The following is a 54914-nucleotide window of genomic DNA, read 5'->3' as shown; positions in this document are numbered from 1 at the left end:
CCCTGGCCGAGCGCGGAGCCGCCTGGTGAGCGCCGAGACCGGGCACCTGACCCTCCTGCACCTCAGCGACGTGCACGCGACCGACGGCGAGCTGCTCTACGGCGCGGTCGACGGTCTCGAGCGCCTCGAGCGCGTCGGCGCCTACGTGGTCGACGCCGGCATCACTCCCGAGGCGATCGTCATCACCGGCGACCTGATCCAGCGCGGCCACTCCTCCGCGTACCCCGCGCTCGGACGAGCGCTCGACCGGCTGCAGGAGCGGGTCGGCGCACCGGTGCTGACCGCCCTCGGCAACCACGACGACCAGGAGGCGGCGCGCCTGCTCCCGGGGCACGCCGACGGACACGACAGGGTCGTCGAGATCGGCGGACTCGGGATCGTGCTCCTCGACTCGCACGACGGGGCGCTCGGCTCCGAGCGGCTGGCCTGGCTCGCCGAGCAGCTCGCCGCTCCGCGCCCCCTCGGCACCGTCGTCGCCCTGCACCACCCGCCGCTGGCCTCGCCGCTGCCGACCCTCGCCCGGCAGGGGCTGCGCGATGCGGAGGCTCTCCTCGACACCCTCGCCGGGACCGACGTCCGCGTCCTCCTCGCCGGGCACTTCCACCACCCGCTCGCCGCGGTGGTGCGCTCGATCCCCGTCTCGGTCGGTCCCTCCCTCGCCTACCACCAGGTGATGAACGCGGGGCCGGACCGCGTGAGCGGCCACGACTCCGCGATGTTCTCGCTCCTGCAGCTCGGCGCCGACTCCGTGACCGGGTCGACGGTGAGCCTGCGCACGCCGGAACCCCTGTTCACCTCGCTCGCGCACCGCGACGCCGTCTCGGCCTGACCGTCGGTCGCGACTTCCCGGACCCCACCCGCCAGAACCGAAGGACCCCCATGCCCCGCCTCCTCCGCACGGCCGCCGTCTCGGCGTTCGCCCTCTCCACCGTCCTGCTCGCCGGCTGCAGCGGCACCGCCTCCCCCGCCCCCGCGGGCGAGAGCGCCGACGCCCTCGAGCCGGCGACGATCACCCTCTACACCTCCGAGCCGCAGGAGAAGGCCGACGCCCTCGTCGCGGCCTTCGCCGAGGTGCACCCCGAGGTCACCGTCGAGGTCTTCCGCGCCGGCACCGGCGACCTGACCGCGCGCATCGAGTCCGAGCGCACGGCCGGCGCGGTGCAGGCCGACGTCCTCCTCGCCGCCGACGCGGGCACCTTCGAGGACTACGCCGCCGAGGACCTGCTGCTGCAGTACAGCCCGGCCGACGTGGACTCCCTGAACCCCGACGTGGTCGACCCCGAGGGCTACTACACCGGCACCCGGATCATCCCGACCGTGATCGCCTACAACACCTCGCTGGTCGAGGAGGCCGACGCTCCCACGTCGTGGCGGGAGCTGACCGACTCCGCCTGGGCCGACAAGCTCGTGATGCCCAACCCCGACGTCTCCGGAGCCGCCGCCTACAACGCCGCCGTCTGGCTCGACGAGCCCGCGCTGGGTGAGGAGTGGCTCACCGCTCTCGCGGCGAACCGCCCCGTGATCGCCGACAGCAACGGGCCGGTCTCGCAGGCGGTCGCCTCCGGAACGCAGCCCGTCGGGATCGTCGTCGACTACCTCGTGCGCGAGCTCGCCGCGCAGGGCTCGCCCATCGCCGTCTCGTACCCCACCGAGGGTGTGCCCTACGTCTCGCAGCCCGCGGGGATCTTCGCCGACACCGACGAGCAGGCGGCTTCGGAGGCGTTCGTCGACTTCCTCGTGAGCAGCGAGGGCCAGACCCTCGCGGTCGAGCAGTCCTACCTGCCCGTCCGCTCCGACGTCGGCACCCCCGAGGGCGCCCCGTCGATGGACGACATCACGGTCCTCTCGCCCGATCTCGAGACGATCCGCGAGAGCCAGGACGCCGCGGTCGCGACCTTCTCGGAGCTCTTCCAGTAATGAGCTCGACCCTCGCCCGTCCCCTGTCGACCCCGGCCGCTCCGGCCGGTGGTCGGCGGGGGACGCCGCGCGTCGGTGGTCTCGCCGCGGTCCGCATCGCGCTGTGGGCGGTGTGCGCGGCGCTGATCCTCGTGCCGCTCGCGACCGTCCTCGTGCTCGCCGCCGGCGGGAACCACCTCGGGACGCTGCTCGAGGGCGACGTCGTGGAGGCGGGGGTCAACAGCCTCGTCTCCTCCGCCGCCTCCGCTGTGCTCGCGGTGGCCGTGGGCACCCTGTTCGCCGTGCTGCTCGACCGCACCGACCTGCCCGGCCGCCGCGTTCTGCGGCTGGTCGCGCTCAGCCCGCTGCTCGTCCCTCCGTTCGTCGGCGCGATCGCCTGGCTCGGCATCGCCGGCCCCACCAGCGCCCTCAACCTGTGGTGGCGCGGGCTCACCGGAGGACCGCTGTGGAGCATCTACGGCGGCGACGGAGTCGTCTTCCTCCTCACCGTGCACAGCTACCCGATCGCGATGCTCATCGTCTCGGCCGCCCTGCGGCGCATCCCCGGCGATCTCGAGCTCGCGGCGCGGATCGGCGGCGCCTCGGCCCTGCGCGCGGTCGCTACGATCACGCTGCCGCTGCTGCGGCCCGCGATCGCGTCGGCGCTCCTCCTGATCGCCGTCTCGAACCTCGCCGACTTCGGGATCCCCTCGATCATCGGGCTGCCCGAGCGCTACGTCACGCTCTCGACCCTCGTCTACCGCTACATCCAGTCGGGCACGGTCGAGAACCCGCTCGAGGTCGTCGCGACGATCGGCGCCGTGCTGCTCGTGATCGCGGTCGCCGCACTGGTGGTCGACGCGGTGCTGACCCGGCGCCGGGTCGAGCTCGACTCCTCCGCCGCGGCACCGCAGCAGCTGCGCCTCGGCCGCGCCCGCCCCGCCACCGCGGCCGTGACCTGGACGGTGGTCCTCGCCCTCACCCTCCTGCCCCTCCTGGCGCTGCTCTCGCAGGCACTCCTCCCCGCGCCCGGCGTGCCGCTCACGCTCGAGAACCTCACCCTCGACAACCTCACCCGCGCGGTGACCGCGAAGAACACCGCGACCGGAGCCGTCACGTCGGTGCTGCTCGCAGTGGGGGCCGGTCTGATCTGCGGGGCCATCGGCCTCGCCGTCGGCACCCTCACGACCCGCACCCGGGCGCGCGACAACGCGGCTCTGCGCGCGGTCGCCCTCCTCCCGCAGGCGATCCCCGGCCTGGTGATCGCCGTCGCCTGGCTCGTGCTCGCGCCGCGGATCGGGCTGTTCAACACTCCCTGGCTCATCCTCTGCGCCTACATCACCTCGTTCGTCGCCCTGGTGGTGCAGTCGGTCGCCGCGCCGCTGTCGGCGACTCCCCTCACGGCCGAGGAGGCGGCCAGGATCTCGGGCGCCGGCCGCCTCCGCGCGCTCGTCGACATCTCGTGCCGGATGGCCGTCCCGGCCGCCGTCGCGGGAGCGGTCCTCGTCGCGCTGACCGCTGTCCGCGAGCTGACGCTCTCGGTGCTGCTGCTCTCGCCGGGGGCGCAGACGCTCGGAGTCGCGATCTTCAACCTGCAGCAGGCCGGCTCCTACAACACCGCCTCCGCACTCTCCCTCCTCGTCACCGTCGTCGGGCTGGCGGGTCTCGGACTCGCCGCCCGCGCACCCCGCTGAAAGGTCACCGTGGCCTCCGTCTCGCTCGACTCCCTCTCCCTGCGCTATCCCTCGGGCGCGGTCGGTCTCGCCGACGTCGATCTGCAGATCGCCGACGGCGAGTTCGTCGCGCTCGTCGGCCCGTCCGGCTCGGGCAAGACGACGCTGCTGCGCGCGGTCGCGGGCTTCCTCGCACCGAGCTCGGGCACGGTGCGCATCGACGACACCGTGGTCTCGGGCGGCGGCGCGTTCGTGCAGCCGGAGGCGCGCGGGCTCGGCATGGTCTTCCAGCAGCACGCCGTCTGGCCGCACTGGTCGGTGGGTCGCAACGTCGACTACCCGCTGCGCCGCGGAGGGGTCGCGCGAGCCGAGCGCGAGCGTCGCGTCGCCGAGATGCTCGAGCTCGTCGGTCTCGACGGCTCCGCGCGCCGCGACCCCGCGACCCTGTCAGGCGGTCAGCGCCAGCGCGTCGCGATCGCCCGCGCCCTGATCGCCCACCCGCGCGTGCTGCTCCTCGACGAGGCGCTCTCGGCGCTCGACGAGCCGCTGCGCGATCGGCTGCGGATCGAGCTGCAGTCGCTGACCCGGCGGATGGGCCTCACCGTGCTCCATGTGACCCACGACCGCGACGAGGCGCTCGCGCTCGCCGATCGCGTCGTGGTGCTCGACGGTGGGCGGATCCAGCAGGCCGCATCGCCGGCCGAGATCCTCGAGCGTCCCGCCTCGGCCCTCGTGGCGAGTTTCCTCTCGGACGCCACGACCGTCCGGGGGAGGGTCGGCGCCGACGGCTTCGTCTCGGAGGGGCACCCGCTGCGCCTCGAGCGGTCGCGGATCGAGGGCGACGCGGTCGGCGACTGCGAGCTCGCGATCCTGCCGGACGACGTGACCCTCCGCCCCGGCGCGGACGCCACCGTGGTCTCCTCCCTCTTCGGCCGCGCGGGCAACGACGTCGTCCTCGACTGGTCGGGACTGACCGTGCGCTGCCACAGCCGCGAGCGCCCCGAGGTGGGTGCCCGCGTCGGAGTCGCCGTGGGCCGGGCGCTCGCGTTCCCCGCCGCGGCGTGAGGGCGGTGGGGCGACCCGCTTACGGCGCCGATCCTCCGACGAACTGGAAACCGCCCTCGAGCGAGCCGTCAGGGCGGAGCGCGACGCGGGTGTAGGCGGGGGACTCCCCGCCCGACCCGGTGCCGACGACCTCGAGCGAGCCTCCGTCGAAGAACGCGCGGAGCCCGGTGCACCCGGCCGAGAACGTGCCGTCGGCGCGACCGAGGGCGAGGCAGATCGTCGTCCCGTTCGGAGCGGCGAGGAGGAGCCGATCGCCCTCGGGGGTGAGGAACTGCGTGCTGTAGACCTCGGCTCCGGCCGTGATGAGCGACAGGCCCGTCGGCAGATCGGTGGTCGCCTCCCACCCGGCGACGAGCTCCTCGAAGCGGTCGGCGGGCCGCGCGGTCGGCGAGGGGCTGCCGGTGGGCGCGGTGACCGCTCGGTCGTCGAGCGCGAAGGAGGAGGCGACCGCGCCGAGCACGAGCCCGCCGAGCAGCGCACCCGCGGCGATCAGGGCGATGCGGGCGGTGGTGCGCCTCGCCGGCTCCGCCGGGGTCGGCACCGCGGGGAGGGGCGTCGAGCGCTCGCGGGTCGGGGCGCCGTCCGTCGCCTCCGCGTCCGCACCGCTCGCGCCGTCCGCACCCGCACCGTCCGCCGCGGCCCGGAGGCGCCGCACCGCCTCCCTGCGTCGGGTCTCGCTCCCGGCGTCGCCGCTCGGCCGCGCATAGAGTGCGCGTTCGAGATCCCTGCGCTCGTCGTCCTCGGCCTGCACGTCGTCAGTATGGCGGAGGCGCCCCGGGCACCCCTCGGCGAGGAGCCGGGGTCACGCCTCCATGACGCCGACCGCCGGCACGCCGTCGACCCGCTCGTAGCGCAGCTGCACGACGCCCCGCGGCGAGGTGACGGCCGGCTCGATCAGGCGGAGGCTCGTCGGCACCGAGCCTCCCGCGAACACCCTCTTGCCCTCGCCGAGCAGGATCGGGTGCACCCACAGCGTGAGGCGGTCGACGAGCCGCTCGGCCAGCAGTGACTGCACCAGATCGAGGCTCCCGATCACGTGCACCTCCTCGTGCCGCTCGCGCAGCTCGTGGATCGACGCCGCGAGGTCGGGCCCCAGCTGCGCGGAGCCGGCCCAGTCGAGGGGGACGGTCCCGCGCGAGGCGACGTACTTCGGGATCCGCTCGAACAGCTCGGCGATCGGGCCCGACTGGTGGGGCCAGTAGGCCGAGAAGAGGTCGAAGGTGCGCCGGCCGAGGAGCAGGGCGTCCATCCCGGCCATCCCGCTCAGCACCTGCTCGCCGACCGTCCCGTCGACGAGCGGGGCCTGCCAGCCGCCGAACGCGAATCCGCCCCCGGGATCCTCATCCGGACCGCCCGGCGCCTGCGCGACGCCGTCGAGCGTCTGGAAGAGATCGACCTGGATGCGTCCCATCACGCGTTCCTCCCCGGCCGTCGATCGAGACGACGGCCGCCCTCCGACGGTGGCACGGGGGAGGAGCGAGCACCAGGGCGGGCACTGTGCTCGCTCACAGTCGACCGCACAGAAATTGACGCAGGCGGAGTCTGTTCCGAGTCTTGACGGCCGCTGAAGGCCTGCACAGACTGGGAGCGCACACAGTTCAAAGGAGAACTCGCCCCGAACACTTGGATCGCGCCGCTCGCCGGCCCCGGTCACGTGAGCGCCCCACGGCCTCACCCCCTCGCCTCACGGACCCGCCTCCGCCGCACTCCCGTGCGCCGCGGCGCGGGCGGACTCCGCTCGGCGGAAGCACCACGAAAGGACACCCATGTCTGCACGCACACGGAGGATCGGCGCTCTCGCGGCCGTCGCCGCCGTCTCGACCCTCCTCGGCTCGCTCGCCGGCGCCGCCCCCGCAGGAGCCTCCGAAGCGGCCCCCGCCGCCGGACCCGTCGACGCCGGGATCTTCGTCGACCGGGTCGAGGGCCTCTCGCCCGACTTCATCAAGGGCGTCGACGTCTCGAGCGTCCTCTCGCTCGAAGAGAGCGGAGTCGTCTTCCGCGACGAGTCGGGCCAGGTCGCCGACATCTTCGACGTCCTCGCCGACGAGGGCGTCACCGCCGTCAGGGTGCGGGTCTGGAACGACCCGTACGACGCCGAGGGCAACGGCTACGGAGGCGGAGACGTCGACGTCGATCGCGCCGTCGAGATCGGCGAGCGCGCCACGGCCGCCGGCCTCGGGCTCCTCGTCGACTTCCACTACTCCGACTTCTGGGCCGACCCCGGCCGTCAGCTCTCGCCCAAGGCGTGGGTCGGGCTGAGCGACGCCGACCGCACCACCGCCCTGCACGACTACACCGCCGAGTCGCTGCATCGCTTCGAGGACGCCGGAGTCGACGTCGACATGGTGCAGATCGGCAACGAGACCAACAACGGCATGGCCGGCTACACGCGGGCCGCGACCGACATGGACGCGACGCTCGCCGGGCTCTTCTCGGCCGGCAGCAGCGCGGTGCGCGAGGTGCTGCCCGACGCGCTGGTGGCCGTGCACTTCACCAACCCCGAGACTCCCGGCCGCTACGCCGCGATCGCCGCGGGCCTGGACTCGTTCGGCGTCGACTACGACGTCTTCGCGAGCTCCTACTACCCCTACTGGCACGGCACGGTCGACAACCTCACCGGCGCGCTGACCCAGATCGCCGACACCTACGGCAAGAAGGTCATGGTCGCCGAGACCTCGTGGGCGCACACCCTCGACGACGGCGACGGCTACCCGAACGTGATCGACGCGACCACCGCGACCGACGAGTACCCGATCAGCGTCCAGGGCCAGGCCACGGCGCTCCGCGACGTGATCGCCGCGGTGCACGCGGTCGGCGACGCCGGCATCGGCGTCTTCTACTGGGAGCCGGCCTGGCTCCCCGTGGGTCCCGCGAGCGAGGTCGACCAGAACCGCGTGCTCTGGGAGCGCGACGGCTCCGGCTGGGCCAGCAGCTTCGCCGGCCCCTACGACCCGGTGCACGTGGGCGAGGCCTATGGAGGCTCGGCGTGGGACAACCAGGCGCTCTTCGCCGCCGACGGCGCACCGCTCGAGTCGCTGAGCACCTTCCGCTACGTCGACACCGGTGCCGTCGCCCCGCGCGCGGTCACCGGCATCGACGCGGTCGAGCTCGCCGTGGTCGACGGCGAACCGGTGGAGCTGCCCGCGACCGTCGCGGTGAACTTCAACGACGGCTCCGTCGAGAACCGCCCGGTCACCTGGAGCGGCGCCGTCTCGTGGATCCGCGGTCCGGGCGAGTACACGATCCCCGGTCGCACCGACTCCGGGCTCGACGTCGAGGCCACGGTGACCGTCACGGCGCCGAACCTCGTCGCGAACCCCGGCTTCGAGAGCGAGGACCTGTCGGCGTGGACCCTCACGGGGCCGGCCGCGCGCACCGAGACGGGCGACGCCTCCGAGGGCGACTTCGCGGTCACCTTCTGGGGTGCCGACGCCTACTCGACCTCGGTCGGCCAGACGATCACCGGAGTCGCGCCCGGCGCCTACACGCTGCAGGCGACGACGCAGGGCACGAACAGCCCCGCCTCCGACGCTCGCACTCTGAGCGCCACCACCTCGGCGGGCACGACCAGCGCTCCGCTCGAGATGACCACCTGGAGCTCCTTCTCGACGACGAGCGTTCCGGTCGTGGTCGGCGAGGACGGTGTCGTCGAGATCGCCGCCGAGTTCGCGATGTCCGGTGGCGCCTGGGGCGTCCTCGACGACGTCCGGCTCGTCGCCGACACGGCGGAGTCGACGGCCGACACGACCCGGCTCGAGGCGACGCTCGCCGAGGCCGACGCGGTCGACCGCGCCGCGTCGACTCCGGAGTCGCTCGACCGCCTCGACGAGAGCCGCGCGATCGCCGCGGTGGTGCTCGCCGGGTCGGCCGCCTCGCAGGAGGAGGTGGACGCCGCCGAGCGCGGACTCCGCGAGTCGATCGCCGCGCTCGAGAACGCCCTGCGCGTCTCGCTCTCGGCGACGGTGAGCTGCGTGGCCGGCAAGGCCGTCGTCGCGGTGAAGGCCGTGAACGGCGGGTCGGAGCGGGTCGCGCTCTCGGTCCGCACGCCCTACGGCAGCGCGGCCCTGCCGGCGCTCGCCGCCGGGTCGTCGGCGTCGATGAAGGTCCCGACGCCGCTGTCCGCAGTGCCGGCCGTCTCGCTCACGGTCACCGCCCGCGGAAGCGCCGCGACGGCCACCCTCCCGGTGGCCACCCCCGCGACCAGCTGCCGCTAGCGGCCCTCGCGAGGGAACCCGTTCTCACCGGGACACCGCCCCGGAGGCGGCATCTCGGCGAGAACGGGTTCCCTCGGCGGGTGGGGGCGCGTGGCGAGGCGGGCCGGCTCAGGCCGAGTGCGTCGTCACCAGCAGGTAGCGCGCCGCCCCCGCGGCATCCGCGGGCACCGACCAGCGGTGCGGGCGCTCCGTGTCGATCGTGACCGACTCGCCCGCGCTCACCGAGCGGTGCGGCCCGTCGGCGTAGCTCAGCACGGCGGTCCCCTCGATCACGAAGACGAACTCCTCGCCCGGGTGCGCGAAGTCGACGTCGTCCGACTCGCCGGGCCGCGTCGTGAAGAGGTAGGCCTCGGTCGTCCGGCCCGGTCCGCCGACGACCAGCCGCGCGCGCGGGGCGTTCGGTGCGTCGCTGGCGCGCAGGTGCTCCTCCGGTGTCGTGTCGTCGGAGGAGGCGACCGCCGGCACCAGCTCGGCGGGCGGCACCTCGAGAGCGGCGGCCAGTGCGTACAGGGTCGACAGGCTCGGCAGCAGCTTGCCGTTCTCGAGCTTCGACAGGAACGGCTGCGAGACCCCGGCCGACGCGGCGAGCACGCGCATCGAGAGGCCGCGTGCCTGCCGCAGGGCGTGCACGAGCGCGCCGATGTCGGCGGCGAGCGCGGGCGGCTGCTCCGTCTCCTCCGTCATCGCGCCTCCTCCGCCGCTTGCGAGTGCTGATTCCCTGTGGTTATCATCCCAGAGTTGATAACTCGAGGTTATCAGCCCTCCGATCGGGAGCGACCGATCGCTCAGCGAAGCGAAGGGCACCACCGTGACCAAGCAGATCTTCCTCGGCGCGTTCGAGGAGTTCACGCCCAACTTCATCAGCAACGCGTGGCACCACCCCCGCGGCGACACGAGCGGCTTCGCGACGCTCGAGTACTGGCAGGACCTCTCGCGGAAGCTCGAGGACGCGGGCTTCGACTTCCTCTTCCTCGCCGAGGCCCTCGGCTACCCGATGAGCGGCGACGACGTCCCCGAGGTCGTCATCCGCGAGGCCGTCCAGGTGCCCGTGCACGACCCGATGGCGCTCGTCAGCGGGCTCGCCGCCACCGTCGACCGCCTCGGCTTCGTCGTCACCGCCTCGACGACCGCGCAGCAGCCCTACCTCAACGCCCGCACCTTCACGACGCTCGACCACCTGACGAAGGGCCGCATCGCCTGGAACATCGTCACCTCCGACAACCAGGTCGCGCTGACCAAGCTGCTCGGGCACGACGGAGTCACCCCGCACGACGAGCGCTACCGCCGCGCCGCCGAGTTCGTCGAGCTGTGCCTGACCCTCTGGGAGGGCGCGTGGGAGGACGACGCCGTCGTCTACGACAAGGCGACCCGCACGTTCGCCGATCCGGCGAAGGTGCACCGCATCACCCACCGCGGCGAGTACTTCTCCTACGACGGCTACTTCCCGGCCGTCCCCTCGGTGCAGCGCACGCCGCTGCTGCTGCAGGCGGGCGCCTCCTCGGCCGGCCGCGCCTTCGCCGGCCGCTACGCCGAGTGCGTCTTCATCCAGGACCGCGATCTCGACACGGCGGCGGCCACCGTCGCCGATCTGCGCGCGCGGGCGGAGGCGAACGGCCGCGACCCCCGCGACATCACGGTGATCCCCTCCGTCGCGATCATCGTCGGCGAGACCGAGGAGGAGGCGCACCGACTGCGCGCGGAGCTCGACGCGACTCCGAGCCGCGAGGCCGCCGCCGCACTCTTCATGGGCTGGAGCGGCGTCGACCTGATGTCGTTCCCGCTCGACGCGACCCTCGCCGAGGTCACGACCGAGGTGGGCCAGACGATGCTCGCCATGTTCCAGCGACCGGAGGGGAGCCCGACCGTCGCCGAGATCCTCGACGTGATCACCTCCTCGATCGGAGGCATGCGCGTGACCGGCACCGCGGAGTCGGTCGCCGACCGGCTCCAGGAGATCGTCGACCGCACCGACGTCGACGGCTTCCTGATCGAGTACACCTACGGCGGCTACGAGACCTATCGCGACTTCGTCGAGCAGGTGATGCCGCTGCTCCGCGAGCGCGGGATGCTGCCGGCCGAGCCGCGCACGGGGACGATGCGCGAGCGCATCCTCGGCCACGACGTGCCGACGCTGCCCGCGACGCACCCCGGCTCGGCGCACCGCGTCGGCACCCCGCGCTGACCCCCGGGCCGCAGACGCGACCGAGGGAACCCGTTCTCGCCGAGACACCGCGCTGAAGGCGGTGTCTCGACGCGATCGGGTTCCCTCGGCGCGTGCGGTGAGCCGGAGCGGCTCAGCCGGACGGGTTCTCGACCGGGTCGCCCTCGGGGTCGGTGGCGGTCTCGGGGTCGACGGTCTCGGGATCGACGGGCTCGGGCGTGCTCTTCTCGGTCATCGGATCCTCCTTCTCGGTCGTGTGCGATTCGTGCGGACGCGGGCAACGGTACGGCCCGTCGTGCCTCGCACGCGCCCCGGTTGACGGGATCGCGGATCGGGTGCAAGCGAGCGCAGACCTTCGGCGAGCCGGAGGCGCCGAGACCCGTCGGTGGAGGCGCGTGCCAGTCCCGCGCCGCGACCGCAAGGCCTGGAGGGGCATCCGGCGCGCTCCGTAGTCTGAAACGACCGATCAGAGGAGAACGCACCGCATGATGCGCACCACCGTGACCATCGAGGGCAGGACCTACGGCCTCTCCCAGGGCACCGACATCGCCGCTCTGAAGGAGTCGACGACCGGCGCCGCGCAGTCCGGAGGCGGTCTCGTCGAGTTCGTCGTCGTCGGCAACCGGCAGGTGAGCGTCGTGGTCTCGCCCGGAGTCCCGGTGATCTTCGAAGAGGTCGAGGTGGATGATGACGATCGCGACAACGGTGATCTCCACGAGCCGTGGGACGACATCGAGTACCTCGACTGATCTCGACTTCCCGTGAGCGCCGAGGCGCGTGCGGGTATCAGACGCCTGAGGGGTGCCGCCGGCTCGACCCGGCGCCCCTCGGGCTCATTCTCCGCAGGCCGCCGGCTACTCCGCCCCCTCCGCCAGCTCGCCCTCGACCAGCGCCGACGCGGCGTAGGCGAGGGCCGAGCGCACCTGCTCGGGTGCCACCCGGAGGAACCCGGCGATCGCCTCGACGTCGTGGCCGCCGGTGTGCCGCAGCAGCCAGCACTGCCGCTCGAGCGTCGGCAGGGCGTGAAGGCGGCGGTGGAACCCCGAGCGCAGCAGGTCCTCCTCGCGGAGCGCCGGGACGGCGGGAGTGGTCGGAGCCGTCGCTCCCGACTCCGGTCGGCCGACGCTGAGCCTGCCGATCTCGGTGCGCGCGAGATCGAGCGCGGTCTGCTCGTCGACCACCTTCGGCGATCCGCTCCGGAGGGTCACCGCGGCGCGGCGGAGAGCGTCGCCGGCCGCCGCCTCCGAGAGCGTGAGCCGGTAGGCGTAGGCGAACAGCCCGGGGCCCCGCGCGGCCAGGACCCGGGCGGCCAGGAGCCGCCCGGCCAGCAGCTCGCGCTGCTGCTGCGCCTGGGTCACGCCGACAGCGGCGACGGGCCTCTCGTCGGCGTTCACGGTTCGCCTGCGTTCACGGTCACTCCTCGATCGGTGCGCCGGTCCACAGGCGCGCAGCCGATCGTAGGGCGCGGAGAACGCGCGTTCTACCCTCGATTCGCTCAGACGCCTCTCACGCGTTCCTCGGAGAACCGGTCAGTCGCGCGCCGAGAGGATGCAGAACTCGTTCCCCTCGGGGTCGGCCAGCACCACCCACGACTGGTCGCCCTGCCCGACGTCGATGCGCGTCGCGCCGAGCCCGACCAGCCGCGTCACTTCCGCGTCCTGATCGTCGGGCACGAAGTCGAGGTGGAGGCGGTTCTTCAGTGTCTTCCGCTCGGGCACGTCCAGGAACAGCAGGCTCGGACCGCGCCCCGACGGAGCGAGCAGCTCGATCCCCTCGTCGTCCTCGTCGACCACGTCCCAGCCGAGCGCCTCCTGCCACCAGTGGCCGATCGCGCGGAAGTCGGTGCAGTCGACGATGATCTCTTCGAGTCGGAGTCCCATGCCTCCGACGCTAGACCGCCCGCGCCGTGCCGCGGTAGGCCTTCCCGCCTCGGCGGAGACGGAGGAGCGGTGCCGGTCGAGTGGCCGCGCGGCGGCGCAGCGAGACCCGGCTCCGTGCCGTATCGGCACATCCGCTGGCCGCCGCCGCCGCCGTCCGGCATCCTCGACCCGACCCCGAGGAGGCACCATGTCGACGGCACGTGAGCACTGGGAGGCGCGGTACGCCGACTCCTCCCGCATCTGGTCGGGCAGGCCGAACTCCACCCTCGTCGACCTCGTCGGCGCCCTGCCCCCGGCCCGCGCCCTCGACCTCGGGTCGGGCGAGGGCGGCGACGCCCTGTGGCTCGCCTCCCTGGGCTGGACCGTCACGGGTCTCGACCTCTCCGAGACGGCCCTCGCCCGCGCCCGCGACGCCGCCGGGGAGCGGGGTCTCACCGTCGACTTCCGCCAGGCCGACCTCTCGCGGGAGTGGCAGGTGGAGGGAGTGTTCGACCTGGTCACGGCCTCGTTCCTGCACTCGATGGTCGAGCTGCCGAGGATCGGGATCCTGCGCCGCGCCTCCGAGCTCGTCGCCGTCGGCGGCCACCTCGCGATCGTGTCGCACGCGGCCCCGCCGCCGTGGTCGGGCCACGCGGGCCACCTGGAGCACGAGCTCCCCGCGCCGGGCGAGGAGCTCACCGAGCTCGCACTCGACCCGGCGGAGTGGTCGGAGCTCGTCGTCGAGACGCGCGAGCGGATCGCGGCCGGTCCCGACGGCCACGAGGCGCCCCTCCTCGACGGCGCGATCCTCCTGCAGCGTCGGGCGCGCTGACGCACCTCCCCGTGCGCGTCGGCCTCCCCGCCCGGTCGCCGCGCTGTCCCTTCCAGCGATCCGCGGCCAGAGCCGCCCCCGGTAGCGTGGTCGCCGACCCGATCCGCCTGGAGGCGACCATGCCGCTCGATCCGTACCTCGCCGAGCGGCTGCCGTACCTCGAGGGGCTCGCCTACCCGCTCGATCCCGAGCAGGCCGCCCGTCTCGTCGCGTTCGAGCAGGACCCGGGCCCCTGGTCGCTCCCCGAGGGCGTCGCGGTCTCCGACGCCCGGGTCGACGGACCGCACGGCGCGATCCCGCTGCGCGTCTACGAGCCGGCGGTCGAGCCGGGCCGTGCGCTGCTGTGGGTCCACGGCGGAGGATTCCAGGCCGGCAGCATCGACATGCCCGAGTCGCACGTGGTCGCCGCCGAGCTCGCCGCGCGGGCGGAGTGCCGTGTGGTCAGCGTCGACTACCGGCTCGCCGACGGCGAGGTGACGTTCCCGGTCCCGCTCGACGACGTCCACGCCGCGTGGCTGCACCTGCGCGAGCAGACGCCGTCCGCCACTCCGGTCGCCCTCGGCGGGGCGAGCGCGGGAGCGGCGCTGGCCCTCGCAGCGGCCCTCCGCGTGCGCGACGCCGGTCTGCAGCTCCCCGACCACCTGCTGCTCGCCTACCCGTTCGTGCACTTCCCCAACCCGTCGGTCGACGACGCCGTCGCCCGCGAGCTGATGACGCTGCCCGCGATCCTCCGCTTCCCGCCGGCGAGCATCGAGGCGATGGTGCGCACCTACGTGGGCCGCCTCTCCGACCTGCCGCCGCACGCCCTCCCGGGCGCCGCGCCGCTCGGAGGGCTGCCGCCGACGAGCGTGATGGTCGCCGAGTTCGACGAGCTGCGCGGCTCGGCCGAGCTCCTGCTCCGTCAGCTCGCGGAGGCGGGTGCCGCCGTGACCGGCTACCTCGCGCACGGCATGCCCCACGGCCACCTCAACCGCACGCCCGCGCTCCCCGAGGTCGACCGATCGCTCGCCTTCTTCGCCGCCCAGCTGCGCACGCTCGTCTGAGGCACTGCTGCGCACGCTCGTCCGAGGCACAGCGCAGCCTGCCCTCGCCCGGCGCGGTGAGGTCCCCGAACCCGCCCTCGGCGACTCGGCCAGCACGTGGTGATGAAGGGTCCTGTCTGCACGGTCACCGGTCGTCGGTGCTGGGCTGTGAGTGATGGCCGGAGCCGGTACGCTGCCCACCGCGTGACAGAGGGCCGGATTGACCGCCGACCCGTCGGCGTGTGCTCGCTCCGAGTCGTCTACCGACTCACCGCGCGTCGTCTACTCCTGCAGCTCGACCTCCCAGTTGGTGCGCTGGATCGCCCCGTCGAGGTCGCGCAGCTCGCGGGCGACGGCATCGGCCTGTGCTCGCAGCTCCGTGACGGGCAGCGCCGAGAGGCGGCGCAGCTCGCTCCGCATCTGGCGGTAGCCGCGCTCGCCCGAGGCCGCGTCGGCCGCGCGCACCAGGATGCCGTGCCGGCTGCGCAGCGACTCCCTCCGCGCGAGCGCGGCCGTCAGGACGGCACCGTCGGGGGTGGTCGCGGAGGTGTTGGTGAGGTTGATCGCGGTGACGAGCCGCTCGAGGGCGGAGAGCGCCCGGATGCACTCGGCGAGCAGCTCCGCCGGATCCTCCGCCGGCTCCTCGCCCTCCTGGTACGACGCGTTCGCGACGATCCGGGACTGGAGGGCCTCGATCCGCTTCTGCAGATCGGCCCGCTCGAGCAGTGCTTCGGCGAGTCTCATGCCCCCCAGGCAAGCACAGACGGGCGACATCCGCCTCGGGCTCCGGCGCGCCGCCCGTCTAGGCTGCCGAACGTGCCGCTGCAGAATCACCCCGGAGACGTCGAGTTCCCCGTGCGGGCGCGACTGCGCTACGCCCGCATCGCCGACGCCCGGCGGCGGGCTCCCGGTGGAGCGATCGCGAAGCGGGCACTGATCCTGACGGCGGTCGCAGCGCCGATCGGGCTGGTCGGCTTCGCCGTCGGGCTCTCGTGGGCGGAGGGGAACACGGCTCTCCCGCTCGTCGCCTTCGCCTTCGCACTCGCCGTCGGTCTCGCAGCCGCCGCGATCGTCTTCCAGCTGTGGGACGCTCGTGCGCCCCGCCGCGAGCAGCTCGCCTACCGCGCGGCGGCGGCGACACCGGAGCCGACGCTCCGGCAGCAGCAGCTCCTCGCGCTCGACGCGGTGAGCGACTTCTCGTTCGGCGGCTGGAACTCCTCCCTCGCCTTCCAGCCGACCTGGGCGGAGCTCCCGCCGGACCTCCGCACCCGCTTCGCCGACGGTGCGAAGGGATCGCCGTGGGAGCAGCTCCCGCTGCCGCTCCTGAGCGAGCAGCGCGTGGCGCTCGACCGCGACTTCCGCATCGCCTCGCCGGACGACCTCGAGCTCCTCGTCGCCGACGCCCTGGCGGGAGGCCCCCTGTCGGCGCGCTTCGCCGAGGTCTCGGCGTCGGAGGAGGGGGACCGGATGCGCTCGCGGGTCGCCGCGCTTACCGGCTGCAGCGAGTTCCACCTCCTGGAGCTCTCGCAGGCGCTCGACGGTGGTCCGCCGACGCTGCTGCTGGCCGGAGACGCCGAGCGCACCATCGGCGCGATCCGCTACGCCTACGTCGCCGGCTACCTCTCTGCGGAGCGCGCCTGGCAGCTCGTCGCGGCCATCGGCGACCGGGTGCTCGCCCGGTACGCGAGCTGGGACGGGTACTGGCGCGACGCGGCGATCGCCATCGCGTTCCGCACCGACTCGCTCGGCGCGGTGCAGCACCACCACCGACTCCGTGCCGAGCTCGCCGCCTCGAGCTGGCCCGCCGCGTCGCTGCCCTACCCGGCCTGAGAGCGCACCGCGGAGGGAGAGTGCTCGGCACCCCGGCTCGAACCGCCCTGCGACGGCTCGAGATGGCGGAGGTCGCGCTGCAGGCGCTGCGACCGCACGTAGCCGCTGAGCGCGTGCTCGGGTGCGGGAGGGATATCCCTCCCGCCGAGCAGGGCGCGGGCGGTGGTCAGCCTGGCGCGCCTGATCTCGTCGAAGACCGTCGTGCCGTTCTTCGCGAAGACCCGCTGCAGCGTGCGCTTCGGCACGCCGAGCCGCTCGCAGAGCTCCTGCACCGAGAGACGAGGGTCGGCGGACATCGCCGCGATCAGTGCGAGCGCGCGCGTGAAGACGGTCTCGCTCGTCTCGCCGGGGAGCGAGGTCGCCAGGACGGCGCTCGCCAGCTGCTCGACGGCCGCCCTGACCAGCGGGAAGGCGGCGGAGTCGGCGTCGAGCGTCGAGCCGAAGGTCGCGTTGACGGTCGACAGGAGGATGCCGCGGGTCGCCGTGTCCGCCGCCGTGACCAGCGCGCCCGGTGCGTTCGAGCCGCCGAGCCCCAGCAGGGGGCGGCCGAGCATGATCTCGATCCGGGCGCTCGGGCCGTCGGTGACCAGCGTGAATCCGGCGGCGCAGCGGAGGAAGGCGATCTCGCCCGGCCCCAGCGTCACCTCGGGTGCCGAGGGGTCGTCGGGCTGCACGACCAGCCCTCCCTCGAGCGGGATCAGCAGGCGGATGCCCGGGCCGGACCGCGGGCTCCGGCGGAGCCGAGCGGCCGAGTGCCAGAGGCGGGTCGCCTCGAAGTCGTCTCCGCGGAGCTGGTCGGCGACGACCCGGAACGGACCCGACGGTCGGACGTCGACGCCGCTCCCGGCCAGCCATGCCCCTGCGGCGGCGTCGCGTCGCGACACCCCTCGCTCGATCGTCGGACGGACGCCTGCTGCGATGATCATCACGGTCTCCTCACTCCCTCGTTCGGCCCTTCGGGAGGCAGAACAGGCCCAGGGTGACGGATTCTCGCGTCCTCGGGCTGCAATTCACCCTTATTGGGCGCAGAAGCGAGGGTCGCAGTCGTCGCTCCAGCCCCCGGCGGGAGTCTCGGCGGCGTCGGCGCCGATCACCACCTGCAGAGTCGTGCGGTCGCTGAAGCGGAGCCCGTCGGCCGCGCCCCCGCGGACCTCGACGTCGTTGCTGATCCTGCGGGGAGCGTCGAGCCCGGTCGCGGTGTACCGCCCGACGGTCACGAACCCCGCGCCGCGGTCGACCCTTCCGGCGCGGCCGACGACCGTCACCGGCGGTTCGTCGTAGTCCAGCGGGTCCCCTCCGTCGCTCGTGAAGGCGCACTGGAGCAGGCGCACGTCGCGGAGCGCATGGGCGGATTCGTTGCGGAACTGCATCCAGAACGTGAGGACCACGGCATCCGGGACGACGAGGTGCCGGACCCGCAGGCGCGAGGCGGTGACGTCGAGGGTGAGGAGCGTTCCCACGAGGTGCGCGTCCCGGTGCGGGGCTCCGCGGCGTCCCCTCACCAGGTCCTCCGCGCACCCAGCGGATCGGCCGGCTCGGGCACCGATCGGTCCCGTCGCGTCCGCGTGGCCGACGGCTCGGAAGCGCCGGCCTGCAGCAGTATCGTGATCGTGAGAACGCTCACGAGGGCGGCGGCCCAGCTCAGATCGCGGAGGTCGAAGCGAGCGAGGTGCGAGGCGATGCCGTCGAATCCGAGGAGGCCCTCCAGCGCCCCGATCACGGCGAAGGTGAGCAGCGCCGAGGCGCCCGCCACCCTGATCGACTCCGTCGGCGCGGGAGCGGCCGCCCGACTGAACGACTCGAGCGCGCTGCGCAGCCCGTCGGAGCACAGGACGACGGCGAGGATCGCCGCGATCGCGAAGGCGGTGCCGACGGAGAGGAGGAGGGCGACGCCCGTCCCGATGCGCAGCCACGGGAGGAGCTCCCGGATCGGGTCGTGCGGCCCCTCGGCGGACACCGGCTCGCGGGCCAGGAGGGCCGCAGCGCCTCCTGCCGTCAGCACCAGTCCGACCAGCAGGGGGAAGACGAGAGCGGTGACGGGGAGGACCGCCTCCTGCGCTTCGGGGGGCATGGGGGTACTCCTTCGGGTCGCCTGGCGGGGGGAGCGGCGGCACCTCGATGATGGGCGGTCGGCGGATCGCGGCGGCCGTCTCGGCGCGAAGCCGGAGCGCCGAGGCGCGGGTCCGCGCGGACCGGACGGGACGCGTCACCGGTGAGCGAATGTCGTGCCAGCACGCCTCCCTCCGGCCGCGAGCGGCGAAGATGACAGAACCTCAGTTCCGTCTTCCCGACCTCGACCAGCGCTCACCCGGTCCGCTCGTCCCCTCGGTCGGGATCCGACGCCCCCACGCCGGAGCGGACTCCGAGGTCGATGCCGCCGCGCCATCCCGACCGGCGGTGAGAACACGACTCGAAGGCGAGTGAGACATGACGAGGATCCCCGTGCTCCAGCAGACACCAGACGCGCTCCGGCAGACACCGGAAGCGCTCCAGCAGACACCCGACCTGGCCGAGCGGATCGACCGCTCGCTCCTCCATCTGCACACCCTCCCCGGACTCGACGCCCGCGTCCTCGCGCGGGTCATCGGCGTGCCCACGGTCGCGGTGCGCACGAGCCACTGGCTGCGCCGGCACAGCACGCTCCGCGCCTCCCTCGCGCGCATCCGAGTCGAGGCCGCCGAGCGCCTCCTCCACGAGCAGCCGCGCACCCTCCCGCCCGCTCTCGTGATGGCGCGCACGGCCGAGGCTGTCGGCTTCCACTCGACCGACGAGATGGACCGCGCCTTCCTCCGCTACCGCCACCGCTCCGGATTCGAGGCGCTGCTCGCCGGTCGGGCGCGAACGACGCGATCGGCCGCCTGAATCCCCGAGGCGCGGCTCGTACGCTCGGGGCATGACGGACGAGCGGGTGCGGCGGGCCTACACGGCGAGGGCCGAGGAGTACCGCGCTCTGCTCGGCACCGTCGAGGCGGCCGACGACCGCGACCGCGCTCTGATCGCCTCCTGGGCCGCAGAGCTCGAGGGCGCCGTGATCGACGCGGGCTGCGGACCGGGCCACTGGACCGCGTTCCTCCGCGAGCGGGAGATCGACGCCTCCGGGGTCGATCTCGTCCCGGCGTTCATCGCGGGTGCGCGGAGCGCGTTCCCGGAGGTCGCCTTCCGCGTCGGCACGCTGACGGACCTGGGCGTCGACGACGCCTCCCTCGGCGGGATCCTGGCCTGGTACTCGGTGATCCACCTGCCTCCCGACGAGCTGCCGACCGCGCTCGCCGAGTTCGCCCGAGCCCTGCGATCGGGCGGGTCGCTGCTGCTCGGATTCGTCGAGGGACCGTCGGTGGAGCCCTTCGACCACGCGGTGACGACGGCGTGGTTCCATCCGCTCGACTCGCTCCGCGCGAGTGTCGAGCGCGCCGGCTTCGACGTCGTCCACCTCGCTCGGCGCAGTGACCCCGGCCCGAGGGTGCACGGCGAGCTGATCGCCGTGCGCCGCTGAGGAGGCGTCCGCTCAGCTCGAGGGGGCGACCGCCCGGCGCGTCACGCGGTCCCGACCCGGTCGCTCCGCCACTCCGTCGCGATCTCCTCGCCCCGGCCGAACGCGGCCTCCTCGCGCTCGCGCAGCTCGACCCGGCGGATCTTGCCCGAGATCGTCTTGGGCAGCGGATGGAACTCGATCCGCCGCACCCGCTCGAACGCCGACAGCAGCGAGCGCGCGTGGCCGAAGATCGCGGCCGCGGTCTCGGCGGTCGGCTCCCACCCCTCCGCGAGCTCGACGTACGCCTTCACGACGCTGTGGCGGGTCGCATCCGGAGCGGGCACCACCGCCGACTCGGCGACGGCGGGATGCTGCAGCAGCACGCTCTCGACCTCGAAGGGCGAGATCTTGAAGTCGGAGGACTTGAAGATGTCGTCGGTGCGGCCGATGAAGGTGATCGTGCCGTCCACGGCGCGCACGGCGACGTCTCCGGTGTGGAAGAAGCCGTCGGCGCGGGCCCGATCGGTCCGGTCGTCGTCGCCGAGGTACCCCGCCATCAGGTTGACCGGCTCGACCGAGAGGTCGAGGCAGATCTCGCCGGTCGAGGCGCGCTCACCCGTGACGGGGTCGACGAGCTCGATCGCGACTCCCGGGAGGGGCCGCCCCATCGCTCCCGGAACGATCTCGGCACCGGGCGGGTTGGCGATGATCGCGGTGGTCTCGGTCTGGCCGTAGCCGTCGCGGATGGTGAGCCCCCACTCCCGCTCGATCGTGGCGATCACCTCGGGATTCAGCGGCTCACCGGCCGAGAGGATCTCGCCGAGCGCGCGGGGCCTCGCACCGAGCTCGGACTGGATCAGCATGCGCCACACCGTCGGCGGAGCGCAGAAGGTGGTGACGCCCGCGCGGTCGAGCTGGTGGCGCAGGGCGGAGGGCGAGAAGCGGCTGTAGTTGTAGACGAAGACCGTCGCCTCGGCGATCCACGGGGCGAAGAAGCAGCTCCAGGCGTGCTTGCCCCAGCCGGGCGAGCTGATCGTCATGTGGACGTCGTCGGGCCGCACGCCCAGCCAGTACATCGTGCTGAGGTGGCCCACGGGGTAGGACTCGTGGGTGTGGACGACCATCTTGGGCTTGGAGGTCGTGCCCGAGGTGAAGTAGATGAGGCAGGGGTCGTCGGTGTCGACGACGACGGTCGGGGCGATGCCGGCGGCCTCGACCGAGTCGGTGAAGTCGAGCCAGCCCTCGACGGGGCCGCCGACGGCGATGCGGCCGAAGTCGCCGGTCATCCCGTCGAACTTCGCGGTCTCGGAGGCGTCCGCGATCACGTGCGCGACCTCGCCGCGCTCGAGGCGGTCGGCCAGATCGGCGGGCGAGAGCAGGGTGGTCGTGGGCAGGATGACCGCGCCCAGCTTCATGACGGCGAGCATCGCCTCCCACAGCTCGAGCCGGTTGCCGAGCATGAGCATGACGTGATCGCCCTGCTCGACGCCGACCGAGTGCAGCCAGGCCGCGACCTCGTCGGAGCGCCAGCGCATCTCGTCGAACGAGACCTTCACCTCCGACCCGTCCTCCTCGACGATCCAGAGCGCGGTCTTCTCGTTGCCGATGGCGATCTCGTCGAACCAGTCCACCGCCCAGTTGAAGTGCGGCCCGACATCGGGCCACTCGAAGGCGGCGGTGGCGGCGGCCGCGTCGGTGCGGTGCTCGAGCAGGGTGTCGCGCGCGGCGCGGAAGCTGCCGGTGGGGTTCATGGGCGGGTCTCCGTAGCGTGGGGGTCCGTGGGCGCATCGACTGCTGCGCCGCGGGGGACCATCCCATTCTCCGCCCCTTCCGCGCCCTCGCGGGAACGCCCGTCGCAGGCGGGAGACGACGTCGATCCTGCGGGATCCGGTCGCGATCCGAGCCTGGCAAGGGCCGCAGAATGCGGTCCGCGCCCCGCAGGGGTCCGGTAGACCGGAGGGACCGACGTGGTCAGGGGGACCCGGGATGACGACGAGAAGACGGGCGAGTGCGGGCGCCGCTCTGCTGCTGACGGGGCTCGCGCTGAGCGCGTGCACCGCGCCGAGCGGGACGGAGGCGGAGGCGACTCCCACGGCCACGGCCACTGCGACCGCCACGCCGACCGCCCTTCCCATCGGCGAGGTGACGATCCCGGAGGGGGCGACCGCCGCCGTCCGATGGACCGACGAGATCGGTCCGGTCGCGCCGCAGACCGTCGCGCTCTCGGGAGGCACGGTCATCGTGACGGTCGCGGTCGCCTGTGACACCGAGGACGCGACGGTGACCATCGCGGTCGACGGGCTGATCACGAGCGGGTCCACCTGCTACTACGACCCCGCCGTCACCCGCGGACCCGGGGGCGGCAACTCGGGCACGATGCACGTCGAGGTCGACCGGGACGCGCTGATCACCGTGACGACCGCGCCGGCCGACGCCCACTGGTCGGGAGCCGTCTCGACCGGACCGCGCGAGATCTCGGGCGGCTGATCCGCCGCACCGGCGGCGGACGGGAGTCAGCCCAGCGGCACCCCGAGCGCCTCCATGAACGGCACGGCGTCGACCGCCTCGCCGTCGACGCGGGTCTCGAAGTGCAGGTGGCAGCCGGTGGAGGCGCCGGTCGAGCCGCGCGTCGCGATCTGCTGACCCGCGGTCACAGAGTCGCCGACCTCGACGAGCAGCTCGCTGTTGTGCGCGTAGCCGGTCTCGATCCCGCCGCCGTTGTCGAGCAGGATCCAGTTGCCGTAGCTGCCGGAGTACATCGACTCCTCGACCGTGCCGCTCGCCGCCGCGAGCACCGGAGTCCCGCACGCCCCGGCGAGGTCGGTGCCCTTGTGGAAGAGGTTCACGCCCGAGACCGGCTGGTCGGGGCGCGGACCGTAGCTGCTGCTGATGCGCCCCTGGATGGGGAGCAACCAGGTGTCGGTGACGCCGGCGGCGGCGTCCGTGGACTCGCCCGCATCGGCGGTGATCGCCTCGAGCGAGGCGGTGGGGACGAGCACCTCCGGCTTGGCCTCGGCGGCGAAGGAGTCGCGGGTGACGCTCTGCTGCACGACTCCGGCTGCGACGAAGCTCTGGGGGCGCGCGGCGGCGACGGCGCCCGCCGTGTCCTCCGCGACGGCTGAGTCGGCGGTCCCGCCGATGGCGAAGGCCGGCATCGTCGAGGTGACCGCGATCCCGACCACGAAGGTCATCGCGGCGACGGCGGAGGCGCGCGGCCGCGACGGTCGCCGGGCGGTGCGGCGCGAGGCGGTGCGGTCGGCCTCCTGCTGCGCGCGCAGGGCGCGGCGGGTCGGGTGGACGATCTGTCGGACTCCCTCGGGGGCGGAGGTCGACGGGCGAGCGGAGTGGTGCATGCGGTGACGATTCCAGGTCGTCCGCCGCCTGTCGGGGCAGGAGGCGGGGTGGGGCAGGTGGGGCGGGGCGTTCCGTTCGGCAGGGGCGAGCGGAGACGACCCTCCAAGCTACCCGCGATCGGCCGGATCCGCCCTGAGAAGATCCTCCGTAGTCAAGCGCTTGCCGATCGGGGGACCCTCCGTGCGCCCGAGCCTCAGGCGTCGGCGCCCGTCGGCTCCCAGAGCTGCACCCGGTTGCCCTCGGGGTCGAGCAGGTCCGCGAAGCGTCCGTTCGGGTACTCCTCCTCGTCGACCTCGACCGCGACGCCCGCCGCCCGGAGCTGCGCGACCATCGCGTCGAGCGAGCGGACGCGGAAGTTCACCGCCCAGCCGGTCGGGCCCAGGTGCGGCGAGCCCGCCTCCATCGGCGCGAGCACCGTGGTGCCCGCCTGCTGCCGCCACGACGACGCCCCGTACTCGAGCGGCGGCTCGTCGACCCCGAGGTGCTCGGCGTACCAGCGCCCCAGGGCCGCCGGATCCTGGGCGGCGAAGAAGAACCCGCCGATCCCCGTGACCTTCTCCATGCCCCGAAGCGTAGGCAGCCGGAGTCGGCCTGTCACGCTCGGGTCAGCGGTCGGCGGTGAAGATCAGCAGGGCGACGACTCCCGCGACGGTCGCCGCGACTCCCGAGCCGAGGCGCCACCACATCCAGCGGTCGCGCCGGGGGCCGCGCATCGGCCTGCGCTGAGCGCCGGGGCCGTGGAAGCCGTTGGTGGGAGGGACGATGGCCATGACGACCACCCTGCCGAGAAGCCGGCGGGAGCGGGGCGGACTCGCCCGAGACTCTCAGGCCTTCCACTCGCTGTCGTCGCGCCAGGGTGCGAGATCGAGCTCGTTGCCCTCGGGATCGGCGAGGGTCCACCACTCCGGAGCGTTCTCGTCGTTCACGATGCGCCCGCCGGCGGCGAGGGCGGCAGCGAGCCGCGCCTCGACCTGATCGCGCGGGACGTAGAGGTCGAGGTGGATCGTGTTGCGCTCGGCGCGCGGGGCGTCGATCTGCTGGATCCACACGTTCGGCCCGAGCGCGCGCGGGTCGGCGACGTCGGCGTCCTCGACGGGGGAGTAGTCGAGTGCTGCCCGCCAGAAGGCGCGGACGGCCGCGACGTCGACGGCGTCGATCGCGATCTGCAGGCTCTGCACGAGCGCCGGGTCGGCGGCGATGCCGAGCGCCCGCGCCTCGGCCGAGATGGCGCGGGCGAGGGTGAGGTCGCGTTCGCTGATGTCGCCGACGTCGTGGCTGATCAGGCGCACGCCGACGCCTCCGTAGCGCAGGTCGACATCGGGGTGGTGGCCGGCCGCCTCGGCGGCGGCGGCGATGGCCGCGACGAGGGCGGCTCCCGCGCGGTAGGAGCCGGTGGTGAAGAAGGCGCGCGCGCCGTCGCCGACCACGCGCCAGTCCTCGGTGCCGGGGGCGGCGCGGAAGTCGCGCGGCGAGATCGAGTCGCTCATGCCGACTTCCTACTCCCTCCGAGCGGGGCTCGCCAGGGACCCGGGGCCCTCGCCGCCCCGTCCAGCCGCCTGTCGGAGGGCGCCGGTACGGTTGTCCGACGGTCGATCGAGGCCGACGAGCAGGAGGAGCGGCACATGGCGCAGACCAAGAAGGACGGCAAGGCGGCGCAGAAGCGCGCGAAGAAGGCACTGACGAAGGCCGAGAAGTCGGTGCGGGCCGCTCACGAGGCCGTCCGCGACTCGAGCAAGAAGCTCCGCAAGAAGGCCAGGAAGCTCGCCGAGCAGACCGAGAAGCTGAAGGCCAAGCAGGAGAAGGCCGCCCGCAGGCTCGGCGTCGCCGAGGCGACCGCCAGCGTCGGCCGGCACTCGACCCCCGATCTGACTCCGCCGCTGCCGGGCGTCGAGAAGGCCCCCGAGCCGGTCGTCGACGCCGACCCCGAGCACGTGCCCGACTTCACGCCCCCGCTGCCGCACTCCGCGAGCTGACGGAGGCGGCCCGGTCGGGCTCAGCAGTCTGAAAAATCGCACAGGGTAGCCGACCGACGGCGCTTCCGCAAGATGAATAGTCGGTGAATGCGTCCGGCGGGGCCTCCGCGCCCCGCTCGGATGGGCGGAGGATCTCCTCCGTGGATCCCTTCATCCTTCTCGTCCTCGTCGTCGTCACCGCTCTGGCGTTCGATTTCACCAACGGCTTCCATGACACGGCCAACGCGATGGCGACGTCCATCGCGACGGGCGCGCTGAAGCCGAAGGTCGCGGTCGCGCTGTCGGCGTCGCTCAATCTCGTCGGGGCGTTCCTCAGCATCGAGGTCGCGCTGACGGTGACCAACGCCGTCGTCAAGATCCAGGACTCCTCGGGCGCGCCCGACCCGGCGCTGCTCGAGGGCGGCGGATCGGCGCTCCTGCTGATCGTGCTCGCCGGTCTGATCGGCGGCATCATCTGGAACCTCCTGACCTGGCTCCTCGGCCTGCCCTCGAGCTCGTCGCACGCGCTGTTCGGCGGCCTGATCGGCTCCGCCCTCGCCGGGCTCGGCGTCAACGGCGTCAACTGGGCGGGCGACGGCACGAAGCTCGACGGCGTGGTCGGCAAGGTCATCCTCCCGGCGCTCATGTCGCCGGTGGTCGCCGGAGTGGTCGCCGCGATCGGCACCTGGCTGGTCTTCCGGATCATCGGCGACCTCGCCGGTCGCGGCCTCGACCACGGCTTCCGGATCGGCCAGATCGGCAGCGCCTCGCTGGTGTCGCTGGCGCACGGGACCAACGACGCGCAGAAGACGATGGGCGTGATCACGCTCGCGCTGATCGCGGCGGGCGGCTGGGACGACACCGAGTCGGTGCCGTTCTGGGTCAAGCTCAGCTGCGCCCTCGCCATCTCGCTCGGCACCTACATCGGCGGGTGGCGGATCATCCGCACCGTCGGCAAGGGCCTCGTCGAGATCAACACCCCGCAGGGGATGGCGGCCGAGAGCTCGTCCGCCGCGGTGATCCTCGCCTCCAGCCACCTCGGCTTCGCCCTCTCGACCACGCACGTCGCGACCGGCTCGATCCTCGGCTCCGGAGTCGGCCGGCCCGGCGCCCAGGTCCGCTGGCGCGTGGCGCTCCGGATGGTGATCGCCTGGGTGATCACGCTGCCCGCCGCCGCGCTGGTCGGCGCGGTCATGTGGTGGCTCGGCCACCTCGTCGGAGGCGCGACCGGCGGCCTCCTCATGGTCGCGGTGCTGATCGCCCTCTCCGTCTACATCTACCTGCGCTCCCGCCGGAACAGCGTCGGTGCGCACAACGTCAACGACGAGTGGCAGGACGCGAACCGCGGCTCCCGCCAGACCACCGACGCCTGAGCCGCCCCGGCCTCCGCAGACCACCGACACCTCGAAGGATCGACGCCGTGTTCCCTCTCTTCCTCGAAGCCGCCGGCCAGGTGGCCCTCATCGCCCTGATCCTCGGAGCCGGGCTCCCCGCGCTCTTCGCCGTCGGCGTCCGCTCGTTCACCGTGGCGGGGGAGGAGGCGTCGGGTGAGCGCGGCCGCACGATCCCGGTGCCGCTGCTCCGGGTGCTCGGCGCGCTGTGCTTCGTCATCGTCGTCGCGGCGGTCGTCTCGGGCCTGAGCGTCATCATCGCCACGGGTCTCGGCCAGACGGTCAGCTTCGAGCACGTGTTCCCGACCTTCACCCCCAAGGAGTGACGGTGGCCTCGATCGAGCAGGGCGCCCCGGAGGGGATCGTCACCCGCGTCGTCGGCTGGCTGCGGGCGGGGTACCCGATGGGCGTCCCTGAGCAGGACTACGTCCCGCTGGTCGGGATCCTCCGCCGCAGCCTGACGCCGGCGGAGCTGGAGCAGGTCGTGGGCGAGCTCCTCTCGGAGTCCGAGCGCGCCGACGCGGCGGGGGAGGGACTCGACCCGGCGCGGCTGCGCGAACGCGTCGAGCAGCTGCTGCTCGGCCCGGCGCTCCCGGAGGATCTGGTGCGGGTCTCGGTCCGCCTCGCGAGTGCCGGGTGGCCGCTGGGCGACCCCGAGCAGGTCGTCGAGCAGCCCGCGCAGGAGCGTGCGGGTCTCGTGACGCGGGTCGTCCGCTGGCTGCGTGAGGGGTACCCCTCCGGACTGCCGGAGCAGGACTTCGTGCCGCTGGTCGCCCTGCTGCGCCGCCGCCTGACCGACGCCGAGGTGACGGAGGTCGGCTCCCGGCTCGCCGCCGACGGCGACCTGCCGGCCAGCCGCATCGATGTGAGCGCCGCGATCGCGCGCGTCACCTCGGAGCTGCCGTCGGACGAGGACGTCGCGCGCGTGCGCCGCTACCTCTCCGAGCACGGCTGGCCGGAGGACTTCGCCGTCTGAGGCCGGGCGTCAGACCACGCCCGTCGTCCCGAGCAGGGAGCCGATGGCGAAGGTCGCGGCGAGGGCGAGCGCGCCACCCAGCACGACGCGCACCGTCGAGCGTCCCGCGGGGCTGCCTCCGATCCGCGCGCTCACGTAGCCGGTCAGCGCCAGCGCGAGGAGGACGACCGCGAAGGTGACCGGCACCCGCAGGTCGGCCGGGGGGAGCAGGATCGCGAGCAGCGGCAGCAGGGCGCCGATGGTGAAGGCGAGTGCGGAGGCTCCGGCCGCCTGGAGAGGGCTCGCCACGGCCGCCTCGTCGAGGCCGAGCTCCGTCTCGAGGTGGGCGGCCAGCGCGTCGTGTGCGGTCAGCTCGGCGGCGACCCGCCGGGCTGTCGAGGGGCTGAGCCCCTTCGCTTCGTAGAGACCCGCCAGCTCGACGAGCTCGCCCGACGGGTCGTCGTCGAGCTCCTGGCGCTCCTTCGCGATCAGCGTGCGCTGGCTGTCGCTCTGACTGCTCACCGAGACGTACTCGCCGAGGGCCATCGAGATCGCGCCACCGACGAGGCCGGCGGCTCCCGCGGTGAGGAGTGCGGGGGAGTCGGTCGTCGCGCCGGCGACCCCGACCACGAGGGAGGCGACCGACACGATGCCGTCGTTCGCCCCGAGGACGCCCGCGCGGAGCCAGTTCAGCCGAGCCTGGATCCCGCCGTCGTGCGGTTCGTCGGGGTGCGCACCGGGCGCAGAGGAGTTCGAGGGCGTCATCCCCCGATTCGAGCATCCCCGGCTCGCGGCCGCCAGGGACCTTCGACTCTGTCCGGCGGCGTTCCCGATGCCGGAGCCTGGGGCCGAGGCCGCACCTGTGGTCGTGAATCGGAGGCACTCCCATGACCGCACCACTCGACCTCGACCAGCGGACCGTCCCCGTCCGCGACTCCGCACCGCTCGCCGACGGCACCCCGGTCTCCAGCCGCTCGGGCAGGCGCACCCTCGCTGTCCTCCGCCTGGCGACGGGCTTCATCTTCCTCTGGGCGTTCCTCGACAAGACCTTCGGACTCGGCTTCTCGACGCCGGCCGCCCGGGCGTGGGTCGTCGGAGGGACGCCGAGCCAGGGTTTCCTGCTGGGTGACGGAGTCGTCGGGCCCCTGAAGCCGTTCTTCACCGCCATCGCCGGCCCCGCCACCGACGTCCTCTTCCAGCTGGGCATGCTCGGCGTCGGACTCGCGGTGATGCTCGGCATCGGCCTGCGCGTCAGCGCCGTGGTGGGGAGCTTCATGATGGTGCTGATGTACCTCGCGGAGTGGCCGTTCACCGCGAACGCCGCCTCCACGAACCCGCTGGTCGACTACCACATCATCTACGCGCTCGCTCTGGTCACGGTCGCCGTGCTCTCGGCCGGCGACACCTGGGGCGCCGGCGCCCGGTGGAGGCAGCTGCCCCTCGTGCGCCGCTCCCCGTGGCTCGTCTGATGGCGGCAGCCCCCCTCGAAGCACCCGCACCCTCGTCGGCGGCCCACTCGCGGGCCGCCGACGAGGTGCTGGCGGCGCTCGACGCCGACGAGAACGGGCTGAGCACGGCGGAGGCGACGCGCCGGCTGACCGCGCACGGCCCGAACGCCCTGCCGCCCGAGCGCACCCCGAACCCGGTGCTGACGTTCCTGCGGCAGTTCCACGACGTCCTCATCTACGTCCTCCTCGCCTCGGCGATCGTCACCTTCGTCGTCGGCGACTGGATCGACGCGGTCGTGATCCTCGCCGTGACGGTCATCAACGCGATCGTCGGAGTCGTCCAGGCCGGCCGCACCCAGCGTGCGCTCGACGGGATCCGCGCGATGCTCTCGCTCTCGGCGAAGGCGAAGCGCGAGGGCGCCTGGGTCAACATCGACGCGGCCGAGCTCGTCACCGGCGACGTCGTCCGGGTCGAACCGGGCGACAAGGTCCCCGCCGACGCCCGGCTGCTCGGCGCGAGCACCCTCCGCCTCGACGAGTCCGCTCTCACGGGGGAGTCGTTGCCGACCGAGAAGGGCACCGCGCCCGTTCCGGCGGCGAGCGGTCTCGGTGATCGCTCCGACATGGTCTTCTCGGGCACCCACGTCACCGCCGGCGACGGCACCGCGGTCGTCACCGCCACGGGCCTCGACACCGAGATCGGTCGGATCCACGCGCTCGTCACGGGCACGACGAGCACCGCGACTCCGCTGACCCGCCAGCTCGACGCGTTCAGTAAGCGGATCTCGCTGCTGATCGTGGCCGTCGCCGGCGTCATGCTCCTGGTCGGCCGCCTCCTCCACGACCGCGACCTCGCCGAGCTGGTCCCGGCGACGATCGGCTTCGCGGTGGCCGCGATCCCCGAGGGGCTGCCCGCGCTCATCACGATCACCCTCGCGCTGGGCGTGCGCCAGATGGCCTCGCACCACGCGATCGTCCGGAAGCTGACTGCGGTCGAGACCCTCGGCTCCGTCACCACGATCTGCACCGACAAGACCGGCACGCTGACCCGCAACGAGATGACCGTGCGCACGGTCGTCACCGGCGTCGATCGCTACGACGTCGCGGGCACGGGCTACGCGCCGGAGGGCGCGATCACGCCCGACCGCGCGGACCACCGCGACCTGGACGCCCTGATCGAGGCGTTCGCGCTCTGCAACGATGCGCACCTCGTCGAGGCGGACGGCGGCTGGCAGGTCGTCGGCGACCCGACCGAGGGTGCCCTGCGCACCCTCGCCCGCAAGGGCGGCTTCGACGACGACGGCTTCGAGCGCCTCGCCGTCGTGCCGTTCGCGGCCGAGGCGAAGTACATGGCCACGCGCACGCGGGAGGCCGGCGGGGCGACCCGCATCCTGCTCAAGGGCGCTCCGGGAGCCGTCCTCGAGCGCTGCAGTCACGAGCTGCAGGCCGACGGCAGCACGGCCCCGCTCGACCGGGCTCGCTGGGCGCTCATCGTCGACGAGCTCGGTGCGCAGGGCCTGCGCGTGCTCGCCGCAGCCCGCTCGCACGCGACCGCCGAGGCGACCGCGCTGAGCGAGTCGGAGTTCGCCTCCGACCTGGTCTTCCTCGGGGTCGCCGGCATCCTCGACCCCCCTCGACCCGAGGCCGTCGCCGCGATCCGGGCCATGCACTCCGCGGGCATCCGGGTGACGATGATCACCGGCGACCACGCGGGCACAGCGCTCGCCATCGCCCGCGAGATGCGCATCGCCCACGCCGACTCCGCCGTGCTCACCGGGGACGACGTCGAGGCGATGACCGACGAGCAGCTCGCCACCTCCGCCCCGACCGTGGACGTCTACGCGCGCACCAGCCCCGAGCACAAGCTGCGCATCGTCGCGGCGCTGCAGTCGCGCGGCGAGGTCGTGGCGATGACCGGCGACGGCGTCAACGACGCCCCCGCCCTCCGCCGAGCCGACATCGGCGTCGCGATGGGCATCAAGGGCACCGAGACGACGAAGGAGGCGGCCGACATCGTCCTCGCCGACGACGACTTCGCGACCATCGGCCACGCGGTGAAGGAGGGGCGCCGCATCCGCGACAACCTGCAGAAGTCGATCCTGTTCCTGCTGCCGACGACCTCGGCGCAGGCGCTCGTCCTGCTGCTCGCGGTCCTCATCGGCTTCACGCTGCCGCTGCAGGCGACGCAGATCCTCTGGGTCAACCTGATCACCGCGATCACGCTGTCGCTGGCCCTCGCGACCGAGCCCGCGGAGCCGGGGATCATGCAGCGGCCGCCGACGCGGCCCGGTCGCGGGATCCTCGACCGCAGCTACATCGGACGGATCGTCTGGGTGACGGCGCTGATCACGGCGGCGACCATCGGCGTCTTCTTCTTCGAGACCGGCAGCGGAGCGACCAGCGCTCAGGCGCAGACGACCGCGGTGACGATGCTGACCCTCGGCCAGCTCGCGTTCCTCTTCAGCTGCCGGTTCCTCCGGGCGTCGAGCCTCCGGCTGGCCGTGCTCCGCGGCAACCGCGCGATCTGGATCTCGAGCGCGACTCTGCTGCTGCTGCAGCTCGTGTTCGTGTACGCGCCGTTCATGCACCCGTGGTTCCACTCCGCCCCGCTCGGCGTGCGCGAGTGGGCGTACACGGCGGGCATCGCGGCCGCGATCCTCCTCCTCGCAGAGGCGGGCAAGGCGATCGAACGGCGCCTCGCCTCCCGATCGGTCGCGCACGCGGGGTGATCCGACGGGAAGTCCGGTGCTGTGCCGTCGCGCGGTCGCGCGCACCTACCGCGTGGTGCGCAGGCTGGTCGGGTCGGGGCGGTGCGCCCGGAACGTGCGCAGGGCGCGGCGGAGGCGGTAGACGGGCCAGCGGAAGAAGGACCGGCCGGTGATCGACTCGACGTCGATGCGAACGAAGTTGTCCTTGTCGTCGTCGTGGAACGCCTCCAACTGCTGGATGCCGGAGTTCTCGATGTCGACGTCGGAGTGGAGACGGTGGGCGTCGCCGTGGATGACGACGCTCCAGAAGCGCCGACCCCGGTGCCCGTCGAACTCGAAGGCGACGCGCGGGTGCTGGGTGATGTCCATCATCTTGCTGCCCGGACCGCTGCGGAAGAAGATCGCTCCGTCGTGCACGAGGAAGTTGACGGGAACGATCGCGGCGCTCGGGCCGCGGGTGGACGGGCTGTGATCGATGACCGCGAGACGGCCGATGTCGGTCGCTCGCGCCAGCCGCCAGCACTCGTCGGTGGTGATCTCGCGGAGGGTCGTGTTGGCTGCGCTGGTCATGGGGTCCTTCGGGGTCGTGCGGGTGGGGGCCATCAGAGAACGGCCGGGTCGGAGACGGCGGGGTCGGGGACGACGATCACGGGCCGGGAGGCTCCGCGCAGGGTGTCGTGGGCGACCGAGCCGAGCAGGAGGCGCTGGAGGCCGTGCCGGGAGGTGGCGCCGACGACGATCTCGAGGGCGTCCTTCCCGAGGCGGGTGAGGACGGTCGCGGGGTCGCCGGTCTCGGAGGCGCTGCGCACGCTGAGGCCTGGGAACCTCTCGTGGACGGCCGCGACCTCGAGAGCGAGCATGTCGAGGCTCGCCGTGCGGAGCAGGTCGTAGAAGCCCTGATCGGGGACGAAGCCGGGGACCCAGGCCTGCAGCGGCGTCCACACGTGCACGATCGTCAGCTGCTCGTCGAGGTCGGCGGCGTCGCGGGCGGCGAAGAGCGCGGCCGCACGAGCGGCCGGTGAGCCGTCGATCCCGACGAGGACGCCGCCGTGGTGACCCGATCCGGGGAGGGGGATCACCGCGACGGGCGAGGTGGAACGGGCCGCGAGATCCACGGCGGGCGAGTGCCGGGTGCCGGGCTCGGATCGATCGCGGTCGTCGTGGGTTCCGACGACGATCATGCGGGCGCCTCGGGCGTCCTCGGTGAGCATGTCGACGGGGCGGCCGCGTCGCAGCGCGGTGGTGACGGCGATGTCGGGCGCCTTCGAGGCGGAGCCGAAGGCGTCGCGGGCGAGGACGACCTCACCGTGGGCCGCCTGGATGCTCGCCGCGCCGGGGTGTCCGGCGGCGGCGTCGGTGTCGGAGACGAAGACGGCGAGCACCGGGGCGCCGGAGCTCTTCGCGCGGTGCAGCGCCCAGTCGAGGGCGGCGCGGCTGTGCGGGGAGTCGGAGAGTCCGACGACGATGGGGGCGTTCATGACGCTCGATTCCACTCCGGTGCCGCGCGGTGCGGCGGTGGGGCCGTCTGCCGAGTCTGCGCGGGTGCCCCGCGGGGAGATAGAGGCGAACGTCCCGGGACCTTCGACCCTGGGGCGCCGACGACCAGGTGCCTAGCGTCGGAGGGAGGAGCGGCGGCACGAGCGCGTCCGCACGATCGTGCCGCCTCCGCGACGAAGAAGCAGGACGCGTCATGACCCTCGCAGCCCCCACCCGCACTGACCGGACGACGCAGGACGAGCAGAACGCCCGCGTCGTCACGACCGCCTGAGCGCGAACCGCTCCCTCCACCCCACGACTCGAATCGAGATCCTCATGAAAGCCGCACGCTTCCACGGCCCGCGCGACATCCGCATCGACGACATCGCCGAACCCGCACTGCGCGCCGGAGCCGTCGCCATCGACGTCGCCTGGTGCGGCATCTGCGGCACCGATCTGCACGAGTACCTCGAGGGCCCGATCTTCATCCCGCCCGCCGGGCATCCGCACCCGCTGACGCACGAGCAGGTGCCCGTCACGATGGGGCACGAGTTCAGCGGAACCGTCACCGCTCTGGGCGACGGGGTCACCGACCTCGAGATCGGCGCGAACGTCGTCGTCGAGCCCTACTTCGTCTGCGGGCACTGCGCTCCGTGCCTCGCCGGGCACTACAACCTCTGCACCAGCATGGGCTTCATCGGCCTCGCCGGAGGCGGCGGCGGACTCAGCGAGAAGGTCGTCGTCGACCGCCGCTGGGTGCATCCGATCGGCGACATCCCGCTCGACCAGGCCGCACTGATCGAGCCGCTCGCGGTCGGTCACCACGCCTTCACCCGCAGCGGCGCCCAGCGCGGTGACACGGCGCTCATCGGCGGAGCGGGACCGATCGGGCTGCTGCTCGCCGCTGTCCTCACCGCCGAGGGCGTCCGCGTCATCATCTCCGAGCCCGGCGCCGCTCGCCAGGCGATGGCCCGCGAGACCGGAGTCGCCGACGTCGTCATCGACCCGATGAGCGAGGACCTCCTGGCGCGCGTGCACGAGCTCACCGACGGCACCGGCGTGGACGTCGCCTTCGAGTGCACGAGCGTCAACGCGGTGCTCGATCAGCTCATCGACGCCGTCAAGCCCGCCGGCGTGATCGTCAACGTCTCGATCTGGGGCACCCGGGCGAGCATCGACATGCAGAAGCTGGTGCTGAAGGAGATCGACCTCCGCGGCACGATCGCCTACGTCGACGACCACCCGGCGACGATCGCCCTGGTGCAGTCCGGGAAGATCGACCTCGCGCCCTTCATCACCGCGCGCATCCCGCTCGACCGCCTGATCGACGGCGGATTCGACACCCTCGTCGATCACAAGGAGACCGCCGTGAAGATCCTGGTGCGGCCGCAGATCGGCGACCAGTCATGACGGAGCAGCCCCTCGCCGACTCCCACGAAGTGAGCGAGTACGGCTGGTCGCCGCAGGGAGCGGTCGTCGAGCTCGCCGACTCCGAAGGGTGGGACCTCCTGGCGAGCCGGACGTTCGGGCACCTCGGTGTGATCTCGGACGGGCGTCCGGACATCTTCCCCGTCGACTACGCCTGCATCGACCGGACCCTCGTCTTCCGCACCGACGTCGGCGCGAAGTTCAGGGCGATGGCGCACGATCACCACGTCGTGTTCGAGGTCGATGCGAGGACCGCCGGCAGGACGTGGAGCGTCGTCGTCACAGGACGCGTCGAGACCCTGCCCGACGACTCCGAGCTCGCCGACCAGGCTGCTCTCGTCCTGCCGCCGTGGGTGCCGACGGAGTGGTTCACCTGGATCGCGGTCCACGCCGACGGCCTGCGCGGCCGCTCCTTCGAGCACCGCCTCCCGATCGGCCGGCTCGACGAGGCCGGCGCCCTCACTTCCTGACCGCTGACTCTTCTGAGGAATACACCATGACCGCTGCCCGCGAGACGTCCCCCCGCCGATGGCGCCGCAGAGTCGCCATCACCGCCGGCTCGACCGTCGGAGTGGCGGCGGCGCTGCTGGTCGTCGTCCTCGCCGCGGGAGGGCTCTTCGCTCGCGCCGAGTACCTCGACCCGTGGGAGGAGAGCTACGCCGCCTCGTTCGACGACCCCCGGATGCAGCTCGTCGCGCAGGCGGTCCTCGCCCCCAGCAGCCACAACGAGCAGCCGTGGACGGTCGAGCTGGACAGCGACGACGCGAACGCCTTCTCGGTCTTCGCCGACTCCTCCCGGCTCACGCCCGAGGTCGACCCGCTCGCGCGGCAGACGATGATCTCGCAGGGACCTTCCTCGAGTACCTCCGCGTCGCGGGCGCCGAGGCCGGCTACGAGGTGGGCATCGAGCTGTTCCCCGACGGCGACTACGACGAGTCCGCCCTGCCCTCGAGCATGGACGAGCGCGCCGTGGCGAGGGTCACGCTGCACGCGGACGCGCCGGATCCCGACTCCGATCACGCCTCGATGTTCCGGTCGGACACCAACCGGAGCCCCTACTCCCCCGCCGCCGTCACGACAGCGCAGGCGGACGAGCTCGAGTCGCTGGCCACCGCGGTAGGCGCATCTCTCGCGGTCTTGACCGACGACGCTGACGTGTCGGAGATCAGCGCCGCGACCGTGCGCGGCTCCGTGATCGAGGCTGACGACGCGGCAGTGGCCGCCGAGAGTGCCGCTGTCTTCCGCTCCAACGAGTACAGCAAGAACGAGCACCGGTCCGGATTCGCGGTCGAGGGGCAGGGGACCACGGGCGCGATGAAGTACCTGCTCCAGGGCATCACGACCCTGCTGCCGGGATCGAACTCACCCGACGCGTCGTCGACCCGCGACATCGCCCTCGCGACCGACGGTGCCGCGAGCACGCCCGCCTACGCCGTTCTGACGACCACCGGGAACAGCAGGGCCGATCAGGTCGAGGCGGGGATGCTCTACGCCGCGTTCGCGCTGCGGGCCCGGACGCTCGGACTCGTCACGCAACCGGTGAGCCAGATCCTCGAGGAGTACCCCACGATGGAGCTCGAGCGCGCGAGCATCCACGAGGCCTACGCCCCCGAGGGCGCAACGATCCAGATGCTGGCCCGCCTCGGAACCGCGACGGTCGACTACCCGCCGACCATGCGCCGCGACGCGAGTGACCTGCTCATGGCGGAGTGACGGCGCTTCGCCTCCCGCGACGTGATCCATCCGTCGAGGACGGCCCGTGCCTCCGCGGCGGACGGGCCGTGCGTGACGGATCGATCGTGGTGAGTCCCGGGGCTAGCCGGACGCGGGCGGGCGCAGCTCCGTCTGCAGAACGGCGGCCTGCGTGCGCCGCTCCAGGCCGAGCTTGCTCAGGACGCTCGAGACGTAGTTCTTGATGGTCTTCTCGGCGAGGGAGAGCTCGACTCCGATCTGGCGGTTGGTCAGGCCGTCGGCGATCAGCGCGAGGATCTGCCGCTCGCGCTCGCTGAGGCCCGCGAGGCGCGGGTCGACGGCGTGCTCTCCGCGCAGGCGTGCCGTGACGGCGGCGACGACCGCCGGTTCGAGGAGGATGTCGCCTGCGGCGGCGGAACGGACGGCATCGATGAGGCCCTTGCCGCGGATGTCCTTGAGCACGTAGCCGGAGGCGCCGGCGATGACGGCGGCGTAGAGCGCCTTGTCGTCGTCGTAGGCGGTGAGGATCAGGCAGCGGATGCGCGGGTCGCGGGAGCGCACGTCGCGGCACACGTCGATCCCGCTGCCGTCGGGCAGCCGGACGTCGAGCACGGCGACGTCGGGCCGCAGCGCGAGGATCTCGCGGAGCCCCGAGGCAGCGGTGCCGGTCTGGCCGACGATCTCGAGGTCGGGCTCGGAGCCGAGGAGCTCCGCCAGACCGCGGCGGACGATCTCGTGGTCGTCGAGGAGGAAGACGCGGGTCACGGGGTCTCCGATGCGGACTGAGGGGGGAAGGGGACACTCCAGCGCACGCGGGTGTCGCCGGGGACGCTGGTGATGGTGAAGGTCCCGCCGCGCGCGCGGGCCCGCTGCTGGAGGTTCGCGAGACCGCTCCGCCGGCCGTCGTCGGTGAAGCCGCGGCCGTCGTCGCTGACCTCGAGGACGATCACGCCGTCGGCGGCGATGAGGTGCAGCGTGATGATGTTCGCCTCGGCATGCCGCGCGATGTTGGTGAGCGCCTCGCGGGCGACGGCGACCACGTCGTCCGCGAGCTCGTCGACCACGAGCAGATCGACCGCGCCGGCGAAGCTGATGTTGGGAGTGCGCACGAGGACCGACGCCAGTTCGTTGGCGAGATCGAGGATGCGGTGCCGGACGGTCCCCGCGTCGTCGTTGTTCGCGTTCAGGGCGAAGATGACGGTGCGGATGTGGGAGATGCTCTCGTCCAGGCTCTCGACGGCGCGCTCGATCCTGGCCGCGGCGCGCCCCGGCGGCAGCGCTCCGGCGGCCTGGTGCAGGTCGAGTCCGGTGGCGAAGAGCTCCTGGATGACGTGGTCGTGCAGGTCGCGCGCGATGCGACCGCGGTCCTCGAGGAGCGCCATCCGCTGCTGATCGGCACGCGCCGACGAGAGCTCCATGGCGACGCTGATGTAGGAGGCGAAGTCGGACACCATCTCGACGTCGGCTGCCGTGAAGACGGGTCTGCCCGTCCGTCGCGTGACGACGAGCACGCCGAGCGATCGGGAGGCGGCGATCAGGGGCACCGCGAGCACGGGACCGCCGGAGGTCGGCATCCCGCCGCTCGTGGACGTCGACAGGTGGTCGAGCACCCGCGGCTGGCCGCCCGTGAAGACGCTGCCCGAGACGGAGGAGCGTGCCGGGAGGAGCCGGCCCCGGAACTCCTCGGCACCGTCACCGCGGGCGACTCCGACGCGCAGCTGCTCGGGATCCTCCGTCGGGAACACGACGCCGACGAGATCGGCGTCGGCGAGGTCGAGGATGCGGGCGGCGACCAGCCCGATGACGTCGTCGCCGTCGGAGGCGAGGATCGCCGCGGTCATCTCGGCGGCGGCCTGGGCCCAGCGCTGCCGCATCCGCGTCTCGGCGAAGAGGCGGGCGTTGTCGATCGCGACTCCGGCCGTCGCGGCGAGCGCGATGACGAGATGCTCGTCGTTCGAGGTGAACGCGCCGGCGCGGGCGTCGGTGAGGTAGAGGTTGCCGAACACCTGGTCGCGCACGCGGATCGGCACGCCGAGGAAGGACCGCATCGGGGGGTGCGCCGCCGGGAATCCGTGGGCGCGGGCGTCGTCGCCGAGGTCGGCGACTCGGATCGGGTGCGGATCGCTGATGACTGCCCCGAGGAGGCCGTGGCCCTCGGGTAGATGCCCGATCGCCTCCACCCGCTCGGGATCCATGCCGACGTGGATGAACTCGTCCAGGGATCCGTCGCTCCCGATGACGCCGATCGCTCCGTACCGCGCGTCGACGAGTTCGACGGCGGCGTCGACGATGCGGCGCAGGACCGCGGGGAGGTCTATGTCCTCGACGACGGCGCGGTTCGCGCGGAGGAGGGCTCTGAGCTGACCGGAGGTGCCATCAGCCCAGGGGATCCCGTCCAGTCCGGGGACGAGCGAGGGATCGAGATGGGGCACGACTGCTCCGCTCCGCCATCGGTCGGCTGACCTGACTGCGCCCCACCCTCCTCGCCTCGGGCGCGAATCACTAACGGAAGCGGCACATCGACGGCTACCCGACATCTGAGCGGGACGTTCGGCACTGGGCAGCGCCGCGTCCGCCGTTCAGGCTCGAGGCAGGAGGTGGCGCGATGTCACACACGGTTCTCGTCGGGGTCGACGGGTCTGGACCGAGCGACGCGGCGACGCACTGGGCGATCGAGCGCGCCGCGCGTCTCGGCCTGCGGATGGACCTCCTGCACGCGTCGAAGAGCGGCGATGCGTCCCGCGGCGCCTTCCTCCTCGACCGTGCGGTGATGACCGCCCGCTCCTACCCGGGCGTCGCGGCGGTGCGCGGGTTCACGGTCGACGGTGACGCGATGGAGGAGCTGATCACCGCCTCCTCCGGCGCCGCGATCGTCGTCGTCGGCAGCCACAAGACCGGATTCCTCCGCGGACGCGTGTTCGGGTCGCAGAGCCTGCGCCTCGTCGCCGGTGCGCTCTGCCCGGTCGCCATCATCCCGGAATCGTCCGGCCGGGTGCGGCGGGGGGTCGCCGTCGGGGTGAGTGGGACGCCTGCGAGCGGCCAAGCCGTGCGGTTCGCGGCCGAGGAGGCGGCGGCGCTCGACGAGGACCTGTTCCTGATCAACGGCGACCAGACCGCGACGACCGTCGAGACCGACGTCGCGGTGGCGACGCGCTCGGATCTCCTCCTCGCGGCCGCCCGCGATCTCGCCATCACGGTCGCGCCGTCCGTCACCGTCCGACTGCGCTCCGTGCGGCGCTCGGCGGCGGTCGCTCTCGCGGACGCCTCGCCGAGCAGCGTCCTGCTGGTCCTGGCCGCGTCGAGCGGAGAGGGCGCCGACGGTGCGCTCGGGCCCACGACGCACGACGTCCTGATGAACCTGGCCGGACCGACCGTCGTCGTCCCTGCCTAGCTCAGGCGACGGTCCTCCTCCACAAAGCTCGTTCGGGGTCGGGCCGTCGGGTTCGGGTGGGCGCGGCGGGTCTGGTGTCGGTGGTCGCTGGTTCAATACTCGTATGAGAGACGCGGGTGTGATCGAGGCGGCGGAGGGGGCGCTCGGCGCGGTCGGTGGGTTGGCCGATCTCGCGGCGCGTCTCGGCCGCTCCTCGGCGCAGATGCTGCTCGCGCGCGCTGCGGCGCTGCATGCGGCCTACCTCGCGGCGCTCGCTGTTCCGGAGTCGTTCGCTCGCGGTACCCGGCTCTCCCGCAGCGAGGCGGGCGATCTGGTGGAGCGGTCGATCCGCGCGGAGTTCGCGGTCGCGTTGGGGATGTCCGAGGTCGCCGCGTCTCGGGTTCTCGAGCATGCGCAGCTGCTGATGGAGGACCTGCCGTGCACGCGGGCGGCCCTCCAGGACGCGCGGATGCTGTGGGAGGCGAGCGAAGTGATCTGCGCCGCCGCGAGCACGGTGCCGGCCACGTCCCGAGGCGCGTTGGATGCGCGGGCGGCGGAGGCGGCGCTGGTGATGACTCCGACGCAACTGCGCAAGGCCGTGAGGCGGATGCGGGACCAGCTGCACGAGGAGCCTCTTGCGCAGCGGCATGCGCGCGCCCGGCAGGATCGCACGGTGTGGGTGAGCCCGGAGATCGACGGGATGGCGACGCTCTCCGCGTTGCTGCCGGCGCCGGTCGCGGTGGGCGCCTTCGATCGGATCGACCGCATCGCCCGGACGCTGCGGGAGGGTGACGCGGGTGACGGCGACGAGCGCACACTCGCGCAGCTGCGGGCGGATGCGCTGGCGGACCTGCTGTGCGACGGCGATGTCGCCGGAACGTCCCCGGTCAGCGGCGGTGACATCGCGGCGACGTTCGTTCCCGGAGTGCGCGCTGAGGTCCGGCTGACGCTCCCCGCGAGCGCTGCTGCGGGTCTGGACGACGGCTCGGCGGATCTCGACGGCTACGGCCTGATCCCCGCCGACATCGCGCGCGACCTCGTCGGTGTCGGCGCCTCGTTCACCCGAGTCCTGACCGACCCGGACACGGGGAGGGTCACCTCTGTCGGCCGCACTCACCGCGTGCCGCCATCCCGGATGCGCTTGCATCTGCAGCTGCGGGATCAGACGTGCCGGTTCCCGGGCTGTACCCGCTCCGCGTCCACGGCCGAGGCCGACCACACGACCGAGTGGCGCAACGGCGGCGAGACTCGCCTCGAGAACCTCGCGTCGCTGTGCACCGCCCATCATCACGTCCGCCACGGCGACCGGTGGACCTACGTTCTCCATCCCGACGGCACCGCCGAGTGGTCCACCCCGACAGGCCGGCGGGTCACCACGAGCCCGCCGCCACTCCCCGGGCGACCACTCGACTCGCCTCCGCGCCCGCGCTTCGACGACGAGCCGCCACCGTTCTGAGAGGCGGCCCCGGCGCGGCCGCGTCGGGTCACTGCAGCGACGCCGCGCGCTCCGCCGCGTCGTTCTCGTGCGTGCGGACCTCGGCGCGGTGGTACGTCGCGCCCTGCGGGCCGTTCCCGGTCCAGCTCCACCGCGCGACGGAGGGGATGTCCTCGCCGTGCTCGCGCGTGTAGGCACGGGCCTCGAGGCGCGCGTCCTGCATCCGCTGCCGGAAGGCCGCCTCGCGAGCGGCGAGCCCCGGCACGCGATCGAGCACGTCGAGGACCAGCCGGTACCGGTCGAGGTCGTTCAGCATCACCATGTCGAACGGAGTGGTCGTCGTCCCCTCCTCGATGAACCCGCGGACATGCAGGTTCGCGTGCCCGTGCCTCCGGTAGGTGAGCCGGTGGATCAGCCACGGATACCCGTGGTAGGCGAAGACGACCGGCTTGTCGGTCGTGAAGACGGCGTCGTAGTCCGCGTCGCTCAGCCCGTGCGGGTGCTCACCCTCGCTCTGCAGGCGCATCAGGTCGACGACGTTCACGACCCGCACCCTCAGGGTCGGCACCTCGGCGCGCAGCAGGGCCACCGCGGCGAGGACTTCGAGCGTCGGCACGTCGCCGGCGCAGGCGAGGACCACGTCGGGTTCCTCCCCCGCGACCTCGGACCCGGCCCAGTCGAAGACGCCCAGGCCGCGGGTGCAGTGCTCGATCGCCTCGGGCATCGACAGCCAGTTCGCCTCCTGCTGCTTCCCGGCGACGACCACGTTGATGTAGTCGACAGAGCGGAGGCAGTGGTCGTAGGTCGAGAGCAGCGTGTTCGCGTCGAACGGCAGGTAGACCCGCACGATGCCGGACTTCTTGTTCATCACGTGGTCGATGAAGCCGGGGTCCTGGTGCGAGGTGCCGTTGTGGTCCTGCCTCCAGACGTGCGAGCTGAGCAGGTAGTTGAGGGAGGAGACCGGGCGGCGCCACGCGATCGCGCGCGAGGACTTCAGCCACTTCGCGTGCTGGTTGACCATCGAGTCGACGATGTGCACGAAGGCCTCGTACGAGTTGATCAGTCCGTGCCGACCCGTGAGCAGATAGCCCTCGAGCCAGCCCTGGCACTGGTGCTCGCTCAGCATCTCGACGACCCGACCGGAGCGGGCGAGGTGGTTGTCGAAGTCCGCGACGCGCACCTCGGCGTCCCACTGCTTGTCGGTGACCTCGAACACGGCCTGCAGCCGGTTCGACGCCGTCTCGTCCGGTCCGAAGATGCGGAAGTCGTGCGGGTTCGCGACGATGACGTCGCGCAGCCACGTGCCGAGCACCGTCGTCGCCGAACTCGTCGTCGCGCCGGGTGAGGGCACGTCGACCGCGTAGTCGCGGAAGTCGGGCAGGTGCAGGGGCTTCCTCAGCAGTCCGCCGTTGGCGACGGGGTTGGCGCTCATGCGGCGCGCGCCGTCCGGCGCGAGCGCGGTGACGAGCGGGACCGGAGCGCCGGCCTCGTCGAAGAGCTCCTCGGGGCGGTAGGAGCGCATCCACTGCTCGAGAACGGCGATGTGCTCAGGTCGCTCGCGGACGTTCGCCAGCGGCACCTGGTGCGAGCGCCAACTGTCCTCGGCGGGCAGCCCGTCGATGACCGCGGGGCAGGTCCAGCCCTTCGGGGTGCGGAGGATGATCATCGGCCACGCGGGGCGGCCGTCGAGGCGCCCCGACAGCGCGTCGGCCTTGATCTCGGCGATCTGGTTCAGCGCGAGGTCCATCGCGGTGGCGAGGCGGCGATGGACCTCACGGGGATCCTCGCCGTCGAAGCCGCCGGAGACGAGGTAGGGCGTGTGGCCGTAGCCGCGCATGAGCTGCTCGAGCTCGCGCTCGGGGATCCGCGCGAGGACGGTCGGGTTGGCGATCTTGTAGCCGTTGAGGTGCAGGATCGGCAGGACCACTCCGTCGTGCAGCGGGTCGATGAACTTGTTCGAGTGCCAGCTCGTCGCCAGCGGTCCGGTCTCGGCCTCGCCGTCGCCGACGACCGCCGCGACCAGCAGGTCGGGATTGTCGAACACGGCGCCGTAGGCGTGCGAGAGCGAGTAGCCGAGCTCGCCGCCCTCGTGGATCGACCCGGGCGTCTCGGGAGCCACGTGGCTCGGGATGCCGCCGGGGAACGAGAACTGCCGGAACAGCTTCCGCACGCCGTCGACACTCCGGTCGATGTCGTCGTAGACCTCGCTGTAGGCGCCGTCGAGGTAGGTGTTGGCGACCATCCCCGGCCCGCCGTGCCCGGGCCCGGCGACGAAGATCGCGTTCAGGTCGCGGTCGCGGATCACGCGGTTGAGGTGCGCGTAGACGAAGTTCAGCCCCGGAGTCGTCCCCCAGTGGCCGAGCAGCCGCGGCTTGATGTGCCGTGCTTCGAGCGGTTCGCGCAGCAGCGGGTTGTCGAGCAGGTAGATCTGCCCGATCGAGAGGTAGTTCGCGGCACGCCACCAGGCGTCGAGCTCGTCGAGGGAGCGCTCGGAGAGGGGATGCGGCGTGCGGGACTGCCATCGGGCCGGCGGGGCGGTCGTGACGAGGTCGAGGATGCTCATGCGGAGACCGCCTCGTGCTGGTCGAGGGAAGCGTCGTCGACAGGCAGCGCGTCCGGGCGGCCGACCACGATGAGGGGCGTGTCGAGGTTGAGGATGAGGTCGCGGCTGACCGAGCCGAGCACCAGGCGGCGCCAACCCGAGAGACCTCGAGTGCCGATGACGATCGTCGCGGCCTTCGGCGAGAGGCGGGCGAGGGCGTGCGCTGGGTCGCCGCGGACGAGGTGCGTCGTGATCGTTCCGCTGAAGCCGCCCGTCAGCGCGACCTGCTCGGCGGCGTCGAGGATCGTGCGGTGCTCGGTCTCGAGCGAGCGGAGGAACTCGCCGTCGAGCAGGATCATGCCGTCGTACAGCGCCGGCTCGGTCCACGCGTGCACGAGATGCAGCGTCTCCCCGCGACGCGTCGCCTCCGCCGCCGCCACCACGATCGCCGCGTTCGACGAGACCGAGCCGTTCACCCCGACTGCGACACCCGTCAGCGTCGTGTCGACGGTCCGCGGGACGATCGCGATCGGGCCCCGGGCGAGCGCCGGCAGGTGGGCGCCGACCGAGAAGCCGAAGCGCAGGCGCGGGCCCTCGCGGTCCTCGGTGCCGACGACCAGGAGGGTGTCGGGATCCGTCAGCCCGGCGAGAGTGTGCAGCACGAAGCCGCGCACGACGCGACCGTGCAGGGACACGTCCGGAGCGAGAGGGCGGACCTGCTCGATCATGACGGCGAGGGAGCGCTCGTCGACCGCGACCGCCTCGGCGGCGGCCTCCGAATCGGGGACGACCGCGGCCTCGTCGGCGATCATGACCACCTCGAGGCTCCCCGACGTCTCGCGGGCCAGAGCCCACTCGACCGCGGAGCGGGACGGCAGATCGCCGCCCCAGGCCACGAGGGTCCGGGCGGGCGGCTGCTGCAGCGGTGCCGGCGCCGTTGCGACGGGATCGGGCTGCGGAGCGCGGCTGTGGCGGCCGACGATCACCGTGGGAATCGCGAGGTTCACCAGGACGTCGTGACCGACGGAGCCGATCAGCATCCGCTCGAAGAAGGAGACGCCTCCGTCACCGACCACGAGCAGCGCGCGACCGGGAGCCGCCTCGAGGAGCGACCGGGCGGCGACTCCGTCGACCTCGTGACCCTCGACGACGAGCCCGGGGTGCAGCCGGGCGGCCTCGGTGACGGCGTCGGCGAGGAGCTCGGCGTGCTGGGCTGCGATCTCCTCGAAGAGGATGCCCGGCGGTACGCGGTCGTTCCAGAGGAACGGGGTGCGCCACGCGTGCAGGACGTGCAGCGTCTGCTGCGTGGCGGCAGCCCAGGTCGCGGCGAAGGCGAGGGCCGCGCGGGCGTCGTCGGAGTCGTCGATCCCGACCAGGACGCCGGTTCCGTCGGTCGGTGAGTCGTGGGTGATGATCGCGACCGGTCCGGCGGCGCGGGCCGCGAGCCGGGCTCCCTTGCTCCAGCCTCCGCGCATCGGCAGCAGTTCGCGCCGGCGGTCGCCGACGACGAGGAGCGTGTCGGGCCCGGCCATCGCCGCGAGTTGGACGACGGGGTCGCCGACGAGCATCCGGGTCGAGATGCGCGAACCGGGATGAGCGCGCTCCGCGTCAGCGGCCGCGGTCTCGAGCGAGACGGCCTCGGCCGCACGAGGGTCGGCGGACTGGTCCACGCCGCTGAACCGGTCGAGGCCGTCCACGACCTGGACGAGGAGTAGCGGCTCCGTCGTCTGCGTCAGTGCCCACGCGAGCGCGCGTCGCGCCGTGGCGGACCCGTCCCATCCGACGACGAGCTGTGCATTCATCAGGTGTCCCTCGCTGGCAGCCGGATCCGGCTACCCCCAGGCTCGCCTCGCGCGGGGCGGGCGGACAGGGCCGAACGTCCCGAGCGCGGCCGGCGCCTCGGCAGCATCTCCCTGCGCTCGATCGACGCCGGCCTCAAGAGGGCGGGGCCGCCCGTTCAGGTACCGACCGGCGAGGGACGCTCCTCGAGCCGCCCGAGGAGTGCCCGCATCTCAGCCAGCAGCGCCGCCTGGTCGCGGTTCATCTCGAGCAGGACCTCGATGTCGGCGCGTGAGGTCACATCGGTCTCGAAGTCGTGCTGCGAGAGCGCAGCGGCGATGCCGTCCTGACGTTTCGCGGCGATCAGCAGGATCGCACCCTGCAGCCCCGCGAGCATGCTCAGGAAGAGATTGAGCAGGATGAACGGGTACTCGTCCCACCCGTTCTCGAACGAGTTGACCGCCGCCCAGACGAGCATGAACACGACGAAGCCGAAGACGAACCGCCAGCTGCCCATCGAGTTGCGGAGGACATCGGCGGCGCGCTGGCCGAACGTCAGCGACCGGGTGTGCTTCTGGTGCCACGTGGCGCGGGGGATGGTGCGAGGACTCGTCATCCGGGGAGCGTACGTCGGCGACACGGCGCGACACCGGTTCGGCGGACACGGGACCAACGGCCCTACACGCGTCGGCGAGGAGCGCGCACCATCAGGTGACGGCCCTCGCCGCCTCCGATCGGAAAGGCCCCGCCGTGCGCGCGCTCGTCGTCTACGAATCCCAGTTCGGCAACACCCACTGCGTCGCCGAGGCGATCGGGCGCGGTCTGGCCGAGACGCTCGCGGTCGAGGTGCTCAACGTCAACGACGCCGCCTCGCACCGGCTCGAGGGCATCGATCTGCTCGTCGTCGGCGGGCCGACCCACGTGCACGGCATCTCCTCGCCCCGCACCCGAGCCGAAGCACCGAAGTGGGCGGCCACCGCTCGCCGCAACCTGCGACTCGACAGCCACGCGGGCGGCGTCGGCGTGCGCGAGTGGCTCGACGCCCTCCCGCCGTTCACCGCCATGGCCGCCTCCTTCGACACCCGCACCGACATCCCGCGGATCCTCAGCGGTGCCGCCTCCGATCACATCGACCACCGCCTGGCCGGTCACGGGCTGCGCTCCATCACCGCCCCGATGAGCTTCCTCGTCGACACCGGCAGCAACCTCGAGCACACCGAGCTCGACCGGGCCCGCGCCTGGGGCGCGCTCCTCGGGCACACCGCGCGGGTCACCGCCGCGGTCGACGCGCTCGCCACGCACTGACGCCACGACGTCGCACGAAGGAGAACTTCATGACCACACTCGTCGCCTGGGCCGGCACGGCGGCGTCCCTCACCGCGCTCGACTACGCCGTCACCCGCGAGTACCTGCTCGATCGGCACGTCGTTCTCGTCCACGTCGCGTCGCCGTCCGACGAGCGCGCCGTCTCGAAGCCCGCGCTCGACGACCTCGCCGCGACACTGCAGCGCGACCGCACCGGCATCCGCTTCACCGCGGAGCTGCTGCACGGCGATCCCGTGGAGCAGCTCGAGCGCCGGTGTCTCAGGAGCGACTCGCTCCTCGTCGTCGGCACCGATACGCGCAGCGAGCACCCCGGTCGCTTCGAGCACTCCGTAGGGATGGCGCTGACGCAGCGCGGCGCGATCGCGGTGCTCATCGTCCCGTCGACGCCCGCCACGGGGCGCCGGGCATGGTCGTCGGCGTCGACGGGTCACCCGCCTCGCTCGCCGCACTCGACTTCGCGGCCGCCGAGGCCGACCGCCGCTCCGAACCCCTCGTCGTGGTGCGGAGCTGGCGGCTGCACGCCGTCGAGGAGGACTCGGCCGAGCCGACCAGTGCGCGTATCGACGAGGAGCTGAGTGGTCGCCGCCGTGATGCGGCCAGCGCGGTCGCGCCCCTCCGCCTCCGGTACCCGGACCTGCCGCTCGAGCTGCGCTTCGCCCACGGCGACACCGTGCAGAGCCTCGTGTCGACCGCGAGCGGCACGGGCCTGCTCGTCCTCGGGACGGACGACCTCTCGCGCAACGGTGCGGGCGAGAGCACCGATCACGCCGTGGTGATGCGGATGCACACGGCGCTCGCCGTGATCCCCGCGGCGCGGGCCGGGCGCTCGGCTGCCGGGCTCAGCCCAGCAGCACCCGCGACGCGTACGGGTCGTGGCTGAAGCAGAGGGTGATGCCGGCCGACTCGAGGCGCTGGAGCGACAGCGACGTCGCGTGGTGCGCCTCCGGGTCGTCGCTGATCAGGCGGGGCAGCGGGCGGAGGCGGTCGGACCAGCTCAGGAACTCGCGGCCCCACGCCGCGTCGCCCGCGAGGAGGAAGCGCTCCTCGACGAGCGCGCCCAGGTGCCCGAGTGCGTGCCCCGGGAGCGGGGTCACCACGAAGCGGCCGTCGCCGAACAGGTCGAAGCCGACGACTCCCGCGACGGTGACCGAGGGCTGCTGGTCGACGACGAGCAGGGACGACTCCGCGAACCACGGCGGGATCAGCGCGGCGAAGATCCCGTCGGTGACGGAGCTCCGCCGGATCTTCGCGAGCTGCCCCGCCGAGACGATCAGGGTCGCGCGCGGGAAGTACCGCAGCCCTCCGATGTGGTCGGGGTGCAGGTGCGAGAGGACGACCACGTCGATGTCGTCGCAGCCGAGCCCCTCCTCGGCGAGCCGCCGGTCGATGGTCTCGCCCGGCGCGACGCGAGCAGGCAGGAGGCGGCGGTAGAGCGCCCCGATCGGCCCTGTGCCGCGCAGCGACGGCGGATAGCCCGTGTCGAAGAGCACCCGCCGCCCGCTCGGGTGCGTGTAGAGGAACACCGCGGAGGGGAACGTGCGGCGCGGCAGCCCCTCGCCGCGGAACACGCGCGACAGCGGGAAGGTCGTGTCGCCGCACTCGAAGACGCGCAGCACCGGCTCAGCGCCCACCGGCTCAGCGCCCACCGGTTCAGCCACGCTGCGCCCGGTAGTGCTCGCCGACGCGGCGGATCCCCTCCTCGAGCGGCACCGTCGGCTCGTAGCCGAGCTCGGCGCGCGCCCGCGAGATGTCGAGCGTCTGCGCGTAGGCGAGGGTCGCGACGGTGTACCGCGTGAACGGAGGCTCGGTGCCGCGGGGCAGCAGCGCGTAGACCTTCTCGAGCACGACCGCCAGTGCGCTGAGCACGCGCAGGTCGACGGTGATGTAGCGCGGCTTCTCGCCCATCGCCGCGAAGAAGCGGTCGAGCAGCTGCCCGAACGGCTGCGGCTCGCCGTTGGTGATGTTGTAGACGCTGCCGGCGGCCCGAGGCGCCGACGCGGCGAGCAGCAGCGCATGGGCGGCGTTCTCGACGCAGGTGACGTCGACGACGTTGCGCCCGCCGTCGAAGAGCGGGATCCCGCGCCGCCGCGAGGCCTGGATGAAGCGCGGGATGAGGCTCGGGTCGCCCACTCCGATGAGGCCGCGCGGGCGGAGGATCACGAGCTCCGCGAGCCGCCCGCCGGCGAGCGCCGCCTGCAGCAGGCGCTCGGCCTCGATCTTGCTGCGGATGTAGAGGCTCATCCGGCTGTCGGGGTCGAAGTCCTCCTCGCGCACGCCGTGCTGGTGCCTCCTGGCCGAGTAGATGCTGGGGGACGAGACGAAGACGAACCGCCGGATGCCCGAGCGCTGGGCGAGGTCGATCATCGCCTCAGTGCCGGCGACGTTCGCCTCGTGGAACTCGCTCCAGCGACCCCACGGGCTCGAGAGCGCGGCGGAGTGGACCAGCACGTCGGCGCGGATCGGCATCGCAGCGAGCCCCGCGAGGTCGGCCTCGATCGTCTCGGCCCCCTCCGCGCGCAGCCGCTCGAGCGCGACCGGGTTGCGGCCCGCCGCGACGACCTCGTCGCCCGCGGCGAGGAACTCCCTGACGGCGTAGCCGCCCAGGAAGCCGGTCGCCCCGGTGATCAGCACGCGTCGTCGCTCAGCGGACATCGACGACCGCCGCGCTCTTCTTGCGATCCCAGTACCAGAGCAGGATGCCGAGGTAGCCCAGCGCCCTGCCCTTGCGGATCGAGCAGCGGACGACGGCGCGGCGGTCGAAGACGGCCTGCGACCGCGCGAGCACCTGGCACACCTTGAGGTGCAGCTCGAGGTCCTCGTCGGTGTCGTCGATGCTCGAGCGCGGGAATCCGTCGACCTCGAGGTAGAGCCTCGCATCGATCGCCATGTTCAGCCCGGGGACCATGAACATCGGGTAGCGCTGCCCGGGCCGGCGGTAGAGGTAGCGCGGCGCGCGCTCGATGATCCCGATCAGCACGGCCCCGATCACCCCGTCGTACCAGCGGTACTCGGGCTCGTCGGTGCGCGGCTTCACCTTGCCGCCCACGATCTTCGCGCCCGCGGCGAAGTCGGCCTTGAGCACGGACACCCAGCGCGCATCGGGCAGCGAGTCGGCGTCGGTGCGGGCGACGATCGCGGCCCCCTCGGCGATCGCGTGCCGGAAGCCGGTGTCGGAGGCGGCTCCCGTGCCCTTCTGCGTCTCGCGGAGGGTGGTGAGGGGCCGCTCCGGGTGCCGGGCGGCGAAGGAGGCGATCACCTCACCGGAGCGGTCGGTGCTCGCGTTGTCGACGAGGAGGAGGGCGAAGTCGGAGTCGGTCTGCCGGGCGAGCGCCTCGAGGGTGCCGCCGAGCAGCTTCTCCTCGTTGAAGAACGGCACCACCACCCAGAAGCGCTGCTCGCCCACCGGACCCCCACCCGCCGATCGCCCCGCTGGCGCCCCGATCGGGGTGCCAGGGCACCCCCATAGTGTCGGCGGCGCGCACCGCCGTCAATCCGCGACACCGGCACCCGACCGCGATATTTCATCCCATCGAAACCTCATCGGCGCTAGACAGGGAGCGCTCGGGCTCATCCGTCGATCCGGGGCAGGAAGGACGCGATCGTGTCCGACGTACTCCCCCTCCGCATCCTCGGCACGGGCGAGGCGCTTCCGCAGCGGATCGTCCCCACCGCCGAGGTCGCGGCTCTCTGCGGCGTTCCCGAGGAGGAGGCGGTCCGGCGCAGCGGCGTGCTCACCCGGCGCTGGCTCGCCGACGACGAGGATCCGCTCGAGCTGGGCCTCACCGCCGCCCGTCAGGCGCTCGCCGCGGCGGGGATCGACGCGGCCGACGTCGACGTCGTGCTGAACGCCTCCGGGACGCAGCTGCAGGCGATCCCCGACGGCGGGGCGCTGATCGCCGCAGGCCTGGGCCTCGAGGACGTCTCGGCGTACAGCATGCACGCGACCTGCCTGTCGTTCCTCTTCGCGCTGCAGGAGGCGGGATTCCTCCTCGCCACCGGCCGCGCCCGGCATGTGCTCATCGTGTCGACGGAGGGCGGCAGCCGCGGCATCGACTTCGGCCAGCCCGAGAGCGCTCTGCTGTTCGGCGACGCGGCCGCGGCGATCGTCGTGGGGCCCGCCGACGCCTCCGGTCAGGGCATCGTGACGTCGGCCTTCAAGACGCAGACGACCGGAGTGAAGCACGCCGAGATCCGCGGTTTCGGCTCGCGGATCCGCATCGAGCAGGCGCAGGACCGCCTCAGCGACTTCAAGTTCGACATGCACGGCGGGCAGCTGCTCGTGGATGCACTGCGCAATTTCCCGCGGTTCCTCGAGGGAGTCCGGCCGGGCCTCAGCAAGGGCCTCCCGGGAGTCGACCGCGTCGTGCCGCACCAGACGAGCAAGGCCGGCATCGAGGGGATGGCCAGGCTCTGGGGCCGCGAGAACATGGTGATCACGCTCCCCGAGGTCGGCAACACCATCGGCTCGGCGATCCCCCTGGCTCTGCACCGCGCGAAGGTGCAGGAGGGCGAGTCGGTGCTGCTCGTCGGCACGGGGGCGGGCACTCACTACGGGGCCGTGATCCTGCAATGCTGACCGATCGGCCCTACGTCGAGATGGAGGCGGTGTCGAAGTCGTACCGCTCCGGGGGACGCCGGGTCACGGCGCTGCGGCGAGCGACGCTGTCGATCGAGCAGGGCCGGTTCACCGTCGTGCTCGGGCCGTCGGGCTCGGGCAAGAGCACGCTGCTCAACCTGCTCGGCGGCATGGACAGCGCGACCAGCGGACGCATCCGGGTGGGCGACGAGCTGATCTCGTCGTTCGGCGACCGGAGGCTCACCGAGTACCGGCGCACGCGGGTCGGCTTCGTCTTCCAGTTCTACAACCTGGTGCCGAACCTCACGGCGATGGAGAACGTCGCCCTCGCGGCGTCGCTCGTCACGGACCGCGTCAGCGCCGAGCGCCGGGCCCACGACGGGCTCGAGCGCGTCGGGCTCGGGCACCGATCGGGCAACTTCCCGGGCCAGCTCTCGGGAGGTGAGATGCAGCGGGTCGCCCTCGCCCGCGCCCTCGCGAAACGGCCCGCGCTCCTGCTCTGCGACGAGCCGACCGGGGCGCTCGACTCCCGGACCGGCGGCCAGATCATGACGCTCCTCCAGGGCACGGCGGGCGAGACCGGCACCGCGGTCGTCGTCGTCACCCACGACCACCGGATCGGCGCCACCGCCGACCGGCTGATCCGCCTGCACGACGGCGACCTCGTCGGCGACGAGGTGAACATCGATCCGCTGCCGGTCTCGGCGATCGGCTGACCGTGCGCGTCCTCGCCCGGAAGCTCCGCCGCGACCTCGTGCGCTCCGGCAGCCAGTTCGCCTCGGTGCTGCTGATGTCGGCGCTGAGCGTCACCGTCTACGCCGGGCTGGAGGGGGCGTGGCGGGGGATGCAGGTCGAGATCGACTCGTTCGCCGCCGAGAACCGCCTCCCGGACGCCTGGGTCAGCGCGGTCGCGACGACCGAGGCCGACCTCGCGGCCTTCGCGGCTCTGCCGGGCGTGACGGAGGCGTCGCGCGTGTCGACGTTCTCGCTCGCGCATCCGGCCGCCGACGGCACACTGCTCACCACCACGCTCGACGACGGCGCGGTCGACGTGCCGCTCGTGACCGCGGGCGACGCCGTGAGCGCGGAGGGCGGCGGGATCTGGCTCGACGACGGCTACGCGCGGGCGAACGGCGTCGCAGTGGGCGACACGATCGAGCTGAGCCGCGCCGGAGCGAGCGCCGACGTCGCGGTGCGCGGACTCGTCCTCGTCCCGGATGCGCTCGCCCTCACTGAGCCAGGGATGATCGCTCCCGAGCCCGGCCGCTACGCGTCGGCGCTGATGTCGGCCGCGACCGCCGAGGCGCTCGGAGTGACGCCGGCCGGCGACCTGATCCGGGTGATCGGCGATGCCGAGGAGGTGCGCGGGAGCGCCCCCGGGATCCTCGGCGACCGCTACCTGGGCTTCGCCGACCGCGGCTCGAACCAGGGGATCGCGCCCGTCTACGACCGGATCGAGCAGATCCGCGGGCTCGCCGTGCTCTTCAGCGCGCTCTTCGTGCTGGTCGCGCTGCTGGCGATGTCGACCTCGGTGCGGAGGCTCGTCGACCTGCAGCGCACCGAGATCGCCACGCTCGGGGCGCTCGGGATGAGCAGGCGGGTGATCGGCCTGTCGTACGCGGGCATCGCGGCGATGGTGGTCGGCGTGGGCGTGCTGCTCGGCGCGGCGGTCGCTCCGGTGCTCTCGCTCTACGTGCTCGAGACCCAGCGCGGCAGCTTCGCCCTGCCGCAGTGGCGGATCGCGTACTCGTGGACCTCGGTGGCGCTCGCCGCGGGCCTCGTGCTGGTCTGCTCCGCCGGCGCGTGGGCGGTCGCGGCGCGCGCCTGCCGGCTGACCCCTGCCGAGGGGATGCGCCCGCCCGCCGAGCACTCGCACCGGATGATCCTCGAACGCCTCCCGCGGCTCTGGTCTCGCATCGGCTTCGGCGAGCGCTGGGCGCTGCGCGACGCGGCGGGCAATCCGGTGCGGATCGCGGTCGGAGTCGTCGCCGCGGCCGGCTGCATGATGCTGCTGGTCGCGGGCTTCGGGATCCCGGAGTCGCTCTCGCACCAGGTGCAGCGCGGCTACGGCGACCAGTACCGCTACGCGGAGACGATCCAGGTGGTGCCGGGGTCGACCCCCGAGCAGCTCGGCGCGCTCGCCGCGGAGGCGGGCGAGGGCCAGTGGATCCAGCAGCGGCCGATCCGCGTCGCGGGTGCCGACGCGGCGGAGTACGTGCTGACGGTGCTGGGGCCGGGCGAGCTGTACGTGCTGCGGGACGCCTCCGACCGCGTGCTCGACCTGGCGGAGGGAGCGGCGGTCACGGCGCGCGTGCAGGAGGCGACGGGGGCCGGCGCGGGGTCGGTGCTCGCCCTCGAGGTCGGCGGTGCGGGTTCGGTCGACGTCACGGTCGCGGCGGTGGCCGACGTGTCGCAACCGCAGGGCGTGCTGATCTCGGAGGCGGACTGGGTGGCGGCGGGCGGGGTGTTCTCGCCGACCGCCTACCTGACGGCCGCGCCGATCGACGGCGAGCTCGCCTCTCCGGCGGCGGGCTCGAGACTCGCGCTCGCGGAGCAGCGCGAGAACGCCGAGTCGGTCGTGGCCGCGCTCACAGGCGTGTTCACGCTGATGAAGGTGCTGGCGATCCTGCTGGTGGTGGTGTCGCTCTACAACCTCGGTGCGCTCGGCTTCTCGGAGCGGGAGCGGTCGTACGCGACCCTCCGGGTCCTCGGCTCGCGGCACGGCGAACTGCGGACGCTGGCGCTCACCGAGAACGCGATCACGGCGGTGATCGGCTGGCTGGCGGGCATCCCCGCGGGGCTCTGGTTCCTCGGGCGGTACACCGACCTCTTCAGCGACGACCGCGCGGTCTACCCGCCCTACGTGACGCTCGGGAGTCTCGGCGCCGCCTCCGCGATCACGCTCGGCTTCGCGTTCACCGCGACGCTGCTGCTCACCCGCCGGGTGCGGCGGATCGACATGGCGAGCGCCCTGAAGGCGGTGGAGTGAGGTGCGGGGTTCGGGGCGGCGGGGTGTCGGGGGGCGGGGTCTCGGGGCACATGCTCGTCGCCCGCCTGCCCGGTGATCGAGCAGCCCTCGCAGAGGGCGTATGTGCTTCCTCCACAGGCGTCTGCGTGGGCTGAGTCGTCCCGCCGGGGTGCTTCAGGCGGGTGGGTGTCGGTGGTCGCTGGTTCAATACGTGTATGACAGAGATCGGCACGGCGGAGGCGGCGCTCACGCAGGTGCGCGCGCACGGCGACCGCGCGGCCGAGCTCGCGCGCTCCGCCGCGCCGGTGCTGCTGGCGGCCGCGGAGGAGCTGTATGCCGGGTACCGGGCGGCGCTCGCGTGTCCGGAGGCGTTCGCTCGGGGTCTGTCGCGCAGCGAGACGACGGATCTGGTCGAGCGGTCCATCCGGGCGGACTTCGCGGTCGCGTTGGGGGTGTCGGAGCGGGTCGCGTCGCGCGAGCTCGAGCACGC

The 54914-nt window shown here is 72.9% G+C and carries 56 protein-coding genes (1 of these 56 running past the window's edge); 31 read left to right on the top strand and 25 right to left on the bottom strand.

All coding sequences use genetic code 11. The features are described from left to right. The 5 genes in view from B9Y99_RS15305 to B9Y99_RS15285 are tightly spaced (at most 50 nt apart) and all read left to right on the top strand, a layout consistent with a single transcriptional unit that may run on beyond the window. Positions 1–29, top strand: the 3' end of a protein-coding gene (locus B9Y99_RS15305) for a tyrosine-protein phosphatase (RefSeq protein WP_085477506.1). 652 nt of this gene lie to the left of the window's left edge; only the last 29 of its 681 coding nucleotides appear in the window; its start codon lies beyond the left edge, outside the window; the stop codon is at positions 27–29. Further along, complete coding sequence (locus B9Y99_RS15300) at positions 26–829, top strand: metallophosphoesterase family protein (RefSeq protein WP_085477505.1); 804 nt, start codon at positions 26–28, stop codon at positions 827–829. Before B9Y99_RS15305 ends, B9Y99_RS15300 begins: the two co-directional genes overlap by 4 nt. 50 nt (positions 830–879) lie before the next feature. Continuing rightward, positions 880–1917 (top strand): ABC transporter substrate-binding protein, encoded by a 1038-nt coding sequence (locus tag B9Y99_RS15295; protein ID WP_085477504.1) that lies wholly within the window; start codon positions 880–882, stop codon positions 1915–1917. Next, entirely contained in the window at positions 1917–3590 is a 1674-nt protein-coding gene (locus B9Y99_RS15290; protein ID WP_085477503.1) for an ABC transporter permease, read from the top strand. The genes B9Y99_RS15295 and B9Y99_RS15290 overlap by 1 nt, the downstream gene beginning before the upstream one ends. Positions 3591–3599: 9 nt before the next feature. Further along, positions 3600–4634 (top strand): ABC transporter ATP-binding protein, encoded by a 1035-nt coding sequence (locus B9Y99_RS15285; RefSeq protein ID WP_085477502.1) that lies wholly within the window; start codon positions 3600–3602, stop codon positions 4632–4634. 19 nt (positions 4635–4653) lie between these two features. On the opposite strand, the gene B9Y99_RS15280 is transcribed toward B9Y99_RS15285, so the two are convergent. Further along, positions 4654–5385: a hypothetical protein gene (locus tag B9Y99_RS15280; protein WP_085477501.1), complete on the bottom strand. Its 732-nt coding sequence runs from the start codon at positions 5383–5385 to the stop codon at positions 4654–4656. A gap of 51 nt (positions 5386–5436) precedes the next feature. After that, on the bottom strand, positions 5437–6045 hold the full coding sequence (locus tag B9Y99_RS15275) for a dihydrofolate reductase family protein (protein ID WP_085477500.1): 609 nt from the start codon (positions 6043–6045) through the stop codon (positions 5437–5439). A gap of 355 nt (positions 6046–6400) precedes the next feature. Between B9Y99_RS15275 and B9Y99_RS15270 the strand changes: the two genes are divergently transcribed. After that, positions 6401–8848, top strand: coding sequence for a glycosyl hydrolase 53 family protein (locus B9Y99_RS15270; protein ID WP_085477499.1), 2448 nt, complete (start codon positions 6401–6403; stop codon positions 8846–8848). A gap of 108 nt (positions 8849–8956) precedes the next feature. On the opposite strand, the gene B9Y99_RS18580 is transcribed toward B9Y99_RS15270, so the two are convergent. Next, positions 8957–9532, bottom strand: a complete 576-nt coding sequence (locus B9Y99_RS18580; protein WP_165759647.1) for a helix-turn-helix domain-containing protein — start codon at positions 9530–9532, stop codon at positions 8957–8959. 124 nt (positions 9533–9656) lie between these two features. Between B9Y99_RS18580 and B9Y99_RS15255 the strand changes: the two genes are divergently transcribed. Next, positions 9657–11030, top strand: coding sequence for an NtaA/DmoA family FMN-dependent monooxygenase (locus B9Y99_RS15255; protein WP_165759646.1), 1374 nt, complete (start codon positions 9657–9659; stop codon positions 11028–11030). Positions 11031–11494: 464 nt separating this feature from the next. Further along, complete coding sequence (locus B9Y99_RS15250) at positions 11495–11758, top strand: hypothetical protein (RefSeq protein ID WP_085477496.1); 264 nt, start codon at positions 11495–11497, stop codon at positions 11756–11758. A 105-nt stretch (positions 11759–11863) separates the two neighbouring features. Here the strand turns inward: B9Y99_RS15250 and B9Y99_RS18575 are convergent, their stop codons facing one another. Both B9Y99_RS18575 and B9Y99_RS15240 read right to left on the bottom strand, forming a co-directional pair. After that, entirely contained in the window at positions 11864–12403 is a 540-nt protein-coding gene (locus tag B9Y99_RS18575; protein WP_129588073.1) for an RNA polymerase sigma factor, read from the bottom strand. 135 nt (positions 12404–12538) lie between these two features. Further along, on the bottom strand, positions 12539–12889 hold the full coding sequence (locus tag B9Y99_RS15240) for a VOC family protein (RefSeq protein WP_085477494.1): 351 nt from the start codon (positions 12887–12889) through the stop codon (positions 12539–12541). Between the two features lie 187 nt (positions 12890–13076). Between B9Y99_RS15240 and B9Y99_RS15235 the strand changes: the two genes are divergently transcribed. Together B9Y99_RS15235 and B9Y99_RS15230 are read left to right on the top strand one after the other, a co-directional pair. Further along, positions 13077–13700: a class I SAM-dependent methyltransferase gene (locus tag B9Y99_RS15235; RefSeq protein WP_085477493.1), complete on the top strand. Its 624-nt coding sequence runs from the start codon at positions 13077–13079 to the stop codon at positions 13698–13700. 119 nt (positions 13701–13819) lie between these two features. Beyond that, positions 13820–14743 (top strand): alpha/beta fold hydrolase, encoded by a 924-nt coding sequence (locus tag B9Y99_RS15230; RefSeq protein ID WP_085477847.1) that lies wholly within the window; start codon positions 13820–13822, stop codon positions 14741–14743. A gap of 261 nt (positions 14744–15004) precedes the next feature. Here the strand turns inward: B9Y99_RS15230 and B9Y99_RS15225 are convergent, their stop codons facing one another. After that, complete coding sequence (locus tag B9Y99_RS15225; protein WP_085477492.1) at positions 15005–15466, bottom strand: DIP1984 family protein; 462 nt, start codon at positions 15464–15466, stop codon at positions 15005–15007. A 72-nt stretch (positions 15467–15538) separates the two neighbouring features. Between B9Y99_RS15225 and B9Y99_RS15220 the strand changes: the two genes are divergently transcribed. Continuing rightward, positions 15539–16552, top strand: a complete 1014-nt coding sequence (locus B9Y99_RS15220) for a DUF1266 domain-containing protein (protein WP_085477491.1) — start codon at positions 15539–15541, stop codon at positions 16550–16552. Here B9Y99_RS15220 and B9Y99_RS15215 read toward each other — a convergent pair. The 3 genes from B9Y99_RS15215 to B9Y99_RS15205 all read right to left on the bottom strand — a co-directional run bounded on the left by B9Y99_RS15215 (position 16540) and on the right by B9Y99_RS15205 (position 18623). Further along, a complete protein-coding gene (locus B9Y99_RS15215) occupies positions 16540–17478 on the bottom strand; it encodes an AraC-like ligand-binding domain-containing protein (protein WP_085477490.1) in 939 nt (312 codons plus the stop codon). The genes B9Y99_RS15220 and B9Y99_RS15215 overlap by 13 nt on opposite strands. Before the next feature lie 90 nt (positions 17479–17568). Further along, a complete protein-coding gene (locus B9Y99_RS15210) occupies positions 17569–18054 on the bottom strand; it encodes a hypothetical protein (RefSeq protein ID WP_085477489.1) in 486 nt (161 codons plus the stop codon). Further along, positions 18051–18623, bottom strand: a complete 573-nt coding sequence (locus tag B9Y99_RS15205) for a hypothetical protein (RefSeq protein ID WP_085477488.1) — start codon at positions 18621–18623, stop codon at positions 18051–18053. The genes B9Y99_RS15210 and B9Y99_RS15205 overlap by 4 nt, the downstream gene beginning before the upstream one ends. Positions 18624–18979: 356 nt before the next feature. Here B9Y99_RS15205 and B9Y99_RS15200 point away from each other — a divergent pair, with 356 nt between their 5' ends. Both B9Y99_RS15200 and B9Y99_RS15195 read left to right on the top strand, forming a co-directional pair. Continuing rightward, entirely contained in the window at positions 18980–19414 is a 435-nt protein-coding gene (locus B9Y99_RS15200) for a hypothetical protein (RefSeq protein ID WP_085477487.1), read from the top strand. Between the two features lie 31 nt (positions 19415–19445). After that, positions 19446–20045, top strand: coding sequence for a class I SAM-dependent DNA methyltransferase (locus B9Y99_RS15195; RefSeq protein ID WP_085477486.1), 600 nt, complete (start codon positions 19446–19448; stop codon positions 20043–20045). 41 nt (positions 20046–20086) lie between these two features. On the opposite strand, the gene B9Y99_RS15190 is transcribed toward B9Y99_RS15195, so the two are convergent. Further along, a complete protein-coding gene (locus tag B9Y99_RS15190; RefSeq protein WP_085477485.1) occupies positions 20087–21775 on the bottom strand; it encodes an AMP-binding protein in 1689 nt (562 codons plus the stop codon). Positions 21776–22010: 235 nt separating this feature from the next. Here B9Y99_RS15190 and B9Y99_RS15185 point away from each other — a divergent pair, with 235 nt between their 5' ends. Next, positions 22011–22511 (top strand): hypothetical protein, encoded by a 501-nt coding sequence (locus tag B9Y99_RS15185; RefSeq protein ID WP_085477484.1) that lies wholly within the window; start codon positions 22011–22013, stop codon positions 22509–22511. A gap of 26 nt (positions 22512–22537) precedes the next feature. Here B9Y99_RS15185 and B9Y99_RS15180 read toward each other — a convergent pair whose 3' ends face one another. From B9Y99_RS15180 to B9Y99_RS15170, 4 genes are all read right to left on the bottom strand, one after another. Further along, positions 22538–23377, bottom strand: coding sequence for a M23 family metallopeptidase (locus B9Y99_RS15180; RefSeq protein WP_085477483.1), 840 nt, complete (start codon positions 23375–23377; stop codon positions 22538–22540). 194 nt (positions 23378–23571) lie between these two features. After that, on the bottom strand, positions 23572–23940 hold the full coding sequence (locus B9Y99_RS15175) for a VOC family protein (RefSeq protein WP_085477482.1): 369 nt from the start codon (positions 23938–23940) through the stop codon (positions 23572–23574). Positions 23941–23983: 43 nt separating this feature from the next. Then, the gene (locus B9Y99_RS18880) at positions 23984–24148 is read right to left on the bottom strand and encodes a hypothetical protein (RefSeq protein WP_165759645.1); all 165 of its coding nucleotides are present in this window, start codon (positions 24146–24148) and stop codon (positions 23984–23986) included. A gap of 54 nt (positions 24149–24202) precedes the next feature. Then, a complete protein-coding gene (locus B9Y99_RS15170; RefSeq protein ID WP_085477481.1) occupies positions 24203–24865 on the bottom strand; it encodes a VOC family protein in 663 nt (220 codons plus the stop codon). Between the two features lie 135 nt (positions 24866–25000). On the opposite strand from B9Y99_RS15170, the gene B9Y99_RS15165 reads away from it, so the two are divergent. From B9Y99_RS15165 to B9Y99_RS15150, 4 genes are all read left to right on the top strand, one after another. Beyond that, complete coding sequence (locus tag B9Y99_RS15165; protein ID WP_085477480.1) at positions 25001–25351, top strand: hypothetical protein; 351 nt, start codon at positions 25001–25003, stop codon at positions 25349–25351. Between the two features lie 140 nt (positions 25352–25491). Next, positions 25492–26703, top strand: a complete 1212-nt coding sequence (locus tag B9Y99_RS15160; RefSeq protein WP_085477479.1) for an inorganic phosphate transporter — start codon at positions 25492–25494, stop codon at positions 26701–26703. A 47-nt stretch (positions 26704–26750) separates the two neighbouring features. After that, positions 26751–27047 carry a hypothetical protein gene (locus B9Y99_RS15155; RefSeq protein WP_085477478.1) on the top strand — a complete coding sequence of 99 codons (297 nt, stop codon included), beginning with the start codon at positions 26751–26753 and terminating at the stop codon, positions 27045–27047. A gap of 2 nt (positions 27048–27049) precedes the next feature. Next, the gene (locus B9Y99_RS15150; RefSeq protein ID WP_244274984.1) at positions 27050–27697 is read left to right on the top strand and encodes a DUF3349 domain-containing protein; all 648 of its coding nucleotides are present in this window, start codon (positions 27050–27052) and stop codon (positions 27695–27697) included. Between the two features lie 9 nt (positions 27698–27706). Here the strand turns inward: B9Y99_RS15150 and B9Y99_RS15145 are convergent, their stop codons facing one another. Next, positions 27707–28441, bottom strand: coding sequence for a VIT1/CCC1 transporter family protein (locus tag B9Y99_RS15145; protein ID WP_085477477.1), 735 nt, complete (start codon positions 28439–28441; stop codon positions 27707–27709). Positions 28442–28563: 122 nt separating this feature from the next. Between B9Y99_RS15145 and B9Y99_RS15140 the strand changes: the two genes are divergently transcribed. Both B9Y99_RS15140 and B9Y99_RS15135 read left to right on the top strand, forming a co-directional pair. Further along, on the top strand, positions 28564–29145 hold the full coding sequence (locus B9Y99_RS15140; protein WP_085477476.1) for a DoxX family protein: 582 nt from the start codon (positions 28564–28566) through the stop codon (positions 29143–29145). Continuing rightward, positions 29145–31853 carry a cation-translocating P-type ATPase gene (locus tag B9Y99_RS15135; protein ID WP_085477845.1) on the top strand — a complete coding sequence of 903 codons (2709 nt, stop codon included), beginning with the start codon at positions 29145–29147 and terminating at the stop codon, positions 31851–31853. Before B9Y99_RS15140 ends, B9Y99_RS15135 begins: the two co-directional genes overlap by 1 nt. Positions 31854–31898: 45 nt before the next feature. On the opposite strand, the gene B9Y99_RS15130 is transcribed toward B9Y99_RS15135, so the two are convergent. Continuing rightward, on the bottom strand, positions 31899–32402 hold the full coding sequence (locus B9Y99_RS15130) for a pyridoxamine 5'-phosphate oxidase family protein (protein ID WP_165759644.1): 504 nt from the start codon (positions 32400–32402) through the stop codon (positions 31899–31901). A gap of 32 nt (positions 32403–32434) precedes the next feature. Then, positions 32435–33310, bottom strand: a complete 876-nt coding sequence (locus tag B9Y99_RS15125) for a universal stress protein (RefSeq protein ID WP_085477474.1) — start codon at positions 33308–33310, stop codon at positions 32435–32437. A 334-nt stretch (positions 33311–33644) separates the two neighbouring features. Here B9Y99_RS15125 and B9Y99_RS15120 point away from each other — a divergent pair, with 334 nt between their 5' ends. The 3 genes from B9Y99_RS15120 to B9Y99_RS15110 all read left to right on the top strand — a co-directional run bounded on the left by B9Y99_RS15120 (position 33645) and on the right by B9Y99_RS15110 (position 36449). Then, positions 33645–34718, top strand: a complete 1074-nt coding sequence (locus B9Y99_RS15120) for a 2,3-butanediol dehydrogenase (protein ID WP_085477473.1) — start codon at positions 33645–33647, stop codon at positions 34716–34718. Continuing rightward, positions 34715–35206: a pyridoxamine 5'-phosphate oxidase family protein gene (locus tag B9Y99_RS15115; RefSeq protein WP_085477472.1), complete on the top strand. Its 492-nt coding sequence runs from the start codon at positions 34715–34717 to the stop codon at positions 35204–35206. The genes B9Y99_RS15120 and B9Y99_RS15115 overlap by 4 nt, the downstream gene beginning before the upstream one ends. A gap of 427 nt (positions 35207–35633) precedes the next feature. Beyond that, complete coding sequence (locus tag B9Y99_RS15110; RefSeq protein ID WP_085477471.1) at positions 35634–36449, top strand: hypothetical protein; 816 nt, start codon at positions 35634–35636, stop codon at positions 36447–36449. A gap of 102 nt (positions 36450–36551) precedes the next feature. Here the strand turns inward: B9Y99_RS15110 and B9Y99_RS15105 are convergent, their stop codons facing one another. Continuing rightward, positions 36552–37193 carry a response regulator gene (locus B9Y99_RS15105; protein ID WP_129588072.1) on the bottom strand — a complete coding sequence of 214 codons (642 nt, stop codon included), beginning with the start codon at positions 37191–37193 and terminating at the stop codon, positions 36552–36554. Beyond that, entirely contained in the window at positions 37190–38860 is a 1671-nt protein-coding gene (locus B9Y99_RS15100; protein WP_165759643.1) for a sensor histidine kinase, read from the bottom strand. The genes B9Y99_RS15105 and B9Y99_RS15100 overlap by 4 nt, the downstream gene beginning before the upstream one ends. Positions 38861–39033: 173 nt before the next feature. Between B9Y99_RS15100 and B9Y99_RS15095 the strand changes: the two genes are divergently transcribed. Both B9Y99_RS15095 and B9Y99_RS15090 read left to right on the top strand, forming a co-directional pair. Beyond that, positions 39034–39819, top strand: a complete 786-nt coding sequence (locus B9Y99_RS15095; RefSeq protein WP_085477468.1) for a universal stress protein — start codon at positions 39034–39036, stop codon at positions 39817–39819. 103 nt (positions 39820–39922) lie between these two features. Beyond that, positions 39923–41254 carry an HNH endonuclease signature motif containing protein gene (locus B9Y99_RS15090; RefSeq protein ID WP_085477467.1) on the top strand — a complete coding sequence of 444 codons (1332 nt, stop codon included), beginning with the start codon at positions 39923–39925 and terminating at the stop codon, positions 41252–41254. 28 nt (positions 41255–41282) lie between these two features. Here the strand turns inward: B9Y99_RS15090 and B9Y99_RS15085 are convergent, their stop codons facing one another. The 3 genes from B9Y99_RS15085 to B9Y99_RS15075 all read right to left on the bottom strand — a co-directional run bounded on the left by B9Y99_RS15085 (position 41283) and on the right by B9Y99_RS15075 (position 46170). Next, on the bottom strand, positions 41283–43796 hold the full coding sequence (locus tag B9Y99_RS15085; RefSeq protein WP_085477466.1) for a phosphoketolase family protein: 2514 nt from the start codon (positions 43794–43796) through the stop codon (positions 41283–41285). Beyond that, on the bottom strand, positions 43793–45577 hold the full coding sequence (locus B9Y99_RS15080; protein WP_085477465.1) for a universal stress protein: 1785 nt from the start codon (positions 45575–45577) through the stop codon (positions 43793–43795). The genes B9Y99_RS15085 and B9Y99_RS15080 overlap by 4 nt, the downstream gene beginning before the upstream one ends. Before the next feature lie 155 nt (positions 45578–45732). Then, a complete protein-coding gene (locus B9Y99_RS15075; protein ID WP_244274982.1) occupies positions 45733–46170 on the bottom strand; it encodes a DUF1003 domain-containing protein in 438 nt (145 codons plus the stop codon). 134 nt (positions 46171–46304) lie between these two features. Between B9Y99_RS15075 and B9Y99_RS15070 the strand changes: the two genes are divergently transcribed. Both B9Y99_RS15070 and B9Y99_RS15065 read left to right on the top strand, forming a co-directional pair. Then, a complete protein-coding gene (locus tag B9Y99_RS15070) occupies positions 46305–46859 on the top strand; it encodes a flavodoxin domain-containing protein (protein WP_085477843.1) in 555 nt (184 codons plus the stop codon). 427 nt (positions 46860–47286) lie between these two features. Further along, the gene (locus B9Y99_RS15065; protein ID WP_085477464.1) at positions 47287–47760 is read left to right on the top strand and encodes a universal stress protein; all 474 of its coding nucleotides are present in this window, start codon (positions 47287–47289) and stop codon (positions 47758–47760) included. On the opposite strand, the gene B9Y99_RS15060 is transcribed toward B9Y99_RS15065, so the two are convergent. The 3 genes from B9Y99_RS15060 to B9Y99_RS15050 are packed head-to-tail and all read right to left on the bottom strand — an operon-like array spanning position 47720 to position 50283. Beyond that, positions 47720–48538, bottom strand: a complete 819-nt coding sequence (locus B9Y99_RS15060) for an MBL fold metallo-hydrolase (protein ID WP_085477463.1) — start codon at positions 48536–48538, stop codon at positions 47720–47722. The genes B9Y99_RS15065 and B9Y99_RS15060 overlap by 41 nt on opposite strands. Further along, positions 48531–49532 (bottom strand): NAD-dependent epimerase/dehydratase family protein, encoded by a 1002-nt coding sequence (locus tag B9Y99_RS15055; protein WP_085477462.1) that lies wholly within the window; start codon positions 49530–49532, stop codon positions 48531–48533. The genes B9Y99_RS15060 and B9Y99_RS15055 overlap by 8 nt, the downstream gene beginning before the upstream one ends. Further along, positions 49522–50283, bottom strand: coding sequence for a glycosyltransferase (locus tag B9Y99_RS15050; protein WP_165759642.1), 762 nt, complete (start codon positions 50281–50283; stop codon positions 49522–49524). Before B9Y99_RS15050 ends, B9Y99_RS15055 begins: the two co-directional genes overlap by 11 nt. Positions 50284–50481: 198 nt before the next feature. Here B9Y99_RS15050 and B9Y99_RS15045 point away from each other — a divergent pair, with 198 nt between their 5' ends. The 4 genes from B9Y99_RS15045 to B9Y99_RS15030 all read left to right on the top strand — a co-directional run. Further along, a complete protein-coding gene (locus B9Y99_RS15045) occupies positions 50482–51456 on the top strand; it encodes a 3-oxoacyl-ACP synthase III family protein (RefSeq protein WP_208856989.1) in 975 nt (324 codons plus the stop codon). Beyond that, the gene (locus B9Y99_RS15040) at positions 51450–52172 is read left to right on the top strand and encodes an ABC transporter ATP-binding protein (protein ID WP_085477459.1); all 723 of its coding nucleotides are present in this window, start codon (positions 51450–51452) and stop codon (positions 52170–52172) included. The genes B9Y99_RS15045 and B9Y99_RS15040 overlap by 7 nt, the downstream gene beginning before the upstream one ends. A gap of 2 nt (positions 52173–52174) precedes the next feature. After that, positions 52175–54445, top strand: a complete 2271-nt coding sequence (locus B9Y99_RS15035) for an ABC transporter permease (protein ID WP_085477458.1) — start codon at positions 52175–52177, stop codon at positions 54443–54445. 194 nt (positions 54446–54639) lie between these two features. Next, positions 54640–54914 (top strand): hypothetical protein (locus B9Y99_RS15030; RefSeq protein ID WP_129588071.1); only part of this gene is annotated, 275 nt, incomplete at its 3' end.

It is taken from the genome of Rathayibacter oskolensis, assembly GCF_900177245.1.
Taxonomy (GTDB): domain Bacteria; phylum Actinomycetota; class Actinomycetes; order Actinomycetales; family Microbacteriaceae; genus Rathayibacter; species Rathayibacter oskolensis.
Note: the sequence above shows the minus strand (reverse complement) of the source record. Positions and strands in the feature narration are given on the sequence as shown.

Excerpts from the sequence above, each read along its gene's own strand:
- B9Y99_RS15295 (WP_085477504.1), top strand. The coding sequence starts at position 880 with ATGCCCCGCCTCCTCCGCACGGCCGCCGTCTCGGCGTTCGCCCTCTCC.
- B9Y99_RS15290 (WP_085477503.1), top strand. The coding sequence starts at position 1,917 with ATGAGCTCGACCCTCGCCCGTCCCCTGTCGACCCCGGCCGCTCCGGCC.
- B9Y99_RS15275 (WP_085477500.1), bottom strand. The coding sequence starts at position 6,045 with ATGGGACGCATCCAGGTCGATCTCTTCCAGACGCTCGACGGCGTCGCG.
- B9Y99_RS15270 (WP_085477499.1), top strand. The coding sequence starts at position 6,401 with ATGTCTGCACGCACACGGAGGATCGGCGCTCTCGCGGCCGTCGCCGCC.
- B9Y99_RS18580 (WP_165759647.1), bottom strand. The coding sequence starts at position 9,532 with ATGACGGAGGAGACGGAGCAGCCGCCCGCGCTCGCCGCCGACATCGGC.
- B9Y99_RS15250 (WP_085477496.1), top strand. The coding sequence starts at position 11,495 with ATGATGCGCACCACCGTGACCATCGAGGGCAGGACCTACGGCCTCTCC.
- B9Y99_RS15240 (WP_085477494.1), bottom strand. The coding sequence starts at position 12,889 with ATGGGACTCCGACTCGAAGAGATCATCGTCGACTGCACCGACTTCCGC.
- B9Y99_RS15235 (WP_085477493.1), top strand. The coding sequence starts at position 13,077 with ATGTCGACGGCACGTGAGCACTGGGAGGCGCGGTACGCCGACTCCTCC.
- B9Y99_RS15230 (WP_085477847.1), top strand. The coding sequence starts at position 13,820 with ATGCCGCTCGATCCGTACCTCGCCGAGCGGCTGCCGTACCTCGAGGGG.
- B9Y99_RS15225 (WP_085477492.1), bottom strand. The coding sequence starts at position 15,466 with ATGAGACTCGCCGAAGCACTGCTCGAGCGGGCCGATCTGCAGAAGCGG.
- B9Y99_RS15215 (WP_085477490.1), bottom strand. The coding sequence starts at position 17,478 with ATGATCATCGCAGCAGGCGTCCGTCCGACGATCGAGCGAGGGGTGTCG.
- B9Y99_RS15205 (WP_085477488.1), bottom strand. The coding sequence starts at position 18,623 with ATGCCCCCCGAAGCGCAGGAGGCGGTCCTCCCCGTCACCGCTCTCGTC.
- B9Y99_RS15200 (WP_085477487.1), top strand. The coding sequence starts at position 18,980 with ATGACGAGGATCCCCGTGCTCCAGCAGACACCAGACGCGCTCCGGCAG.
- B9Y99_RS15195 (WP_085477486.1), top strand. The coding sequence starts at position 19,446 with ATGACGGACGAGCGGGTGCGGCGGGCCTACACGGCGAGGGCCGAGGAG.
- B9Y99_RS15190 (WP_085477485.1), bottom strand. The coding sequence starts at position 21,775 with ATGAACCCCACCGGCAGCTTCCGCGCCGCGCGCGACACCCTGCTCGAG.
- B9Y99_RS15185 (WP_085477484.1), top strand. The coding sequence starts at position 22,011 with ATGACGACGAGAAGACGGGCGAGTGCGGGCGCCGCTCTGCTGCTGACG.
- B9Y99_RS15180 (WP_085477483.1), bottom strand. The coding sequence starts at position 23,377 with ATGCACCACTCCGCTCGCCCGTCGACCTCCGCCCCCGAGGGAGTCCGA.
- B9Y99_RS15175 (WP_085477482.1), bottom strand. The coding sequence starts at position 23,940 with ATGGAGAAGGTCACGGGGATCGGCGGGTTCTTCTTCGCCGCCCAGGAT.
- B9Y99_RS18880 (WP_165759645.1), bottom strand. The coding sequence starts at position 24,148 with ATGGCCATCGTCCCTCCCACCAACGGCTTCCACGGCCCCGGCGCTCAG.
- B9Y99_RS15170 (WP_085477481.1), bottom strand. The coding sequence starts at position 24,865 with ATGAGCGACTCGATCTCGCCGCGCGACTTCCGCGCCGCCCCCGGCACC.
- B9Y99_RS15165 (WP_085477480.1), top strand. The coding sequence starts at position 25,001 with ATGGCGCAGACCAAGAAGGACGGCAAGGCGGCGCAGAAGCGCGCGAAG.
- B9Y99_RS15145 (WP_085477477.1), bottom strand. The coding sequence starts at position 28,441 with ATGACGCCCTCGAACTCCTCTGCGCCCGGTGCGCACCCCGACGAACCG.
- B9Y99_RS15140 (WP_085477476.1), top strand. The coding sequence starts at position 28,564 with ATGACCGCACCACTCGACCTCGACCAGCGGACCGTCCCCGTCCGCGAC.
- B9Y99_RS15135 (WP_085477845.1), top strand. The coding sequence starts at position 29,145 with ATGGCGGCAGCCCCCCTCGAAGCACCCGCACCCTCGTCGGCGGCCCAC.
- B9Y99_RS15130 (WP_165759644.1), bottom strand. The coding sequence starts at position 32,402 with ATGACCAGCGCAGCCAACACGACCCTCCGCGAGATCACCACCGACGAG.
- B9Y99_RS15125 (WP_085477474.1), bottom strand. The coding sequence starts at position 33,310 with ATGAACGCCCCCATCGTCGTCGGACTCTCCGACTCCCCGCACAGCCGC.
- B9Y99_RS15120 (WP_085477473.1), top strand. The coding sequence starts at position 33,645 with ATGAAAGCCGCACGCTTCCACGGCCCGCGCGACATCCGCATCGACGAC.
- B9Y99_RS15115 (WP_085477472.1), top strand. The coding sequence starts at position 34,715 with ATGACGGAGCAGCCCCTCGCCGACTCCCACGAAGTGAGCGAGTACGGC.
- B9Y99_RS15095 (WP_085477468.1), top strand. The coding sequence starts at position 39,034 with ATGTCACACACGGTTCTCGTCGGGGTCGACGGGTCTGGACCGAGCGAC.
- B9Y99_RS15090 (WP_085477467.1), top strand. The coding sequence starts at position 39,923 with ATGAGAGACGCGGGTGTGATCGAGGCGGCGGAGGGGGCGCTCGGCGCG.
- B9Y99_RS15085 (WP_085477466.1), bottom strand. The coding sequence starts at position 43,796 with ATGAGCATCCTCGACCTCGTCACGACCGCCCCGCCGGCCCGATGGCAG.
- B9Y99_RS15080 (WP_085477465.1), bottom strand. The coding sequence starts at position 45,577 with ATGAATGCACAGCTCGTCGTCGGATGGGACGGGTCCGCCACGGCGCGA.
- B9Y99_RS15075 (WP_244274982.1), bottom strand. The coding sequence starts at position 46,170 with ATGACGAGTCCTCGCACCATCCCCCGCGCCACGTGGCACCAGAAGCAC.
- B9Y99_RS15065 (WP_085477464.1), top strand. The coding sequence starts at position 47,287 with ATGGTCGTCGGCGTCGACGGGTCACCCGCCTCGCTCGCCGCACTCGAC.
- B9Y99_RS15055 (WP_085477462.1), bottom strand. The coding sequence starts at position 49,532 with ATGTCCGCTGAGCGACGACGCGTGCTGATCACCGGGGCGACCGGCTTC.
- B9Y99_RS15040 (WP_085477459.1), top strand. The coding sequence starts at position 51,450 with ATGCTGACCGATCGGCCCTACGTCGAGATGGAGGCGGTGTCGAAGTCG.